33 protein-coding genes are annotated in these 44,380 nt (G+C 60.2%); 25 read left to right on the top strand and 8 right to left on the bottom strand.

The window, feature by feature from the left end:
• Nucleotides 1-89: 89 nt before the first annotated feature.
• Nucleotides 90-1,508, top strand: a complete 1,419-nt coding sequence (locus BUB53_RS20560) for an amidase (protein ID WP_073037707.1) — start codon at nucleotides 90-92, stop codon at nucleotides 1,506-1,508.
• Nucleotides 1,509-1,517: 9 nt separating this feature from the next.
• Here the strand turns inward: BUB53_RS20560 and BUB53_RS20555 are convergent, their stop codons facing one another.
• Complete coding sequence (locus tag BUB53_RS20555) at nucleotides 1,518-2,069, bottom strand: cupin domain-containing protein (protein ID WP_073037705.1); 552 nt, start codon at nucleotides 2,067-2,069, stop codon at nucleotides 1,518-1,520.
• Nucleotides 2,070-2,329: 260 nt separating this feature from the next.
• Here BUB53_RS20555 and BUB53_RS20550 point away from each other — a divergent pair, with 260 nt between their 5' ends.
• From BUB53_RS20550 to BUB53_RS20525, 6 genes are all read left to right on the top strand, one after another.
• Nucleotides 2,330-3,943, top strand: coding sequence for an ABC transporter substrate-binding protein (locus BUB53_RS20550; protein WP_200797831.1), 1,614 nt, complete (start codon nucleotides 2,330-2,332; stop codon nucleotides 3,941-3,943).
• 64 nt (nucleotides 3,944-4,007) lie between these two features.
• A complete protein-coding gene (locus BUB53_RS20545; RefSeq protein WP_073037701.1) occupies nucleotides 4,008-4,949 on the top strand; it encodes an ABC transporter permease in 942 nt (313 codons plus the stop codon).
• Between the two features lie 33 nt (nucleotides 4,950-4,982).
• On the top strand, nucleotides 4,983-5,867 hold the full coding sequence (locus BUB53_RS20540) for an ABC transporter permease (protein ID WP_073037699.1): 885 nt from the start codon (nucleotides 4,983-4,985) through the stop codon (nucleotides 5,865-5,867).
• Between the two features lie 4 nt (nucleotides 5,868-5,871).
• On the top strand, nucleotides 5,872-6,924 hold the full coding sequence (locus BUB53_RS20535; RefSeq protein ID WP_073037697.1) for an ABC transporter ATP-binding protein: 1,053 nt from the start codon (nucleotides 5,872-5,874) through the stop codon (nucleotides 6,922-6,924).
• The gene (locus tag BUB53_RS20530) at nucleotides 6,921-7,898 is read left to right on the top strand and encodes an ABC transporter ATP-binding protein (protein ID WP_073037694.1); all 978 of its coding nucleotides are present in this window, start codon (nucleotides 6,921-6,923) and stop codon (nucleotides 7,896-7,898) included. The genes BUB53_RS20535 and BUB53_RS20530 overlap by 4 nt, the downstream gene beginning before the upstream one ends.
• Nucleotides 7,899-7,919: 21 nt before the next feature.
• Nucleotides 7,920-9,050 carry a M20 family metallopeptidase gene (locus BUB53_RS20525; protein ID WP_073037692.1) on the top strand — a complete coding sequence of 377 codons (1,131 nt, stop codon included), beginning with the start codon at nucleotides 7,920-7,922 and terminating at the stop codon, nucleotides 9,048-9,050.
• Here the strand turns inward: BUB53_RS20525 and BUB53_RS20520 are convergent.
• The 3 genes from BUB53_RS20520 to BUB53_RS20515 all read right to left on the bottom strand — a co-directional run bounded on the left by BUB53_RS20520 (nucleotide 9,043) and on the right by BUB53_RS20515 (nucleotide 12,974).
• Nucleotides 9,043-9,327 (bottom strand): hypothetical protein, encoded by a 285-nt coding sequence (locus tag BUB53_RS20520; protein ID WP_073037690.1) that lies wholly within the window; start codon nucleotides 9,325-9,327, stop codon nucleotides 9,043-9,045. The two genes, BUB53_RS20525 and BUB53_RS20520, sit on opposite strands and share 8 nt — an antisense overlap.
• A 485-nt stretch (nucleotides 9,328-9,812) precedes the next feature.
• Nucleotides 9,813-10,022 carry a hypothetical protein gene (locus BUB53_RS22875; RefSeq protein ID WP_159437885.1) on the bottom strand — a complete coding sequence of 70 codons (210 nt, stop codon included), beginning with the start codon at nucleotides 10,020-10,022 and terminating at the stop codon, nucleotides 9,813-9,815.
• A 591-nt stretch (nucleotides 10,023-10,613) separates the two neighbouring features.
• A complete protein-coding gene (locus BUB53_RS20515) occupies nucleotides 10,614-12,974 on the bottom strand; it encodes a heavy metal translocating P-type ATPase (RefSeq protein WP_073037688.1) in 2,361 nt (786 codons plus the stop codon).
• 183 nt (nucleotides 12,975-13,157) lie between these two features.
• Between BUB53_RS20515 and BUB53_RS20510 the strand changes: the two genes are divergently transcribed.
• The 10 genes from BUB53_RS20510 (at nucleotide 13,158) to BUB53_RS20465 (ending at nucleotide 29,567) form a co-directional block, all read left to right on the top strand.
• A complete protein-coding gene (locus BUB53_RS20510) occupies nucleotides 13,158-13,517 on the top strand; it encodes a hypothetical protein (protein WP_073037686.1) in 360 nt (119 codons plus the stop codon).
• 93 nt (nucleotides 13,518-13,610) lie between these two features.
• The gene (locus BUB53_RS20505) at nucleotides 13,611-15,812 is read left to right on the top strand and encodes an efflux RND transporter periplasmic adaptor subunit (protein ID WP_073037684.1); all 2,202 of its coding nucleotides are present in this window, start codon (nucleotides 13,611-13,613) and stop codon (nucleotides 15,810-15,812) included.
• On the top strand, nucleotides 15,809-18,988 hold the full coding sequence (locus tag BUB53_RS20500; RefSeq protein ID WP_073037682.1) for an efflux RND transporter permease subunit: 3,180 nt from the start codon (nucleotides 15,809-15,811) through the stop codon (nucleotides 18,986-18,988). Before BUB53_RS20505 ends, BUB53_RS20500 begins: the two co-directional genes overlap by 4 nt.
• Before the next feature lie 32 nt (nucleotides 18,989-19,020).
• Nucleotides 19,021-19,353 (top strand): copper-binding protein, encoded by a 333-nt coding sequence (locus BUB53_RS20495; RefSeq protein WP_073037680.1) that lies wholly within the window; start codon nucleotides 19,021-19,023, stop codon nucleotides 19,351-19,353.
• A 1,135-nt stretch (nucleotides 19,354-20,488) separates the two neighbouring features.
• Nucleotides 20,489-22,069: a hypothetical protein gene (locus BUB53_RS20490; protein ID WP_073037677.1), complete on the top strand. Its 1,581-nt coding sequence runs from the start codon at nucleotides 20,489-20,491 to the stop codon at nucleotides 22,067-22,069.
• 314 nt (nucleotides 22,070-22,383) lie between these two features.
• On the top strand, nucleotides 22,384-23,679 hold the full coding sequence (locus BUB53_RS20485; RefSeq protein ID WP_073037675.1) for a TolC family protein: 1,296 nt from the start codon (nucleotides 22,384-22,386) through the stop codon (nucleotides 23,677-23,679).
• Nucleotides 23,680-23,706: 27 nt separating this feature from the next.
• Nucleotides 23,707-25,842 (top strand): type I secretion system permease/ATPase, encoded by a 2,136-nt coding sequence (locus BUB53_RS20480; RefSeq protein WP_073037673.1) that lies wholly within the window; start codon nucleotides 23,707-23,709, stop codon nucleotides 25,840-25,842.
• 98 nt (nucleotides 25,843-25,940) lie between these two features.
• Nucleotides 25,941-27,011, top strand: coding sequence for an HlyD family type I secretion periplasmic adaptor subunit (locus BUB53_RS20475; protein ID WP_229709612.1), 1,071 nt, complete (start codon nucleotides 25,941-25,943; stop codon nucleotides 27,009-27,011).
• Between the two features lie 82 nt (nucleotides 27,012-27,093).
• Nucleotides 27,094-28,422 carry a BamA/TamA family outer membrane protein gene (locus tag BUB53_RS20470; RefSeq protein ID WP_084729385.1) on the top strand — a complete coding sequence of 443 codons (1,329 nt, stop codon included), beginning with the start codon at nucleotides 27,094-27,096 and terminating at the stop codon, nucleotides 28,420-28,422.
• Nucleotides 28,423-29,138: 716 nt separating this feature from the next.
• Nucleotides 29,139-29,567 (top strand): hypothetical protein, encoded by a 429-nt coding sequence (locus BUB53_RS20465; protein ID WP_073037671.1) that lies wholly within the window; start codon nucleotides 29,139-29,141, stop codon nucleotides 29,565-29,567.
• A gap of 32 nt (nucleotides 29,568-29,599) precedes the next feature.
• Here the strand turns inward: BUB53_RS20465 and BUB53_RS20460 are convergent, their stop codons facing one another.
• A complete protein-coding gene (locus tag BUB53_RS20460; RefSeq protein WP_229709611.1) occupies nucleotides 29,600-30,256 on the bottom strand; it encodes a response regulator transcription factor in 657 nt (218 codons plus the stop codon).
• A 170-nt stretch (nucleotides 30,257-30,426) separates the two neighbouring features.
• On the bottom strand, nucleotides 30,427-32,289 hold the full coding sequence (locus tag BUB53_RS20455; RefSeq protein WP_159437884.1) for a hybrid sensor histidine kinase/response regulator: 1,863 nt from the start codon (nucleotides 32,287-32,289) through the stop codon (nucleotides 30,427-30,429).
• Nucleotides 32,290-32,659: 370 nt separating this feature from the next.
• Here BUB53_RS20455 and BUB53_RS20450 point away from each other — a divergent pair, with 370 nt between their 5' ends.
• Nucleotides 32,660-34,528 (top strand): BapA/Bap/LapF family prefix-like domain-containing protein, encoded by a 1,869-nt coding sequence (locus BUB53_RS20450; RefSeq protein WP_073037669.1) that lies wholly within the window; start codon nucleotides 32,660-32,662, stop codon nucleotides 34,526-34,528.
• A gap of 203 nt (nucleotides 34,529-34,731) precedes the next feature.
• On the top strand, nucleotides 34,732-36,522 hold the full coding sequence (locus tag BUB53_RS22870; protein WP_159437883.1) for a hypothetical protein: 1,791 nt from the start codon (nucleotides 34,732-34,734) through the stop codon (nucleotides 36,520-36,522).
• A gap of 426 nt (nucleotides 36,523-36,948) precedes the next feature.
• Here BUB53_RS22870 and BUB53_RS20440 read toward each other — a convergent pair whose 3' ends face one another.
• Nucleotides 36,949-37,656: an IS6 family transposase gene (locus tag BUB53_RS20440; RefSeq protein WP_073037667.1), complete on the bottom strand. Its 708-nt coding sequence runs from the start codon at nucleotides 37,654-37,656 to the stop codon at nucleotides 36,949-36,951.
• Nucleotides 37,657-37,675: 19 nt separating this feature from the next.
• Here BUB53_RS20440 and BUB53_RS20435 point away from each other — a divergent pair, with 19 nt between their 5' ends.
• Nucleotides 37,676-38,698, top strand: a complete 1,023-nt coding sequence (locus BUB53_RS20435; RefSeq protein WP_073037664.1) for a hypothetical protein — start codon at nucleotides 37,676-37,678, stop codon at nucleotides 38,696-38,698.
• A 931-nt stretch (nucleotides 38,699-39,629) separates the two neighbouring features.
• Here BUB53_RS20435 and BUB53_RS20430 read toward each other — a convergent pair.
• Nucleotides 39,630-41,078: a P-loop ATPase, Sll1717 family gene (locus BUB53_RS20430; protein WP_073037662.1), complete on the bottom strand. Its 1,449-nt coding sequence runs from the start codon at nucleotides 41,076-41,078 to the stop codon at nucleotides 39,630-39,632.
• Nucleotides 41,079-41,237: 159 nt separating this feature from the next.
• Between BUB53_RS20430 and BUB53_RS23390 the strand changes: the two genes are divergently transcribed.
• The 5 genes from BUB53_RS23390 to BUB53_RS20410 all read left to right on the top strand — a co-directional run bounded on the left by BUB53_RS23390 (nucleotide 41,238) and on the right by BUB53_RS20410 (nucleotide 44,110).
• Nucleotides 41,238-41,363 (top strand): hypothetical protein, encoded by a 126-nt coding sequence (locus BUB53_RS23390; protein WP_268238480.1) that lies wholly within the window; start codon nucleotides 41,238-41,240, stop codon nucleotides 41,361-41,363.
• A 3-nt stretch (nucleotides 41,364-41,366) separates the two neighbouring features.
• Nucleotides 41,367-41,552, top strand: coding sequence for a hypothetical protein (locus BUB53_RS20425; protein ID WP_073037661.1), 186 nt, complete (start codon nucleotides 41,367-41,369; stop codon nucleotides 41,550-41,552).
• A gap of 87 nt (nucleotides 41,553-41,639) precedes the next feature.
• Nucleotides 41,640-42,923 (top strand): DUF6538 domain-containing protein, encoded by a 1,284-nt coding sequence (locus BUB53_RS20420; protein WP_073037659.1) that lies wholly within the window; start codon nucleotides 41,640-41,642, stop codon nucleotides 42,921-42,923.
• Nucleotides 42,920-43,093: a hypothetical protein gene (locus BUB53_RS20415; RefSeq protein ID WP_229709609.1), complete on the top strand. Its 174-nt coding sequence runs from the start codon at nucleotides 42,920-42,922 to the stop codon at nucleotides 43,091-43,093. Before BUB53_RS20420 ends, BUB53_RS20415 begins: the two co-directional genes overlap by 4 nt.
• A 120-nt stretch (nucleotides 43,094-43,213) precedes the next feature.
• The gene (locus BUB53_RS20410) at nucleotides 43,214-44,110 is read left to right on the top strand and encodes a hypothetical protein (RefSeq protein WP_143163296.1); all 897 of its coding nucleotides are present in this window, start codon (nucleotides 43,214-43,216) and stop codon (nucleotides 44,108-44,110) included.
• Nucleotides 44,111-44,380: the final 270 nt, after the last annotated feature.

The following is a 44,380-nucleotide window of genomic DNA, read 5'->3' as shown; positions in this document are numbered from 1 at the left end:
CCGGATCGTTTCCGGGACGCCCCTCACCCCCCGGGATGTTTCGGCAAGAAGAAACCCCGCGACCCGCTGAAAAAACAGGGAGACATGATATGAGCGAGATACTGGAGCTTGGGGCGGTTGAGTTACGCGCCTGTCTTGGAGCCGGGCAGATGAGCGCCGAAGAGCTGATGCGCGCGACACTGGAACGGATCGAAAAAACCAACGGTGTTTTGAACGCTGTCGTGTCGATGAAAGATGGCGATGCACTGATGGCCGAGGCGCGCGCCGCTGACGTCACGCCCGGCGGTGGTGCTTTGGCGGGCTTGCCGGTTTGCGTGAAGGACATGGCCAATGCGAAGGGGTTCCCGACAAGTATGGGGTCCCCGGCTTTTGCGGACAAGATCGCAGAAAAGGACGATCTGTTCGTGTCGCGCATGCGCGATGCCGGGGCCATCGTGATCGGGAAATCGAACACGCCGGAGTTTGCCCTTGGCAGTCATACTTTCAACACGGTGCATGGCGCGACATGCAACCCTTACAATTCCGGCGTGTCCTGTGGCGGGTCATCGGGTGGCGCGGCGGTTGCCTTGGCGGCGCGTATGGTTTCGATCGCGGACGGATCGGACATGATGGGCAGCCTGCGCAACCCCGCAGGGTGGAACAACGTTTACGGCATGCGGCCCAGTTGGGGGCTTGTTCCGGCCGAGCCCGTTGCAGACACGTTCCTGCATCAGATATCGACGGAAGGCCCCATGGCACGCAGTCCGCAGGATCTTGCGCTGTTGCTGAAGGTCATGGCGGGCCCCGATCCGCGACAGCCGCACGGTATGCCCGTTCCCGAACTGGGCCTGGCCGGGATCGACCCGGCAGGGGTCAGGATCGGTTGGCTGGGGGATTGGGGAGGAGCCTATCCGATGGATGACGGCATTCTGGAGCTGTGTCAGGCCGCCTGCCAGTCTCTTGCCGATCTCGGGTGCCGGGTGGAGCCGGTTGCGGCGCCTTACAGCCGCGAGGCCTTGTGGGAGAGTTGGACGACCTTGCGGAGCTGGACCATGGCCTCAAAGCTCTCGGCGCTTCTGGAGAATCCGAAAACGCGGGATCAGATCAAAGCCGATGCCGTTTGGGAAATCGAGCGTGGCCTTGCGATGAAGGCCGTGGATGTTCACAAGGCGAGCGTGGCCCGCTCGGGATGGTTCCGGGCGGCCGCGGCGCTTTTTGACAGTTACGATGCCTTGGTTTTGCCCACGGCGCAGGTGTGGCCGTTTCCGATGGACTGGAGTTGGCCCGCAGAGGTGGCCGGGGTCGGGATGGATACGTATCACCGCTGGATGGAGGCGATGGTGCCCGCCAGTCTGGCAGGGCTGCCTGCTCTGGCAATGCCCGCCGGGTTCGGTGAGAACGGGTTACCGATGGGCATCCAGTTGATCGGCAGGAAAGGAAGTGACCGGCGGCTTCTGGAGATTGCCGCGCTCTATCACGAGGCAACGTTCTGGCCGCAGAAAAATCCACCGGAAATCGTTGTTGCCTGACTGTACCTTTCAGAAGGTCGGAGGCGTGTTTGCCCATAACACGCGCGTGCGTGTCGTTCCGGGGTTGCGATAGGCATGCCGGCGGCTGGAATTGAAGTGAAAGGAATCGTTTTCGTGAAGATGATAGACGATATCGTCGAGGATCAGTTCCAGTTCGCCCTCCAGAATATATCCCATTTCTTCGCCCACATGTTGAATATGATCTTCGCTGGACCCGTCCGGTTCGATGATATGAATGTTGCATTGCAGGATGTGATCCTTGGAATGCGGAATGATGCGTTCCAGGCAGATTCCGGTACCGCGCCGGACCGGATCGAGGTCAATGACCGGACGTTCCCCCATGCGCGAGACAACTTGTTCCTTGCCGTTGGTTTCATCGAATAGCAGGCCGATGGTGACATCCAGAGCCTGCGTGATTCGGTGCAGAACGGCGACGGATGGCTGGGTCTTGTCGTTTTCGATCTTCGACATGTGCCCTTCTGAGATTTTCGCCAGATCCGCCAGTTGTTTCAGGGTCATCTTTCGGATTCTGCGCAACGACTTAATTCGATCTCCGATCATGTACCCAACCTTTTTCCGACCTGTGATTTGTGATTATCCGTTCTTTTCCCGACTGTTTCCATTGTTAACTGTGCTTTAAAATTAAGCAAACCCGGCCACTTGCAGGTAAGTGCATGCAAGATACTTGCATGAACTGGCCACCTGAGCTTACGCTGATCCGTGTCAGCTGTTTCGCAGTGTGACCATGAAAACGAATAAAAGCCAGCGGTGGAGATTGCGCTTTTGCTGCTCCGCCGCGATGCAAACTCAGGGAGTCACAAATGCCTATGAACGCATTTGCAGGTGTATTGAAGAAATCTGCACGTCATGCCGTGCTGTCCGCGCCCATTGCCGTTGCGGGATTGATGGCGGTCTCTGCGCCGGCCACTGCAGAATCCGTGCTGAAGATTGTACCGCATGCAGACCTGCGCAATGTCGACCCGATCTGGACGACGGCCTATATCACGCGAAACCACGGATATCTGGTGTTCGACACGCTGTTCGCACTGGATGAAAATCTCGAAGTTCAGCCGCAGATGGCTGCGGGTCACGACGTCAGTGAGGACGGGCTGACCTATACGATCACGCTGCGCGATGGGCTGACCTTCCATGACGGATCGTCCGTGACCGCCGAAGATGTTGTTGCATCGCTCAAGCGTTGGGGCGCACGCGACGGCATGGGCCAGAAACTGATGCGCGTGACGGCCAGCCTTGAGGCTGCGGATGACAAGACTGTCGTTCTGACACTGGCGGAACCTTACGGCCTTGTTTTACAGTCGCTTGGCAAGATTTCGTCCAACGTGCCGTTCATCATGCCCAAGCGTCTGGCGGAAACCGACCCCAATGCGCAGGTCGAGGAAATCATCGGTTCGGGACCGTTCAAATTCGTTGCCGACGAATGGCAGCCGGGCAACCAGGTGGTTTATGAAAAATTCGACGAGTATGTGCCGCGTGAAGAGCCTGCAAGCTATGCCGCGGGTGGCAAGGTGGCCAATGTGGATCGTGTCGAGTGGCGCTATATCCCCGATGCGGCGACGGCAAGTCAGGCCTTGCTGGCAGGTGAGGTCGATTATTACGAGCAGCCCGCTGTCGATCTGTTGCCGATGATCCAGTCGGACTCGTCGATCAAGGTCGAAACAGTCGACCCGCTTGGCACGCAAGGCGTTATCCGCTTCAATTTCAAGTATCCGCCGTTCGACAATAAACAGGCTCGTCAGGCCGCGCTTTGGGCCGTGCAACAGGCCGACTACATGTACTCGATCATGGGCGACCCGGCCTATTTCGAGGAGTTCTGCGGTGCCTATTTCATGTGCGGTGGCCCGTATGAAACCGATATCGGAAGCGAAGCGCTGCGCGAAAAGGATATCGAAAAGGCCAAAGCCCTGTTGGCGGAGTCCGGCTATGACGGGCGTGAGGTGCTGATCCTCGATCCGACGGATATTCCGGTGGCGCATGGGCAGTCGCTGGTGACGGCACAGGCGCTGCGCGAGATTGGCATGAATGTGAAGCTGGTCGCGATGGACTGGGCCACGATGACGTCGCGCCGGGCCGTTCGTGAGGCGCCCGAGGAAGGTGGCTGGAACATCTTCCCGACATGGTGGCTGGCCGCCGACCAGCTGAACCCCGTGACCAATATCTCGGTCGCGGCCTCGGGTGACAATGCCTGGTTCGGTTGGCCTGAAAACCAGAAGATCGAAGATCTGCGCAATGCCTTCGCCAAGGAAACAGATGCTGCGAAGCAGATGGAGATTATCGAGGAGTTGCAGGCCGAACTTTATGATTTCGTGCCCTATATCCCGACCGGGCAGTACTATCAGCCGACGGCCTTCCGCGATAACGTGAGCGGAGTTCTGGAGGCTCCGGTTCCGTTCTTCTGGAACATCTCGGTCGAGTAATCGTCGTTTGATCAGGCAGCGCGCGCCGTGCGCGCTGCCGTCCAGTCAACAAGGTGAGCCGGGTATGTACGCATATATCATCCGTCGACTTGTCGCGACCATCCCGATCATGGCGATCGTGGCGGTGTTTGTCTTTATGCTGCTGCACCTCAGCCCAGGCGATCCGGCGGCAATCATCGCCGGGGATTTCGCCACGGAAGAGCAGATTCTGAAAATCCGCGAACAACTGGGCCTGAACGATCCGCTTTATATCCAGTTCGGGAGTTGGCTGATCAACCTGCTGCAAGGGGACATGGGCCAGTCCATCTATTCCGGACTGCCGGTGACCAAGCTGATCGGACAACGGCTGGAGCCAACGCTGATGCTGACGCTGTGCACCATGCTGATTGCCATCACCATGGCGATTCCGCTTGGCGTCATCGCGGCATGGAAAGTCGGAACGTGGATCGACCGTGCGGTCATGACGCTGGCGGTTTTCGGATTTTCCGTCCCGGTTTTCGTGATCGGGTATCTGTTGATCCTCGGAGGTTCACGCACGCTCGGCTGGTTCCCGGTGCAGGGATATACCAGCATCCTCGAAAGCGTTCCGGGGTTCCTGTCTCACATCACCTTGCCTGCGTTGACGCTCGGGGCGGTCTATATGGCGCTGATCGCGCGCATGACGCGCGCCACGATGCTGGAAGTTCTGAACGAGGACTATGTGCGCACCGCTTATGCCAAGGGGCTGGCGACGCGCAAGGTTCTGGTCAAACATGCGCTCAAGAACGCGATGGTGCCGATCAGCACGACGATCGGCCTGGGTGTTGCCCTGCTGATCGGTGGTGTAGTCGTGACCGAAAGCGTTTTCGCCATTCCCGGCCTTGGACGACTGACGGTCGATGCGGTTTTGCGCACCGATTATCCCGTGATTCAGGGCGTTATCCTCGTGTTTTCCTTTACCTATGTCCTGCTGAACCTGCTGATCGACCTGAGCTACGTGCTGTTCGATCCGCGCATCCGGTACTGAGCCGGTCAGCCAGAAGTCCAAGGATACAAACCCATGAGTTTGCATGTGCAAGACCTGTCATTCGGCGCGCGCCTGAAGCATCGCGCGCGGGTGGTCGCGGAATCCTTCAAACGCAATCCGACGATGCTGTTCGGTGTGGCTGTCCTGTTGTTGATGGCCGGGCTTGCGTTTCTGGCGCCGTGGCTGGGCTTGCCCGACCCGATGCAGCAATCCCCGCGTGACCGCCTGCAATCGCCGTCTCCCGAGGCGCTGTTCGGAACCGATATGTATGGGCGGGACCTGTTCAGCCGCGTGTTGCATGGCGGACAGGTTTCGCTGGTGGTCGGGCTGACCGTTGCTGCCATGGCCACGATTTTCGGTTTGGCCATAGGGTTGGTGTCCGGGTTCGTGCGCCGTGTCGATGCGGTGATCATGCGCCTCATGGATGCGCTGATGTCCATTCCCTCGATCCTGCTGGCCATCGCCCTCGTGGCGCTTTGGGGAAGCAGCGTGCCCAACGTAATCCTGGCCCTGACCATTCCCGAGATTCCGCGTGTGGTACGGCTGGTGCGTTCGGTCGTCCTGATGCTGCGCGATCAGCTTTATGTGCAGGCCGCGATTGCCTGTGGTACCTCGACGCCACGTATCCTGATCCGGCACATCCTGCCCAACACCATTCCGCCGCTGATCGTGCAGGCCACCTACATCTGTGCACAGGCTGTGATTTTCGAGGCTTATCTGAGCTTTGTCGGCGCGGGCACGCCACCTGAAATCCCGAGTTGGGGCAACATCATGGCTGAGGGACGCATGTTCTTTTTCCAGTCTGTCGGGATCATCCTGTATCCGGGGGCGTTTCTGGCGCTGACGGTTTTCGCGATCAACACGTTTGGGGATGGTTTGCGTGACTCGCTCGATCCCCGCATGCAAAGGAGGGTCTGAGAAGATGACCGAAGACACCGCCCTTCTGGATCGCGGCCCCTCCGCGGATGCCGGAGCGGACCCCGTGCTTCAGGTGGAAGACCTGCGCACATATTTCGACACGCGCGATGGCGTCGTGAAGGCCGTCGACGGGCTGAGTTTCTCGGTCCGGCCAGGTGAAATCCTGAGCGTGGTGGGGGAATCCGGGTGCGGCAAATCCATCACCTCGCTATCGGTCATGCAGCTTTTGCCGCGCCCGCCTGCGCGGTTTGCCTCGGGTCGGATCATGTTCAAGGGCAGCGATCTGTTGCAGGCCAGCGAAGAAGAGATGCGCCGTGTGCGCGGTAACGAAATCTCGATGATCTTTCAGGACCCGATGTCGTCGCTCAACCCGGTGCTGAGCATCGGGGATCAGTTGACCGAGGCGATCATGCTGCATCAGGGCTTGTCCCAGAAACAGGCGATGGACCATGCGGCCGAAATGCTGGACCTCGTGCATATCCCCGAACCGCGCCGCCGTCTCAAGGAATACCCCCATCAATTGTCGGGGGGCATGCGGCAGCGGGTGATGATTGCCATGGCGCTGTCCTGCAACCCTTCGGTGCTGATCGCGGACGAGCCGACCACGGCGCTGGACGTGACCATTCAGGCGCAGATTCTGGCTCTGATGGAGGAAATCCGCGACAAGCTGAAAACCGCGATCATCCTGATTACGCACGATCTGGGCGTAGTCGCGGAAATGGCCGACCGGGTTCTGGTGATGTATGCCGGGCGCAAGGTGGAAGAGGCGGACGTTGCTGAAATCTTCGAACGCCCGCAGCACCCGTATACGCGGGGGTTGATGCGCTCGGTCCCGCGGCTGACGACGGATTTTTCGGAAGCACGCCAGGAGCGGCTGTCGGAAATCCCCGGTATCGTTCCGGCCCTGACCAACCTTCCGAAGGGCTGCACCTTTGCCGAGCGTTGCGCCTTCGCGACGGACCGTTGCCGCGCGGAATACCCCGCCCTTGAGCCCAAGAAGCCCGACCATCTTGCCGCGTGCTGGGAAAGCGCAAACCTGCCGGACTGGACCCTATGACAGTGAAATCAGAGCCTCCTCTTCTTGAAGTCAAGAACCTGACCAAGCATTTCCCGATCCGGGGCGGGCTGCGCAACCGCGAGCAGGCGCGCGTTTATGCGGTGGATGGCGTTTCGTTCTCGGTGAATGCGGGGGAAACCCTTGGGATTGTCGGGGAGTCAGGTTGTGGCAAGTCCACAACGGGCAAGGCGATCCTGCGTCTGGAAGACCCGACCAGCGGGCAGATTTTACTGAAAGGCAAGGATATCACCCATATCTCGCGCCGGGAGATGCACCCGTATCGTCAGCAGATGCAGGTCATCTTTCAGGACCCCTATGCGTCACTCAATCAAAGACTGCGGGCAGGGGATATCGTTGGCGAACCCCTGGGCAACTATGGAAATCTGTCGCCAACCGAACGGCGCGAAAAGGTGGCTGACCTGTTTGCGCGGGTCGGGTTGCGCCAGGATGCGATGCATCGCTTCCCCTATGAATTTTCGGGCGGGCAACGCCAGAGGTTGGGGATCGCGCGGGCGCTTGCGCTCAATCCCGAGATCATCATCGCCGACGAACCCGTTTCGGCGCTGGACGTATCCGTGCAGGCGCAGGTGGTGAACCTGATGATGGACCTGCAAGAGGAACTGGGCCTGTCTTATCTGTTCATCGCCCACGATCTGGCCATCGTGCAGCATATCAGCCACCGGATCGGCGTGATGTATCTGGGCAAGCTGGTCGAGATCACGGACAAGCAAAGCCTGTTCCGCTCACCTCAGCACCCTTATACCGAGGCCTTGCTCGACTCCGTTCCCATTCCCGATCCGCGCAAGCGCAAGTCGCGCAAAGTGCTGAAGGGAGATGTGCCAAGCCCGATGAAGCCGCCCACGGGATGCAACTTCAATACCCGCTGCCCCTTTGCTGTGGATCGTTGCTTCAAGGAAGAGCCCGAGCTGCGCGAGGTCGCGCCGGGGCACATGGCCGCGTGCCATCTTCGCTGACCTATCTTGCCGGAGACAAGAATGACTGACCTGACCGGACTGGACCTGACCCGCAAACTGATCTCATTCAACACGATCAGCCCGCCGGGAAACGAGGCCGATTGCGCACGCTATATCGCGAGGCTGCTGGAAAATGCGGGTTTTGACATTACCTGGCATGACTGGCAGCCGCAGCGCCCCAACCTGATCGCAACGCTGCCCGCAACCGAAGAGGTGACACGCGGCGCCATCGTTTATTCGGGGCATCTCGATACCGTACCGCTTGGGCAGGTGGACTGGAGCGAAGACCCCTTCGCCGGCCAGATCAAGGATGGCCGCATGTACGGGCGCGGGACATCGGACATGAAAAGCGGTGTGGCCGCCTGCATCATGGCGGGGCTCGCTCTGGCGCAAGAGCCGGTGCGGCGTGCAGAGGTCAAACTGATCTTCAGCGCCGGCGAGGAAACCGGATGCGAGGGCGTGCTGGCCCTGGCCGAACGCCCGGACCTGTTGGGCACATGCGATGCACTGGTCGTTGCGGAACCCACGGACAACCGCCCGTTCATCGGGCACAAGGGTGCGCTGTGGTTGTCGCTTGTCCACAGGGGGGTGACAGCGCATGGCTCGATGCCGGAAAAGGGAAAGAACGCCATTTTTGCCGCCTGTGCGTCGATAGACGCCCTGCGCGGGTTCGATTTCGGCGTCGAGGTGCACGCCGTCATGGGCGGACCTTCGTTGAATGTTGGCAACATGAATGCGGGCCTCAACGTCAACTCGGTTCCCGATCTGGCGCGCGTGGGCGTCGATATCCGCTCGACCGTGGGGCAGAGCAATGCGCAGATCAAGGAACAGCTTGGTGCACTTCTTGGCGAGGATGTGGATATCGAGCCGATGACGGATATGGATCATGTCTATACCGACCCCGATCATCCGTGGATGAGCCAGGTATTTTCCGTGGTGGAAGAGGTGACAGGCCAGCGGCCCGAGGTCGGGACCGCAACATATTTCACCGACGCCTCGGTGCTGAAACCTGCGATGGGCGATCCGGCGACCCTGATCATGGGGCCGGGTGCGATGGCGATGGCACATCAGACGGACGAATATTTCGAAACCGCGCTGATGGCCCCATGTATCGAGGTCTTCACCCGTCTGGGCCGTTTGCATATCATGTGAGAATGTCAGACAAGACCCACTGCCTGAACTGTGGCAGCAAACTGAAACGCAACACACCGATCTGCCCGCAATGTGGCGTGGCACAGCCGGTCAGGCCCGTCGGCGGGCTGATCGGATTGGTTGTTTTGCTCGTGCTTTTAGGGGTGTCTGTGCTGGTGGCGATAATCTGAGGGCTGATTGGCCTGCCTGCCATGGCCGCCGGAACATCGAGAATATCAGCCGAATGCAGTGGGCGGCGGGTGAGCGCGATCTGACGTGCGGGATAACTGCTGTCCATGTAGCACTATCAAATCCGTCACGCGCCTGCGCCTTTGCCCTGTTTGACATCTGGTATCGAAATGGCTTGCGGTTGCGTGACTTATTCATCCGATACACGGCATGAAACAGCCCTCGCTACACCGAGCGAGCGTTAGCCGATATCCCGATCCACCGAGCATGCCAAGGCGAACAGGAGACCGCAGATGGCGACCAGACCGATCAGGATAACTGCGCTGGACATGATCTCTGCCCTCCGGTGACAGCTTTCGTTGAGAACTCACATGGGGTGGAATCGGTGCATATGGCAACCGTCGGGCCGGACAGCATGGCCGTAGTGTTGCGCAAATGCTGGTGCCATCGGCGGAGGGGCACCGATCGGGGCAAATTCCCTGCGGTTTTCCGCCGGAACTGTCATCGAATCAAGGATCGGGCTGTGCTGTCAGACGGATTCTAACCGGTCTCAGTCAGGGCAGGGGGCTGCCATTATACCGCGCAAAGGCACTGTCATTTGGCGAGGGCGGCGGCGCGGTTGAGTTTGAAAATCTGTCGGCTGGAGAGGCTGCATTCGTGATTGAAGCGGTTGAAAACCGAGGCGTGAACGGCGGCGAATTTCTGCAAATTTTTCAGGCGTTTAAAGCGGGGTATGGTGTGCTCTTGCCTACGGAATGGCAGGTGTAACTGCCCGGCGCGATTGTTCGGGCAGCGACGAGTCATTTGCTGCTCAGTATTGGCCAGCGCCAGGTTTGCGCCGATAGATGGAGCGTGATTTTGGGGCGATCGGGTGGGGTGGCGTTTCGTACGAAACGTACGAAGTGTACGCGGGTTTTGTACGAAATTCGGGGGTGTTCGGGAAACTTGCGCCCATCATGGACGCAAGCCGGGTATCTTCAGACACTGCCAATATCCAGTGTCTGACCATCGGCCGGAGTAATGAACTTCGGTCCAGTATTTGTGGAAGGGCCTACCACAGCTCAGCATCTGAGGAGGATATTGTAGAGGTCCTGATCGCGTGTATTGAACCGGAATTTGGTTTCCTTGAGGAAGGTTGGGAAGCCCTGAGCCCTCGCATCACGGCGACAGGGCAATGCACCTGGCGGTGCAGAACGGGCTGCGTGCGCATCACTGGATATTCGGCGACAGGTCAGCGCAGGACAGGGCTGCCCGTGCGGACGTAAACGCAATCGTCGCTTATGTGCGTGAGCTACAACAGGCAAACGGCATCGACTGTCGCCGTGCTCTTGAAAAAGCAGACCTGCCGGAAGTCTCCCCGGCAGGTCGCGTCCGCTTCGGTTTACATAAGGTGGGTCAGAGCTTTACCCCGCGCAACCGAAGCGCATTGCCGATCACCGAGACCGACGACAGCGACATTGCGGCCGCCGCGATCATCGGCGAGAGCAGGAGGCCGAAGACCGGGTAGAGGATGCCCGCCGCGACGGGCACGCCGGCGGCGTTGTAAACGAAGGCGAAGAACAGGTTCTGCTTGATGTTGCGCAGGGTGGCGCGGGCCAGCTTGCGCGCCCGGACGATGCCCGTCAGATCCCCCGACAGAAGCGTGATGCCGGCGCTTTCCACGGCCACGTCGGCGCCGGTGCCCATCGCGATTCCCACATCCGCCGCGGCGAGGGCCGGGGCGTCGTTCACGCCGTCACCGGCCATGGCCACAAGCGCGCCCGCAGCGTGAAGCTCGTCTACCAGCGCCTTCTTGTCCTCGGGCAGGACGCCGGCGCGGACGTCGTCGATACCCAGCCTGGCGGCCACGGCCTCGGCGGTGCGCTGGTTGTCGCCCGTCGCCATGATCACCCGCAGGCCCTGTGCGTGCAGGTCGCGGATCGCGGCTTCGGTGGTTTCCTTGATGGGGTCGGCCACGGCGACGATCCCGGCAAGTTCTCCGCCGATGGCGATGAACATCGCGGTCTTGCCTTCGGTGCGGAGCGTGTCTGCCGTTTCTTCTGCCGGGCCTGTGTCGATGCCAAGGCTTTCCATCATGGCCGGATTGCCAAGCGCCACGTCGCTTTCATCGACCCGGCCCTTGACGCCCTTGCCGGTGACGGCCTCGAAACCGGAGGCCCGCGCGGGTTTCAGCCCGCGGTCGCGGGCACCCGCCACGATCGCCTCGGCCAGGGGATGCTCGGAGCCCGTTTCCAGCGCGGCGGCGACGGCAAGCACGTCCTCCTCGTTTCGATCCGACAGCGTGACGACATCGGTCAGGCGCGGCCGCCCCTCGGTCAGGGTGCCGGTCTTGTCAACGATGAGCGTGTCGACCCTGGACATGCGTTCGAGTGCCTGCGCGTCCTTGATCAGAACACCGGCCTGTGCCCCGCGCCCGGCGGCGGTGGTGATCGAAATCGGGGTGGCGAGCCCCAGCGCGCAGGGGCAGGCGATGATCAGCACCGAAACCGCCGAGGCGATGGCGAAGGCCAATGCCGGGTCAGGCCCGACCGCCAGCCAAGTGCCGAAGGCGATCACGGCGATGGCCACGACCGTGGGCACGAAGATCTCAGATACCTTGTCGGCAAGGCCCTGGATCGGCGCCTTGGAGCGGCGCGCGCCCGCGACCATGCCGACGATCTGCGCCAGCACGGTATCGGCGCCCACCTGCGTTGCCCGGATCGCCAGCGTTCCGTTCTTGTTGATCGTGCCGCCGGTGACGTGGTCGCCTTCGGTCTTTTCGACCGGGACGGGTTCGCCGGTGATCATGCTTTCGTCGATCGAGGAATGGCCCTCGATCACCTCGGCATCGACCGGCACGCTGTCGCCGGGACGCACGCGGAGCATGTCGCCCTCGACCACGTTTTCCAGCGGGGCATCGTATTCCGAGCCGTCCGGCAGGATGCGGCGGGCAGTCTTGGGCGCGAGGTCCATCAGCGCGCGGATCGCGTCACCCGTGCGCTCGCGGGCGCGCAGTTCCAGCACCTGGCCCACGAAGATCAGCGTGACGATCACCACCGCCGCCTCGTAATAGGTGCCGACGCCGTCGCCCATGCGGTATTCCGGCGGAAAGATCTCGGGCAGGAAGGTGGCGAAGAGCGAGTAGATATAGGCCGCGCCGACGCCGAGCGAAATCAGCGTCCACATGTTGGGCGAGACGTTGCGGATCGAGTCGATCCCGCGCTTGAAGAAGGGGAGGGCGGCCCAGAAGACGATCGGCGTGGCCAGCGCAAACTCGATATAGACCGACAGCTGGTGACCCAGCCAGTCGCGCAGGTTCAGGCCGACCATCTCGCCCATCGTCAGGACCATGAGCGGCACCGCCGCTGCGGCGCTGACCCAGAGGCGGCGGGTGAAGTCTGTCAGCTCCTCGCTGGGTTCGTCGCTGGGCACCATCGGCTCCAGAGCCATGCCGCAAATCGGGCAGGCCCCCGGCTCGTCGCGGATGATCTCGGGGTGCATCGGACAGGTCCATTGTGTGCCGGCGGCGACGTTGGCCCTGGCGTGACTGGCATTGCCGGAGGCGTAGAAATAGGGATCGGCGCGGAAGTTTTCCCGGCAGCCGTCGGAGCAGAAGTAAAAACTCCGGTCGTCATAGGTTTCGGTCCGCGTCTGGTCGGTGATCTGGACGGTCATGCCGCAGACCGGGTCGGTTGCGGTATCGGCGCCGGGGGGACTCCCGTCACCGTGATTGTGGCCGTGATGATGGGGGTGATCGTGGTTTGCATGCCCGGTCATGGCTGTCTCCTTGTCCGTGCCAGCCTATGTAGGGATTCCAGTCACTGGAGAGTCAAGGCCGGTCGGAAAAAATCAGAAAGGGACGGTCGAAGACCCGCCGATCACGAAAAATTGGGGCGGCTTTCTGTATTGCGGCGACGGTTTGACTGGACAGCCGGGGAAAGCCCGGTATTTTTGCGCCTCATGAGACAGCTGCGGTCCGCTCTTGCCCGGTGCCTGATGGTCGTGCTCATGGCGACGTTCGTCATGGGGTCGTTCGGTATGGGTGCGGCCGGGGCCGCGACGACGGCCGAGCCCGCCCACATGATGGACCACGAAGCGCAGTCCGGCAGCGACTGTCCGGCGATGGACGAGACCGGCGCGCCGATGCAGAAGGGCCATGCGGCCTGCACGATGACGGTCTGCTGTTTCTCCGAAGCGCCCGATTTCGGTGCAATTCAGCGGGACGCCCAGCTTCTGCCGGCCAGTTACGCCGTGTCCGTGGAGGCCCGCCTGACCCAGGCTGAGCCCGAGCGCGCCAAGAAACCGCCAAAACACGCCTGATCCCTTGACCGGAACGGTCCGGGCGCTTTCGCGCGTCCGGGCCCCCTTGTTGCCGCGGTGCGTCCGCGGCCCCCCAAGAGACAGGTATGTGATATGCGTGGACGATATTTCGCGCTGGCGATCATGGCGCTTGCCGCAGGAAGCGCCGGTGGTGTGCTGTATGAACGCGAGCGGATGGCCCAGGATATGGACGCAGGCGAGACAGGGGACGAGATCCTCTACTGGGTCGCGCCGATGGACCCCAATTTCCGCAAGGATGGCCCGGGCAAGTCGCCGATGGGCATGGACCTTGTGCCGGTGTACGAGGGGCAGGAGCCGTCGGGCGACCCCGAGGAGGTGACGCTGTCGGCGGCCGAGGTGAACACCATCGGGGTGCGCACTGCCGTGGCTCGGGTCGAGGATATCGCGCACCGGGTCGAGACGGTGGGTTTCGTCGATTACGACGCGCACGCCACCAGCCATATCCACACCCGTGTCGAAGGCTGGATCGAGCGGCTGGAATTGCGCGCCGTGGGCGACGAGGTGTCCGAGGGCGACCTGCTCTTCGATCTCTATGCCCCTGAAATCACCATCGCCAGCTCCGAGCTTCTGCGCGCCACGCGGTCGGGCGATGCCGACGAGATCGCGATTGCCCGCACCAAGCTGATGAATTTTGGCGTCAGCGCACGCCAGATCGACGAGATGGCACAGGCGGAACGCCCGGCACAGCGCGTTCGGTTCTATGCGCCGCAGGATGGTGTGGTCTTCGCGCTCGACGCCGCTGACGGTATGTACCTGCGCCCCGACACGCGGGCGATGTCGCTGGCCGATACCTCTACGGTCTGGCTGCTGGTGGACGTGTTCGAGCGGGACATGGCGCAGCTTTCAGTCGACATGCGCGCCGAGGCGCGGTTCGATCACCTGCCGGGGCAGGTCTTTGCCGGTGTGATCGACTATATCTTCCCGGAACTCGACGCCGAAACGCGCACGCTGCGGGTGCGGCTGCGGTTCGACAATGAAGAGGGGCTTTTGCGGCCCAACATGTTCGCCAAGGTGGCGCTGGTGCCGGAGGAGGCGCGGCAGGCGCTGACCGTGCCGTCCGAGGCGGTGATCCGCACCGGCCGCGTCGAGCGGGTGATCCTGCGCCTGCCCGGCGGCAGCTTTCGCCCCCGGCTGGTGACGACCGGGCTGCGCGGCGGCTTTGCCGACGGCCGGCGTACCGAGATCGTGCAGGGGCTGGCCCCGGGGGACGAGGTCGTGGCCTCTGCCCAGTTCCTGATCGACAGCGAAAGCGCCTTGAACGCCGGGATGATGCGGTTCGCGCCCACCGAGGCGGAACCCGCCACCGGCAAGGGCTTGCTGCTGTCGCTGGACCGCGAGACGCGGCAAGCCCGGATCGCGCATGAGCCGGTCGAGGCGTTGGGCTGGCCTGCGATGGAGACCGAGTTCGCCCTGCGGTCGGATGTCTATCTGGGGAACCTGACGGACGGGCAGGAGGTGGAATTCGAGGCGGTGCGCGGGGCCGACGGGCTGATGGCGCTGACCCGCCTGGGCCGGGATGACGGCGTGGATGCCACCGGCGAGGGCGTCGTGCATGCCGTCACGCCCGAGGGCAAGTTGACCGTCAGCCATGATCCGATCCCGGCGCTCGGCTGGCCCGCGATGAAGATGGACCTCGACGTACAGGAGGGCGTCGATACCGCCGCGATCCCGCTGGGCGAGCCGGTTGCGTTCGACCTGTCCGTGGGCGAAGGCGGCATGGCCGTCATCGTGGCCGTGCGGGCAGAGGGGGCGGAGGCCGAATCTGCGCCTGCGTCCGAAATCGCCGCGGTCGAACCGCAAGATGAGGCCACGCCGCCGATCACCGTCGAGGGACGCATCAAGGCCGTCGATGCCGAAACCGGCATGGCCACCATTGCCCATGGCCCAATCGCCGAGATCGGGATGCCGGCGATGACGATGGACTTTGCGCTGACCGAGGGGCTCAATGCGGCGGAGTTGCCCCTGGAGCAGGATGTGACCCTGACCTTCCTGCGGCCCGATGGCCTGACGATGGTGTTGAACGCGGTCGAGACCAAGCCCGCACCGATGATTGTCACCGGCACGATCAACGGCGTCGACGCAGAGGCGGGCATGGCCAACATCACCCACGGCCCGATACCCGAGATCGGGATGCCCGGCATGACGATGGATTTCGCCCTCGCCGGGGGTGTCGATCCGGCCGATCTGCCGGTGGGGCAGGAGACCGGGCTGCTGTTGATCCAGGGGGCGGACATGTCGTTGTCGCTCGCCGGCACTGTGGAGCCGGGCCAATGATCCCCGCCATCATCCGCTGGTCGGTTGCCAACCGCTTCATCGTGATCGTTCTGGCGCTGTTCCTGGGCGCGGCCGGGGTCTGGGCGCTGCGCAGCACGCCAGTGGACGCGATCCCCGACTTGTCGGACGTGCAGGTCATCATCAAGACACCCTATGCTGGGCAGGCGCCGCAGGTGGTGGAGGACCAGGTGACCTACCCGATCACCACTGCCATGCTGTCCGTGCCCGGTGCGGTGGATGTGCGGGGCTTTTCGTTCTTCGGGGACAGCTATGTCTATGTCGTGTTCGAGGACGGCACCGACCTTTACTGGGCGCGGTCGCGGGTTCTGGAATATCTCGCACAGGTGCAGTCGCGCCTGCCCGCAGGCGTGAACCCCGAACTGGGGCCGGATGCCACCGGGGTGGGCTGGATCTATCAATATGTGCTGGTCGACCGCACGGGCGGGCATGACCTGTCGCAGCTGCGCACGTTGCAGGACTGGTTCCTGAAATTCGAGTTGCAGACCGTCGAGGGGGTGTCGGAGGTCGCTACCATCGGCGGCATGGTCAAGCAGTACCAGGTCGTCGTCGACCCCGACAAGCTGCGCGCCTTCAACATTCCGCTGTCCATGCTGCGCGCGGCCATCGGCAAGGCCAACCGTGAAAGTGGGGGCAGCGTGATCGAAATGGCCGAGGCCGAGTACATGGTCCGGGCCACTGGCTATGTCGACAGTATCGAGGACCTGTCCGAGATCCCGCTGAAGGTCAACCAACGGGGTACTGCGGTCACGCTGGGGGATGTCGCCGAGATTCGGCTGGGCCCGCAGATGCGGCGCGGCGTGGGCGAGTTCAACGGCGAAGGCGACGCGGTGGGCGCGGTGATCGTGATGCGCTGGGGCGAGAACGCACTGGCGACGATCAACGCGGTCGAGGAGAAGCTGGACAGCCTGCGCGAGTCGCTGCCCGAGGGGGTGGAGATCGTCACCACCTATGACCGCTCCGGCGTCATCGAACGGGCTATCGACAACCTGCAAAAGAAACTGACCGAGGAGTTCATCGTTGTCGTGCTGGTTTGTGGCGCGTTCCTGCTCCATCTGCGCTCGTCGCTGGTGATCGTGCTGTTCCTGCCATTGGGTGTGCTGGCGGCCTTTGCCGTGATGCGCTTGCAGGGGGTCAATGCCAACATCATGTCGCTGGGCGGGATCGCCATTGCCATTGGCGCGATGGTGGATGCCGCCGTGGTGATGATCGAAGCGATGCATCGCAAGATGGAGGGTCGGCGCCTGTCCTCCGAGGAGCGATGGCAGGCCGCGCGCGAGGCTGCCGCCGAGGTGGGACCGGCGCTGTTCTACTCGCTGGCGATCATCACGATCAGCTTCCTGCCTGTCTTCGTTCTGGAATCGCAGGAAGGGCGGCTGTTCAAGCCGCTGGCCTTTACCAAGACCTACGCCATGGCCGCCGCCGCGATCCTGTCGATCACGCTGGTGCCGGTGCTGATGGGCTATTTCATCCGGGGAAAGATCGTGGCCGAGCGGCGCAACCCGCTGAACGTGGCCTGCCAGTGGATCTATCGCCCGTTCCTGGATGCGGCGGTGGCCTGGCCCTGGGCCACGGTCCTGCTGGCCGTTGCGCTGGTGGCCTCGATGGCGCATCCGCTGCAACGGCTGGGCACCGAGTTCATGCCGGAGCTGAACGAGGGCGATTTCCTTTACATGCCGTCGCTCTATCCGGGCGTGTCCATCGGCAAGGCGCGGGAAGTGCTGCAACAGACCAACCGGATGATCGCGCAGGTGCCGGAGGTGGAAACCGTGCATGGCAAGCTGGGCCGCGCCGATACGGCGACGGACCCCGCGCCGCTGACGATGATCGAGACGACGATTCAGCTGAAACCGAAGGAGGACTGGCGGCCGGGTGTCGGCATGGACGACATCCGAAACGAGCTGGACGCCCGCGTGCAGGTGCCCGGCGTCACCAATGTCTGGATTCAGCCGATCAAGAACCGGATCGACATGCTGGCCACGGGGGTCAAGACGCCCGTCGGGGTCAAGGTTTCGGGCGCGGACCTGAACGTGATCGAGGAGATCGCTGTTGCGGTGGAACAGGCGGTGGCCGATATTCCCGGCACGGCCTCGGCCTATGCCGAACGGCCCGTGGGCGGGCGGTTCATCGAGATCGACATCGACCGCGCAGAGGCGGCGCGCTACGCGTTGTCGATCGAGGACGTGCAGGAGGTGGTGCAGACGGCCATCGGCGGGCAGACCATCGCCGAGTCGGTCGAGGGGCTGGAACGTTTCCCGATCAACCTGCGCTATCCGCGCGACTGGCGGGACAGCCCGGACAGGCTGGACGATCTGCCCATTGTGACGCCTTCGGGCGCGCATATTCCACTGGGGGCCGTGGCCGAGGTGAAGCTGGTCGACGGCCCCGGCATGATCCGGTCGGAAAACGCCCGGCGCACCGGGTTCGTCTTTGTCGACATTGCCGGGCGGGACCTTGGCAGCTATGTGGCCGAGGCGCAGCGGGTGGTGGCGGATGCTGTCGAACTGCCGCCGGGATATTCCCTCGCCTGGTCGGGCCAGTACGAATATATCGAGCGGGTGCAGGAGCGGCTGGGCCTCGTGGCGCCCGCAACGCTGATGATCATAACCCTGATGTTGTTCCTTGCCTTCAACCGGGTCACAGAGGTGGCGATCATTCTTCTGGCGCTGCCCGTGGCGCTGGCCGGGGGCGTGTGGCTGATCTTTACCCTGGGCTATGCCGTGTCGGTTGCCGTGCTGGTGGGGTTCATTGCCCTAGCGGGCGTGGCGGTGGAGACGGCCATCGTGATGCTGCTTTACCTCAACCTGGCCTGGGACCGGCGTGTTCTGGCCGCCAAGGAACAGGATCGGGAGGTCAATCGCGACGACATCGAGACAGCGGTGTTCGAAGGAGCGCTGCTGCGCCTGCGGCCCAAGCTGATGACCGTGGCCACGATCTTTGCCGGCCTCATCCCGATCATGTATGGCGATGCCACCGGATCGGAGGTGATGCAGCGCATTGCCGCGCCGATGATCGGCGGCATGGCCACGGCGACGATCCTGACGCTGTTCGTGATCCCGGCGATCTTTGTCATCTGGAAACGTTTCACCCTTGGGCGGGTCAACCGGCAGATGCTGCAACCCGTCCGTCCCTTCCATTCCCCCCAGCCCGGTGAATGACCGGGCACCATATGCGCAAAAGGAGAACCGATATGCGTACATTCCTGCTTTCCCTCGCCTTTGCCGCGACCGCCCCGGCGCTTGCCCTGGCCAGCGACGATTCGCACTCCGGCCATGACATGTCCTCGCACGATGGCATGGCGGGCGTTCATGCCGAAGCGACGGTCAACAGTATCGGCGACGGCACCGCCAACATCAGTCATGGTCCCATCGCCGAGATCGGCTGGCCCGCAATGACGATGGATCTGCCCGTGCTGGACGGTGCCGAGATCGACGGTGTGGAGGCCGGCGACGAGGTGATGATGATGCTGGAAAAGGGCGATGACGGCATGTACGTCATCCGTGCGCTTATGCCGAAAGAGTGAGGCGGCCCTGTCGCAAAGAGTAGGCCCTTTCCCGAAGAGGTTTGGCGCGCTTGATCATCCGCAATCGGGTGAATGCCGGAAAGCGGACATTGGGGCTGAGCGCCGAGAGCTTCGGGGCTCAGCCCGATCCGAGGGGATTACCTACGGCATCTGTTCGGCAGGTATCTGCGACGACCAGAAGCGCGGGATCGTGGACCAGATGGGGCTCCCGCCATACTGATGCGGGATATCGAGGTTTTCAAGGCGACGGCGGTTCCTCGCGGGCGGCGGCGGAAGACCTCGCGGCGCGTCAATTGCCCTGAGAACCGCCCCGGCCGGGGAGTGTTGGCCGGGGTCGATATCTATGCACGGCATGAGCCTCAGGACTCCGAAATGTTGCGCTCACCGGCGGGTGAACGTGGATATTTGCGCTTATGAAAGACACCCGGCGCGTTGCGCCCTGTGAACTCAGGACAGAAGCCCGCGAAGTCGGAGCGAATGCTGTAACCGGAGTAGGTTTGGAATAAATCCATCATCAAATACCATGGTGCTACTGGTCGCTTCAGGTGCCGCCGTAGAGATTCGAACATAATGCCGATGCGGCTTTGCGCACCAAGAATCCTCGGCCTACTGCATGAGGCAGGGTTGGTGTCGCAGGCTTCGGTCCGCGCCCCACGCCCCGCAGTGCCCCTGGGAAAGGTAATTTTGCGGGGGGCGTCGGCCTTAAAACGGCGGACCGCCCCGATGAACCCATCCGAAAGTATGTATTACCCCCGAGAGTCAGGAAGGTTGTGGATGGTGCAAATTACCTCTTGATTGACTGGGTATCTCCTGTGCCCGAAGTGCTCGAGGCCGTTCCAAGGGGGGTGCGGAAGGTGAGTTTGAGCGACGGATAGCGGGAAAACGGCGCCATTACGGCTTAGGTATGTTTTGCATATACTAAATAATGTTTTAACCTATTGGCATGAGTTATGTAAGAGCTTATAGTATTATCGAGTATCGGATGCGTCCGGGTCCGGGCACAATCCCCTCGCAAGCCAACCGGATGTGGTTGCGCGCATAGCGAGCGGCGAGTTGGAGAACAGTAGCCGTGGTGGCGAAGAAAGGTCGAAATGAGTCGGCAGGGCTCTCGGGGGAAGCGAATACCCCTCCCTTCTTGGGGGGTGTTTCCGAGGTGGACCGCCAGGGCCAGAGATCCGGGCTGAATGGTGTGACTGCCAGCGCCATTGGCATGGGGCTGGTTTTGCAGGGTCAGCCGATGGAGGCGCGTGCTTCGACCGGCGGCGATGGAGTGCCGGATGACGCAGGAGATGCGGAGCGCCGCGAGGTGCCCCCCGATGCCGTCGAAAGCGATCCTTACGAGCAGAAGGCACCTCAGGACGCGCTTGCAGATGAGATGTCCGGCGGAGATGCCGACGATCCGGTCGGCGATGCCGAATTGGCGGCGTCGGGTCCTGTTGTGGCCGCGGGGCGCACGTCAGGGATTGACGATGCCGGTGCGGCAGCATCTGCCACCGCTGCCATGCTGTCGGATAACGAGGCCGACGAGGTGGTTCTGTCGCGTGAGGGCGAAGCAGGGCAGCCAGCGGTTGAGCTTGATTTCGACTCGGATGAGGATGAGGGCCTGCCCGGGTCCGTTTTTGAGCCGGTTCTCGGTGATGACGGGATTGTCGACAACCTGCTCGATGTGCTTGTCGGCGAAGGCGGTGTGCTTGATGGCTTGCTGGGGGAGGACGGTCTCCTCGGTGACGTGCTGGACACGCTTGTCGGTGAGGATGGCATTCTCGATCTCAGCGTGCTGGAAGGCTTGCTTGGAGAGGATGGCTATTTAGGCGGCGCGATAAATGTAATCCTGGGCGATGAGGGGCTCGTGGCCGATATCGTCGGGGAGGACGGTGTCGTGGGCGATCTTCTGGAGGCGCTGGTAGAGGATGATGGCGTCCTGGACAGCCTGTTGAGCCCGGTGCTTGGCGGTGGTGTGGTCGACGATCTGCTTGGCGAGGATGGTATCGTGCCCGGCCTGATCGGGGACCTGTTCGGTGGTGACGGTCTGGTGGATGAGGTTGTCGGAAATATTCCGGTCGTGGGGGACCTGCTCGGATCCGGCGGTCTTCTCGGCGTAGTGTTCGGCGAGAACAGTGCGCTTGGCGGGGTGCTGGGTTTCGGCGGCGACGACGAGGACAGCGCCGCGTCGGATGAGGCGGTTGGGCCGTCCGAAGACGATGGTTTTCTCGACGACCTTCTTGGGCTGGGCGAAACGGCGGAGGGAGCTGCGGACGAGGCGGCCGGCATTGTCACCGATCTCTTCGAGGGGCTTTCCCTTGACGGGGTTGGCGACGTGATGACGGACCTTCTCGGTGACGAGGATATCTTTGGTGTGGATGTCCCTGAAACCGCGACGGATGGGTTCGACGATCTGTATGCCGGTCTTGTCGGTGAAACGAGCCTTGTGGGTACGCTTGCCGGAGAAGGCCTGATCGGCGAGACTGCCGATCTTCTGGCGGATGGTGAGGTTGATGCTCTTCTGAACGAGATTCTCGGGCCTTCCAGTTCGGATGTCACTGGCGGGGAAGGGGTGTTTGACGCGCTGTTCGGCGAGGCCGACGAGAGCGGAGAAACTCAGGTTGGCGGGCTGCTTGCGGAGACGGGTGGCTTGGTAGATGGCATCGTGAACGCATTGGATTCGGATGCATCGCTGCTTGATGGTCTGCTCTCTGCCCAAGATGATAGTGTCTGAGAAATGCAACACCAGGGTTGCAAGCTACTGGGCGGCAATAGCATAGTGCGATACAATCTATTTCTTGGGTATTATGTGTTGACTAGTTCTTTTGGGGGCGACAACTTCTGATTTCTATCCAATAAGTGTGTTTAAGTTGGGGGTGGTGAAAATATAGGGGTAGGCGCTATCCGTTCTGTGTGGGGTGGTGCCTTCAGTATCTTGGGATGATGAACGTAAATGCTATGTCATGCTGTGGGGTGGCCGTGGCTCGAGCCTTTCGCGGGGGGTGCGAGGTGAGGGTCGCTCCAGTGTTCCGCTTCGGTCTGCGTTCCATGTCATTCCTTTCTGCGGATAGCGTCGCTGTCCGGGTGCGGTACAGTTTGCGCACCGCCTGGGGCCTTGCTCTTTCGTCCCTGCTGTTCCTTGCGCTTGCAACGTCGGCTCGTGCGCAGATGTCGCTTCAGGAGGCGGTTTTGCTGGCCACGAAGAACGATCCCGGCATCGAAGCATTGCGCCAGGAAGTCGCCATAAAGACGGTGGATATCGACGCTGCGCGAGACGCCTATTTTCCCGCGATCAGCCTGTCGGGTGAAACCAGCACGACAGATAGCGACGGACCCGGTGTGGTGCTGAGCGTCACACAGTTGCTTTTCGACTGGGGCAAGACGCGGGCGGAGATCAAACAGGCCTCGCAAGTTCGGGTCCAGGCGATTTCCGATCTCAAGATGGCAATTGAAAGCCTGACCTTCGAAATCGCCGGTTTTTTTCTCGATGTTGAAGTGTTGGACCGCAAGATCGCTTATACCAGAGAATACATGATGTTTGCCCGCCGCCTTGCCGGTCAGGCGGAAGATCGTGCGTTGGGCGGGGTCGGCGACAACAGCGAGGTCGCGCGCGCCCGTCTGGAAATTGCGCGTGCCGATGAACAGATGTCGCAACTGTTGGCGAATCGCCAGATCGCGCTGGCTCAGCTCGAGTATCTTGTCGGTCTCTCCTTGGGCGATGTGCGCATGCCGCCCACCATCCGGTTCTCGCAGCATTACGCCGCCGTGGAGAAAATCCGGGCCGCGATCCGGATTTCGCCGGAATACACTTCGGCCCGTGCGTCTGTCGATGAAGCTGAGGCGGGGATCGACACTGCGAAGGCGCAACGTTTTCCGACGATCAACTTGCAGGCGCAGGGGCGCGCGGATCTCAACGGCGGCGATACACAGACTGCGCTGGGTATTTCAGCAGGGGTCGACCTGAATTCGCGCGGGTTCGGTCAACGGCAGATCCAGAGTGCGCGGCTTCGGCTCGAAGGGGCGAAGGCGTCGCTTCGCGGGGTGGAGCGCGAGCTTTTGAATACGACGGGCACCGCGTTGGAGCGGTTGCAGCTTTTGCGTCAGAGCGAGATGTCGAAGGCCAGTCAGCTTGTCGAGGCGGAGAAAGTGCTGAGTTCCTATGAAGAGCAGTTTATCGCGGGGCGACGGGAGCTTCTCGATCTTCTGACGACGGGGCGCGATCTCTACGATGCGCAGATCGACGAAATCGACACGTACGACGAACGAAAGAGGACCGAATATGAATCTGCCAGGAGGCTTGGTGTCCTGGGTACGATGCTGTCGGCGGGGGCAGTTGGGCAATGATGTCCGTATGGAACTAGGAACTCTCACATGAACGATTCGGCATCTCATGATCCGCTTGTCTTGGGCCTTCTGGAACTCTGCCGGTTGCAGGGCGTTTCGACCTCTGTCACCCAGTTGACCGAAGGTTTGCCACGGGAAGCGGGGAGCCGGCTGACCGCCGACCTTGCGCCGCTGGCGCTGAGGCGGGCAAATATGAGCTGCCGGACGACCCGCGAACCTCTGCGATCCCTGCCGGAACACAGCTTTCCTGTCCTTGTTTTCCTCAAGGACGGTCGCACGATCATTCTCGACGAGCTGACGGGGGAGCGCGCCAAGGTCGTTCTGCCCGAGTCCGGAGGCGGCAAGGCCGTCTGGACCCTTGATGAACTGGACCGCCTGCACGACGGCAGAGTCCTGATCTCGAAGCCGATCGACATCGTATCTGACCGGCTCGATGGCAAGAAGGCCGGACGCGGGCATTGGTTGCTGGGGCCGGTCTGGGAAAACTGGTGGATCTACCGCGACGTGATGATTGCCTCGTTGGCGGCGAACGTTCTTGCCGTGGCGACGGCTCTTTTCTCGATGCAGGTTTACGACCGGGTGGTGCCGAACAATGCGATGGATACGCTGTGGATCCTTGCCAGCGGAGTTGGGATCGCCATCGTGCTGGAGCTTGTGCTGCGCTTGATGCGGTCTTCGCTGGTGGATGTGTCGGGGCGAGACCTCGACTTGCAACTGTCGGCGCAGCTTTTCGACAAGGTGGCGAACATGCGGCTGGTCAATCAGCCCGCCTCGACCGGGGTCTTCGCCAACCAGGTGCGGGATTTTGGGACCGTGCGGGAATTCTTTACGTCGAACACGGTCACGGCGATCTGCGACCTGCCCTTTGTGGTGATTTTCCTTGGTGTGATCTGGTTCATAGGTGGGCCTGTTGCGCTGGTCGTGCTGGCGGGTGTGATCCTGACGATCCTGCCCGGGTTGCTAATGCAGAAGAAACTTTCCCGCGCATCAAGAGAAAACACCCGCGAGGCGGCGGCGCTAAACGGTTTGCTGCTCGAGACGATTTCCAACCTGGAAACGGTGAAGGCGGCGCGGGCCGAGGGGCGGCTGCAACGCTCGTATGCCCAACTGACGGCTACGATGGCCACGACGGCGATCAAGACCCGCAACATCACGGTCCTGATGACCCAGCTGGTCAGTACGGTACAACGCCTGGCCTATGCCGGTGTCGTGATCGTCGGTGTTTACCTGATCAGCGCGGGGCAAATGACCGTCGGTAGTCTGATTGCCTGCACGCTTTTGTCGACGCGCACGATGTCCCCGATGGGGCAGGTGGCGGGGCTTCTGGCTAAATGGCAGCAAGTCCGTGCTGCGATGGAGGGTCTGAACGAGATCATGAAGCTGCCGGTCGAGCGGCCGACGGACCGCCATTTCGTCCGCGCAACGGCGATGAAGGGGGATTATCATATTCAGGACGTGGTGTTTCGCCACGATCCGCAGGCGCCACCGGTCCTGGCCATTCCGGAACTGAAAATTGCCGCCGGGGAACGCATTTCGATGCTGGGCGGGAACGGAGCCGGGAAATCCACCATGCTGCGCCTGTTGGCCGGGCTGACCGATCCACAGGCAGGCAGTGTGTTGGTTGATGACCTTGCACTGAGTCAGATCGATCCGATCGACCGTCGCCGACAGATCGGCTACCTGCCGCAGAGTGTCGCCCTGTTCCAGGGAACACTGCGGGAGAACCTTCTGCTGGATCACGGGCTGCATTCCGACGACGAGCTTCTGGAGGCGCTGGACGCGGTGGGGCTTGGGACCTTCGTGCGCCAGCACGTGCGGGGGCTCGATCTTCAGATCCAGAGCAACGCGAATGTCTCGGGCGGTCAGCGCCAGTCCATTGGGCTTGCCCGAGTGCTGTTGCAGGACCCGCGGGTGGTATTGCTTGACGAGCCGACCTCGGCTTTCGATCACGTGACCGAGGCGAAGGTCATCCAGCACCTGAACACCTGGCTCATGGGGCGGACGACCGTCATCGCAACACACAAGCGTGAACTCCTTGGTTTGACGGAGCGGGCCATCGTTCTCAAGAACGGGCGGATCGCACGTGACGGTGACCTCATGCAGATACTGAATTCTGCCCGCGCGAACTCTGCGCAGAAAAAACCGGTGCAAGCAGTGACATGAGCCACGCGGAACTAGAGACCACCAGCCATATCGACGGGAGTTACCGCCGTCAGACTCTCAGGCGGGCACGGTGGGTGATAAGGACAGTTGTGCTGTCCATGATCATTGCCGTCACTTGGGCAGCGCTTGCGGAGATCAACGAGATTACCCGCGGAGACGGCCGCGTCGTGCCTTTGCGGCGCTTGCAGTCAATTCAGAGTCTCGAGGGCGGGATTCTTGCCGAATTGCATGTCAGCGAAGGCGATATAGTCAAGGAAGGCCAATTGATCGCGCGTCTCGATCCGACACGGTCGGAGACGGCCTTTAACGCGACGCAGGCAGAGATCACTGCACTTGCGGCTGAGGTGAAGCGGCTTGAGGCCGAGGTGTTGGAACACCCGGCACTAGATTTCGGGCCCGAGCCGAGCGAGACAGAAGCCACCGAGCTGCGCCTGTTCGAGGCGCGGCGCAGGAAGCTCGATGCTTCGCTGGCCGCGCTCGAGGAAGAGCGCGGAACCATCCAGAGCCAGATAGAGATCACCAGTCCGCTGGTCGCAGGCGGTTCCGTCAGCCGGATAGATCTGCTGCAATTGCGCCAGCAGAAAGCCGAACTCGATGGCAAGATCAACGAAGTCCGCAACGCCTATGTTCAGGAGGCGTACAAAGATCTTGCCACCCGTCGTGCGAAGCTCACGACGTTGCAGCAGGACCTGATTCAGAAAAAGGACGAGTACCAGAGAACGGAGATCCGATCGCCTGTGGCTGGACGTGTCAACAATATCAAAATCACCACTCTTGGCGGTGTTGTTCAGCCCGGTGAACCGATCATGGAGATCACGCCAACCGACGATCAACTCCTGATCGAAACGAAGGTGAAGCCGCAGGATGTGGCCTTTGTCGCGCCGGGAATGCCTGCGAGCGTGAAGATCACGGCTTATGATTTTGCGACCTACGGCGATCTTCATGGCGTCGTGGAGCAGATTTCGGAAGATACGGTCGAGGAGGAAACCGCCCAGGGAAAACAGGATTTCTACCGGGTGATGGTGCGGACCGAAACCAGTTACCTGGAGAGCTATGGCGAGGAATTCGCCATTCGACCGGGGATGGTTGCACAAGTGGACATCGAAAGCGGAAAGCGTTCTGTCCTGAGTTACCTGACGCGACCGCTCAGCCGGGCCAGACTGCGTTAAGAGCGGTTCCGGGGTCTCCGGGGGGGCCTTCTTGATAGCGGCGGAAGCTGCATCCGAGTGGGTATTTAGAAGAAAGACGATCATGCTGCCGCTTTATCCTGTTTCCTTCCAGACCGTACTGGAGACGACGTTTCGCTTTGCGGTTATGTCAGCCTTGGCGTTGTCAGCACCCGGTGCTTCGGCACAGCCAAGCCAGACCTTCGATACGGTCGAGGTACGGGGCGCGGAGTTCATTCCGGAGCAGGATATCAGGATGACCTGTGGTGCGGTGCCGGACGTGCCGTATTTCAATTTCGAACTGCGCGCGATTGAGGATTGTCTCATGTCGACGGGTGCCTTCGAGAGCGTCGAGCTCATACCCGAGGGCGACATGCTTGTCATTGAGGTTCAGGAACTGAATACCCGACCGGGGCGGATTGAGGTGTCGCTGAATTATGCATCGCAGGACGGTTTGATCGGGGGGCTGTTCTTTGAGCGTTACAACCTCCTGCCCGACACTTATGGGGCGGCGCGTCTTCAATACAATGCGGATGTCAAACGTGCCCTGGGGCGGCTCTACCGTGTGGATGTGATCGGCGATTCCATTGACCTTGGTCTTCGGGCGGGGTGGGAGGACGTCTCCTTGGACAACGATTCCTTTTCGCAGGAGACTTACCAGGCAGAGGCCTACTTGTCCTGGAGGTCGGGCGACAGGATGCGTCTGGAGGCGGGGCTTGGATACCGGGACTACCGGCTTTTCGATGTCGTGCCGACCGCAAGCGCGCTGTTGCAGGCGGAGCAAACCTCGGGCGTTCAGGCCCCTTACGTAAGGGTGGGGCTGGACCATAGTTCATTGGAAAACGGCGATACAGGGTGGGGTTCGTGGGAATACAGTGTCGGGTTGGAACATTATTTCTGGAACCTCGGTACCAACGATCGACTGTCGGATTTCAGACTCGAAACCAGGTCCTACATACCCCTTGCTTCGAACCTGCGTATGTTGATTGCGCTGGACGCGAGGACGGTCTCGAGCCTGGACAGGAATTCAACGCGGATCATGGATCGTTTCGCGCCGGGTGCCGATGAGTTTCGCGGGTTTGCGCCGCGCGGCATCGGCCCGCGAGACGGTGGTGTTGCGTTGGGAGGACAGAAGTACTTCGTCTCGACCATCGAAGTGCAAAGGAACCTGAAGGATCTGTTCGACGCGCCGCTGGTCGGCGGTATTTTCTGGCAGACCGGCGGGGCCTGGGAGCTTGATAACACGCTGGGGGGCGCGATCGACGACAGTTTCCATCGGCGCAGTTCGGTCGGGCTTTCGCTGTCGTTTGAGGTCGGTAAGTCACCTGTTTCTCTTTTCGTTGCCTTCCCTGTCGAGAAGGAGGCGGGAGACAAGGAGCAGGTGTTCGGTTTAAGCCTGAGCACGCAATTCTGAACGTTCTGGATTGATACGGTGTCGGTCAACAGGTGTCGGTCCGGCACCTGTTTTTCATGTGCAAGACGAATCGACGGGATGTTTGCATCTCTGCTTTCGGGGCGCCGGGGCACGGCTATGACTGAAAATCACCTCTGATCAAGCCGCGCAACCCCGGTGCATGCGGTGCGACCGCTTTTGGCACATGCGGCGCGAGACGTCTTTTTTAAAGAGATTTCGCAGAATTCGCGGACGGGATGTCGATGCCATAGCTGCGTGAACATACTAAAAGATATTATAATGACAAAATTATAGCCAAAAGAATGTATACATGCTAAAAGTATGTATTTAGGTATATCGGATAAGTTTGCCGATTTTTGCGGGGAGTTGCGCAATTTGTTTCGGTGCTGGGGATATCCGAAGGTCGAAGAGGGAAGTTGGTAGCAAAATGTCATGGTTTCACACAGAACGAAAACATCTTCGAAATACAAAGGTTTCCAGTCTTGAAGACCGCATCTTTCATCGCATGGATCGGGAGATGAAACAGACGAACAGTTATGCAGCAGACGTCATCAAGTTCCTGCGGGTGAACCGGGATGCTGCCATTTCTGGAAGCCTGCACATCCAGGCGTCGAATTCCAATGGTCTCGCGCAATTGGAATACCCGGTCGATGCCCCGTTCAGGCCAGGAATTTACAGAGAGTTCGTGGCAGGAAAGATCAGAAGAGGAATCTCACATGTTGTTGCAAGATTTCCAAGCGGAGTCCGCAGTTCCCGTTGCCAAGGCTTCTCCGAACGAGGAGCGTAGGGTGCTTGCCCTGCTCGATTGGGATCACCTGCCATACGAATTGAGCCATCCCAGCCAAGAGTTTCGCATGTGGCTTGTGCGCGGGGAAGATGCCGATCGGGTGCTGGGCCTTATGCGTCAATGTCAGGTGCCGCTCGATGTCCTGATCATTGACGAGGATTTCTTTGGTTTTCCCGAAGATGCCGCCGATATCTGCCTGTGGGCCCGTCGGATGTATCCTGATATTCTTATTGTCGGGGTCGAAAGCGAGATGTGTGAGGGCGACTCCGTTCTTCTGTCGCTGGGACTGTGCGACGATACATTGCCGGCCACGCCTGATGTGGGAGCGATTGTCGGTAAACTCGTCACGCTGAACTGATGCAGGCCAAGTGGGCGTGGGTTCGGTCGGCTTCAGATGTAATTCATGTCCCGTGCCACGATGACTGCTTGTGTCCGGTTGCTGGCGCCAAGTTTCGTGCAGATCGATTTAACATGCATCTTGACCGTGGCCTCGGCAAGCGAGAGTGCCTCGGCGATTTCGCGATTCTGGCGTCCTTCTGTCAGCAATCCCAAGACGTCCATTTCGCGATCCGAGAGAGGTGATTTCGTCGTGCCGCGCGACTTCAGTTTTTGTTGGTCGATAAGCTCCACCGGGACGTAACGCCCGCCGTTGGCCATGAAGCGGATCTCGTTGGCGAGGTCTTTGAGCGACGCTGTTTTGAGGATCACTCCGGAACTGCCCATCTGGAGGATTTCGGAGATCACTTGAGCCGAGGGGTCGCTGGTGAGAAGGCCGGTTGGCCGCCCTTCGTTCTTTTCCATGGCCTGGCCAAGCCCGGCGGTGCCGTTCATGCCCGGCATGTTGAGATCGACCAGAACGAGATCGAATGGCCCATTACTGTCCATGATCGACAACGCCGCGTCGAGATCCGGTGCGGTCGTGACCTCGAAATCCGGCTGATTGGAGAAAAAATGCTCGAACATTTCGAGCACCAGGGCATGGTCGTCGGCAATTAAAACACGAATGATCTCCGGCTGGAGTGAACCAGAAGGCTGGGCTGTCGTCACGCGCTTCTTCCTTTTTACTGTTGCAAACGTCCTATGTCGCAAGCATGCCATGCGGCTGAGCAGCAGCAAATACTATATGCCAGGACCGAACAACGCATTAAAAATGTATGCACTGTCCCTGGTGCAATTATATCCGGGCGCACTTTCGGGCTCTGCTTGGCACCAGGAATTTATGTCAGCGCTTCTATCGCCTTTCTTGTTTCTAAAAGAGCGTTTTCCAGATGACTTTGACATGCCTCAAGTGACCTGCCGTTGTTGAACGCATGCTCCATGTCTCTCAGGCAGGTCTCGACCGCCGAGAGGCCCGTCAGGGTGCATGCACCGGTTGCTGCATGAAGCATACGGCCCGTATCGACCCCGCTTCCTTCTTCACGGACCCGGGACAAAACACCGGCGGCCTCATCAAGCGCGCGTCGCATAAAAGAAACCGCGCCGTCCGCGCCGAGTTGCGACAGGAGATCGCTGACGATGTAGTCATTGAGCAGATCGTCTTTGTTCGAAACAGGCTTTTGTGGGGCAGGGGCGGGTTCTGCCGGGGCGCTTGGCGTATTGAGCGCGGCAAGAATTGCGCTGCGCAGGTGGGATGGGCGAATCGGCTTCTCAAGCACCTCGACAATTCCAGCCGCATGACAGGCCGAGACGACCTCGTCGGCCACATGTGCGGTCAGTGCGACGATCGGGCCGGTCCAGGGCGTCTGTTCAGACTGGCGCACGCGTTCCGCGAATTCGAGGCCGGACATGTAGGGCAACGTCATGTCGGTGAGGATCAGGTCCAGCCGGTCCCGGATCTCCGGGCGGATGAGCAGGGAGAGCGCCTCGATCCCGTTTCCCGCCGCCCAGACCTGTGCGCCCGCGTTCCTGAGGATGTGCGTGAGCCAGTCGCGGCTGGACGGGCTATCCTCGACCAGAATGATGGAACGCCCGCTCAGCGGGGCATCCTGGAGGGGAAGAGCCCGCTCGGGATCATAAAGTGGGCTGATTCTTTCACCTTTCTGCAAGTTCAAGGTGACCGTGATCACGGTGCCAATCACGTCGTTGCTGGCATCGCTCCTTGTCTTGTCGCTTTGTGCATACCGGTCGGAGAGGTCGAGTTTGCCGCCGAGCTGATGCAGTGCATGGGCCAAAACATTGAGCCCCGCAGAGGGGTGCCCGGATGTGGCGCGTTCCTTCAGTTTTCCGGATTGATCGAGAGCTTCGAACAGGCGGGCTTTCTGCTCGGGGGGCAGGCCGCCGCCCAGATCCTTTACCGTAAGCGTGATCTTGACGCTTTCGTCCTGCTCGTCTGGCGAGGACAGAGGGCGGCAGGTCAGGCCGATCTCCACCTCGGTGCCGCCGTACTTGGCAGAGTTATCTATTATGTTCTGGAACAGCGCCCGCACGAACCGCACCGGCCCGTGCACCCATGTATCCTCGTGAGGGTCGAGCCACAGTTTCAGGGCCACCTTCCGTTGGCGCGCAATGGGGCCAATCATCATCACCAGCGAGCGCAATTCTTCCGTGATGTTGAATGTCTCGTCGGGACGGATGCCGGCCAGACTCTTGTCGCCGCGAATAACGCCGAGCACATTGCTGATGTGATCAAGGGCTAATTCGGAGGATTGTCGAAGTTGTTGCCGGGCCTGTTCTTTTTCGGCGGCGGTGCTTTGTTCGCCCTCGTCGAGCACCTTTTCAGCAGTCGCAAGCAGGGACTGGATCGGCGTTCGCAGGTCATGCGCCACGCGCATCAACATGGCGGCACGGGACCGGTTGCGGAGCCAGGATGCCTCGTGGTCATTCTCGGCCAGTCGCAACAGGTAGCCATCACGGCCGTCGAGAGAGAGATGCACGACTTCTCCTTCCAGCTCCATTGAACCGAGTGAGAATGAGGCTGCCGTGCTCCCGGCCCGATGTGCCTGCTTGCAAAGCATGGGCCAGTCCAGTGCCTTACGAAGCCGGTCTTGATCGAGTTTGAGCCTTTGCGCGGGCGTGTTGGCCAGCAACACCTTTCCGCTTTCGCTGGCCAACAAGGACGGACGGCGGTCCGTCGCGATCATCCGTGCGATGGTTTGAATGATCGGTCGCGTGGCAACGCCCGAGTGTGTGGACGGTAGGGAAGGCTCAGTCGTCATCGAACGTGCATGCTTTCATCCTGGGTTTTTTAGCATGAGCCGGACGCCCTGCATCGCAATGGTATGGCACTCGGCATCGTAGATTCAATGTCTCCGAGTTCTCTCTCCTGAGAAGAGAGCCTGCCGTAGCTCGGGGATGTCCGCATGGTTTTGGCTGTAATTCAATAATAAAAAGAATGTGAAACAATCAAAAGTTTGATAATACTACATACCTTTGATATGAACCTTTCAGGTGAAACATTCCTAAGTTTGTGATTCTGGCCTCAGGGGGCCGTTTGAAAAAGGATGTAGAGAAATGGCAGTGAGTGGACTGGTGGCGGGGGATGCCGTGGACGTTCAGATTCCGGTAAGCAAAGATAACGTGCGTCGTTTCGTGAGATCCGGAGACGATCTGGCGGTTGAATTAACCAACGGTGATGAGATTCGTATCAGTGATTTTTATAACGAAGCAGCGAATGGTGAAGCGCACCGTCTTATCTATGCAGATGGTACTTACAGTGGAATTGAAGGCATTGTCGGTGAAGAGACTGCTGCCGGCCTTGGGCAAGGTTTCGCGATTGACAGTCTTGGCGCTGGTCTTGCGGCCGCAGCGGGGATCGGTGGGGTAGCGCTGGCATCCTATCTGGACGACGATGATGACAACATCCCTGTCAATCTTAATCCGGAACCCAATCCGGACCCGGATCCCGATCCCGATCCGGAACCCGAACCCGATCCGGAACCCGAACAAACAACTGGGATACTTGATTCGGTGATTGCCGATAACGGTATCCTTGGTGCTGTCACGGGTAATGAAGGTGGCCTGGCTGCCATAACCGGATCCGAAGGTTTACTTGGCATGGTTGCAGGTGACGACGGCCTGCTGAGTGCGGTTACCGGGGGCGATGGCCTCGTCGGGTCGCTTCTTGGTGCCGGTTTGATCGGAGACGGGTCCACGTCTGACGATCCGCTGGCCAGCGTAACCGACGGATTGCTCGGCGAGAACTCCCTTCTGGGCGGACTACTTGGAAGTACGGGCTTAACTTCAGGGTTGCTTGGTTCTGACGGTCTGGTCGGCAGTTTGTTGACTGAGAATGGTCTCGTCGGGAGCCTTCTGGTGGACGATGGTCTCGTCGGCGGGCTTTTGGCCGAGGATGGTTTGATCGGCGGTTTGCTGGGTGGTGACAGCCTCGTCGGCGGTCTTTTCGGAAACAATGGCCTGATTGGCAGCTTGCTGTCCGAGGATGGTCTTGTCGGAGGCGTTCTGGCTGACGACGGTCTGTTGGGGGCGGTGACCGGCGACGAAGGCCTGCTGGGCGGTGTCCTCGGTGACGAGGGGCTGCTGGGTGGCGTCCTTGGTGACGAAGGGCTGCTTGGAGGTCTGGTCGGCGGTGACGAAGGCCTGCTGGGCGGTGTCCTCGGTGACGAGGGGCTGCTGGGTGGCGTCCTTGGCGACGAAGGGCTGCTTGGAGGTCTGGTCGGCGGTGACGAAGGCCTGCTGGGCGGTGTCCTCGGTGACGAGGGACTGCTCGGCGGCGTCCTTGGCGATGAAGGGTTGCTTGGAGGTCTGGTCGGCGGTGACGAAGGACTGCTGGGCGGCGTCCTCGGTGATGAGGGGCTGCTCGGTGGCGCGCTTGGTGACGAAGGGCTGCTTGGTGGTCTGGTCGGTGGTGACGAAGGTCTGCTGGGTGGTGTCCTCGGTGATGAGGGGCTGCTCGGTGGCGCGCTTGGTGACGAAGGGCTGCTTGGAGGTCTGGTCGGTGGTAACGAAGGTCTGCTGGGTGGTGTCCTCGGTGATGAGGGGCTGCTCGGTGGCGCGCTTGGTGACGAAGGGCTGCTTGGTGGTCTGGTCGGCGGCGAGGATGGCTTGCTTGGAGGTCTGACTGGTGTCTTGCCAGGGAGCGAGCAGGAAGGGCTGCTCGATCCTGTACTTGCCGATGGCGGAATACTTGGTGACGTGACCGGCAATACTGGCCTGCTGGGCGATGTGACTGGCAATGACGGTGTGCTCGGCGACGTGATCGGTGACGAAGGGCTGGTCACGGAGGCGACAGATCTCGTTCTGCTTACGGACGGCGATTCATCGGCAACCGGCGGGCTTCTCGATGGGTTTGCAGATAGTCTTCTGGGAGGGGAAGGCGGCTTGCTTGGAGGTCTTCTCGGGGGTGAAGACGCCCTCATCTGATCCAGACAACCGCATCGGAACTTTAACGCCCTGCCTTTGGCGGGGCGTTTCTTGTTGCATGGTATGCCGGACATTTTTGCCTGGAACAGCGAAGAAAATACCCGGCGAAATTTACATTTCCACGGATACCCTATGCGCGCGGCTTGACTTTTAAGACTTAAAGACATCAAATACATACTTAAGTCTTTTGTACAGACTTAAGAATGTATTATGGGGGCTGTGCGAAGGGGGATGAAGAAAGGAGTGGAACAGTGGCGAATAGAATAGTTCAAGCATCTCAGAATGAGGTGCGAGTTTTCCTGAATGTCGATCAGACGGGGCAAGAGAAATACACTCGATCCGGTGATGACCTGGTAATCGACCTGGGCACGGGGGATACTGTGACGGTGCAGGGCTATTACGTTCCGACGGAGAACGGCTCGTTACACAGTATTGTTTACAGCAATGGCCCGGTCGTCGATGGCGATCCAACGGAAGGTGGCGGTCTTGGTGCCGGTTTCTCCGAAGAAGGTATCGCTGCTGCCGCACTCGGTGCGCTTGGCATTGCGGCAATTGCGACCAGTGGTGGCGGGAGTAGCGGACAGGTTTATTTCGACACAGATGCCGATGCTGACGCAGATGCGGATGCCGACGCTGATGCCGACGCGGACGGAGATGCTGACGCTGACGCGGATGCGGATGCGGATGCTGACGCAGATGCTGACGCCGATGCAGATGCAGATGCGGATGCAGATGCAGATGCGGATGCCGACGCGGATGCGGATGCTGACGCCGATGCAGATGCGGATGCTGACGCCGATGCAGATGCGGATGCTGACGCCGATGCAGATGCGGATGCTGACGCCGATGCAGATGCGGATGCTGACGCGGATGCAGATGCGGACGCGGATGCAGATGCGGACGCGGATGCCGATGCCGATGCTGACGCCGATGCGGATGCGGACGCAGATGCTGATGCTGATGCGGATGCGGATGCCGACGCGGATGCTGATGCTGACGCCGATGCGGACGCGGATGCTGACGCCGACGCGGATGCCGATGCGGATGCTGACGCCGATGCGGATCAGCAGGGGGTACTCGATCCGGTGATTGGTGCTGGAGGATTGCTGGCAGGTATTACCGGTGATGGTGCTCCGCTGGGCAACCTGACCGGGTCGGAGGGATTGCTGGGCGGTCTGCTCGGCGCCGACGGAGTGCTTGGTGATCTTGGCGATGATCTGTTCGGTCAGCCGATTCTCGGTGACGGGGTCCAGGGAGACGAAACCGGTCTGCTGGATGGCGTCGTGTCGGATACGGGCCTTCTGGGCGACCTGACGGGGAACGCAGGTGTGCTGGGCGAACTGACAGGCTCCGACGGGCTTCTGGGCGACCTGCTGCTCAACACTGGCGTGCTGGGCGATGTCACTGGGTCCGATGGCTTGATCGGTGACCTGATCGGGACCGGTGTTCTCGGCGAAAGCGATATGCCGGGTGACGATCCGGGTGGTGACGGTCCGCTGGATGGTCTTCTTGATGGGTTGACTGGCGACAATGGTCTGCTGGGCGGTCTAACTGGAGATGGCGGTCTGCTCGGTGGCCTGGTCGGCGAAGGCGACGGTGTGCTTGGAGGCCTAACGGATGGTTTGCTCGGCGGCGAAGAAAGCCCGCTCGACGGCTTGTTGGGCGGAGCGGAGAGCCCGCTTGATGGCTTGCTTGGAGGTTTGAGCGACGGGGCCGGTTTGCTGGACAGCGTTGTTTCTGACGGTGGCCTGCTCGGCGATGTGACGGGTAACAGTGGCCTTCTGGGCGACGTGACCGGCAATGACGGTCTGCTTGGTGAGGTGATCGGTGACGAAGGGCTGGTGGCGGATGCGACCGACCTGGTGCTGATCACCGATGGCGACCCCTCCGGAGGCGATGGTGGCCTGCTGGGCGGTCTGACTGACGGGCTGCTCGATGGCGGTCTGCTCGGTGGCGGTCTGCTGGATGGGCTGACCGACGACACGGCGATCTAAGTTTGCACGATATTTTCCCGGGCGGCTCTGCCCGCCCGGGCCTTGTCCGAAAGGAGGGGTGGACAAGTATAGACGAGAACCTGGAATCGCTGACCTCTTTTGCAGGGCAGCGTAGGAGGAGGCCCCCCTGTAAAGCCTTCTCTGAGTGCTGGGACGCCTCTAAAACGAGAATGCCTCAGCAGAGAGGCGGATTGTGCCTCCCCTACCACCACTCACTTAGCATGGTCCGCCTCTCTTTCTCCGCATATCCCGAATTGTGCTGTCAGACAGATTCTACCCGGTCTTAGTTATCCGCCAGCCCAAGTCGTGAAGAAGGTCCAAGCCGCTGGTTTTTCAAATTTCAGCATGTACGACCACACCCAGCTCTGGAAAATGTGCTGTCAGACAGATTCTAACCGGTCTCAGTTAGGGCAGGGTAGAATCCCATTATTCCGTGCAAAGACCGCGCCACTCAGTAAGAGCGGCGGCCCGGTTGAGTTTGAAAATCTGTCGGCTGGAGAGGCTGCATTCGTGATTGAAGCGGTTCGAAACCGAGGCGTGGATGGCGGTGAACTTCTGCAAACTTCGCATGCGCGGGAAGCGGGACATGGCGCGCTCTCGTCGTCGGAATGGCAGATGTGAATTCTCAGCACGATTGTTCAGCCAGCGACCAGTCACCTGCCGGTCGGCATTGCCGATTTCCTTCATGGCGGCGCCATAGGAGCGGAGTTTGTCGGTCACGACATGTTCGGGCCGGCCATAGCGTTTCATCAATTTCCTGAGGAATTTCAATGCCGCTTTACGATCGCGTCGCTTTGAAACAAAGGCGTCAAGAACTTCGCCTTCGTGATCGACAGCGCGCCACATGTAATGGGTCTCGCCGTTTATTTTAACGAAGACCCCGTCCAGATGCCATTGCCGGTTCGACCAGGCCCGCATTCGCTGAATACGGCAGCGCCGGATCTCCGAGGCAAATTCCGGGCCAAACCCGTTCAACCAAAACCGGATGGATTCATGGCTGACGTCTATACCGCGTTCGTGGAGCAGGTCCTCGACATTTCTCAGCGATAGCGGAAATCGCACGTACATCATCACTACCAGGCGGATGATCTCAGGGCTGGTTCTGAAGTATTTGAACGGTGTGTTACTGGCCATGCTCGCAGGGTAGAGCGGCGTGAAAGACGCTGCAAGACGGGTTCTTCTGACACTGCCTCGGGAATGCATCATCCTCCGGGACGACAGCGGACGTGATCTGGAATACGAGGACACCCCGGAGACCGAAGAGATGCGTCGGGTGCTTCGGAACTACAACGACCTGCTGCGGCGAACCTTCATCGACCTTCCGAATGTCGAAGAACCTTACATCGAACGTGACATCACCGTCGGGCGGCGAGCCGGAGAGACGACCAGAGTTCCGATCTTCCCGGAGAACAAGTTCGTCCGTCGGGTCTTTTCCCGAGCCGACTGGACCTCCAACGGTCGCTTCTACGGCGGTTGGTGGCAGCAAGTCAGCTCCGTTACGCGGAAGTCGATCTACATCAACGGCGTTCCCACGGTCGAAGTGGACTTCCGGGCGCTGCATGTGAACATCCTCAGCTTGGAACAGGGAACGCCTCTGGCAGGCGATCCCTATGACCTGACCGACGGGATACTGGAAGGCGTGGATCGTCGGGCTCAGCGGGGCTATCTGAAGACCCTTGTCCTGACTGCCATCAACGCGACCGGCGACAGAGCCACTTATCAGGCGTTTCGGGATAACTATCCTGCGGACGATCCGGCGCGCAGGTTTCGGAACGGCGACTTGGAACGACTGTTGGCGGCGTTCGTCGAACAAACACCCCAGTTGGAAGATTCCTTGTTTCGAGACCAAGGTATCCGCCTGATGAACGTGGATTCCCGGATCGCCGAAATCGTCTTGCGGTCGGCTGTCGGAAGGGAGATTCCCGTGCTTTGCGTCCACGACAGCTTCATCATCGACTATCGCCTAACCAAGACGCTGAAGTTCCTCATGGGGCTCGCTTCGAGGCGCGTAGTCGGCAGTGTCCTTCCGATGGCCAGTGACTGGATGGGGTGGGACGAATTACCGGAAGAAAGGCGTGATTCCTATGTCGAAGTTCGCCGCATCGAGCCGACCAGAGGGGCGCGGGAACGGCGAGCGTTGTTCGAGGAGGCGTTCGGGCCGATCGCCGAGGGCTAAGATCTAAGATAGCTGACGTATGGAAGGGCCCCACACCTCCGTCACCAGCCCGTTCACCTCGGGGTGATCGGACCAGCGGTGCACGTCGATCGGTCGGGAGTGTTGGGGGTTGATCGGGGTCATGGTCGACCCTTAGCACGAAGCTGTTCCCCTATCCCAGTTCGTCTTCGGGTTAGTCATCATACAGGGGGGGGGACGGGGGAAGTCCGGATCACCGCTTCTTACTCCTCTTCCCATTACTTATCCCTAATCCCCCGAGAGCTTTCCCATACTAACCCCAGTTCCCCGGAGACAGCTCCTATCCCAGACCACCGGCTCGCAGCAGGACAACACGCGCGACGACTGGGAGTACCGGGCCTGCGGGTCCGATCCGGACTACCTCTGACGACGACCGCGTGGGACAGGCCCCGCCGGGCCGATCGAACCCGTCACCCGAGACACCCGGAGCGGGGGCATTGTTCGGGGCACTTTCGAGCGAGGGGTATCCCGCTCGGTTCATCGGTTGATCATTCGGAAGGACCTGGCTGGGGTGGTAGGAGACCTTCGAAGCCGAAGATAACCATCCGAAACCGCCGACGACGCTCCCGACCGGGGCATTATCCGGGGGCGGTTTGGTCGGAAAAACAGAAAGGAAGGGTCCCGCAGGTGACCTGACCGGGGACGGCGAAGGCGGCTGTCTCACGCGTTCCCGAACGATCCCCGCAGCTTTAAAGCCGACACTCACCCGCGAAAGGACAGCTCCCGGGGTGGTTCGGTGTGTGGTTCGCGCGGGCGGCGTCGGGGTGTGTGCTTTAAGGGCCGGGTTGGGGGGTGGTTAAGAGTCCCAACTCTCCTGTCGGCCTCATCGCACAAGAACCCCGACGCTAAATAGCCAAACGCAAAAGTTTGTTCATATGGCCAGTTTTCGGCACGGCATCGTACCAAAGAGATACTACTTAGCTGCACGTTCTTCTTTTAGCTGAGCATGCTCCTTCAATCCAACATGCACCTTGAGCCGTGAAGCTGTCGCGTCCCACCCGGCGTTTTCGTCTGAATACCTAAAGGACCACGATGAGCCACCTCCACCTGATGGACGAAGGTATCCAACTACGGAAAAACGATACAGTTGTTCCAAAGTAGAATCTCCATCATATGGATTGCCCGGAGACCGAATTTTCGCATAGTTCCTGAGAAAATCATCTTTCTGAAAGGTGATCGTCTGCGTTTTTGAGCAAGCCTTGAGCCCATCAGTCCAATCCGGCCAATGTGGGTCAATCTCGTCAGATAGCTCATCCCTCAGATACTCCGAATATTCCTCTCTGCACGCATTGAAGTCGCCATTTTCAAATATCAGCGGATCATCAGGTCTATTTTTGGCAACTTTCAGGGCTTCATTGAGAAACTGAATTACGTCTCTGGGGCGTAGGAGCGTCCTAGAAAGCATGTGCTGGAGCTTAGCTTGCGAGCCTCGCATTTTGCCGCCATCCTCGATATCCGACCAAGTCACGCTATCGCCAAGCTTTGATTTCAGTCTCGACTCGATGAGAGCCTTTAAAGTTGGTTCGTCCCATACCAGTCGTACGGTCGACCCTCTCGAGATTTTATTTTTGTCTGAGAAAGCGACCTGCTCCCAAATATCCGTGCGCAAATAAACTATGGGGGAAATATTGGCTCGAAGGTTTGTCGAGCGCTTAATTTCACGAGCAGCCAATATCAGACCGACCAGCATTCGTTTCTTGGTGTCGTCAAGTTCATCAAGACCTTGATCAAGTTCATCAAAGTGCAGGTACAGGTTCTCAATACTAAGTTCAGCAATAGCTGTGCTTACATCAGTCAGCAAAGAGTTCGCGAGGCTATCTAGCTCAAGGCCAAGCACCTTTTCTCTTTCAGGGCTTCCGAAGGTAATCGAGCCAAGTGAAATCCCCGCCACTTGGGGGCCAACAGTAAGGCCAACAACCTTCAGTTGAGGTAGCGTTAGAATTGATTTTGTTTCCGGTTTGATAGTACCGAAATTCTCCATCAAGAATTTCCTAAGCCCATCAAGCGTATCAGTATAAGTACCTGCCCCGAGCTCTGTCACCATACTTGCGAGCCTAATCGTGATAAGTAGTCGCCAAGAAGCCACGTAGGCTTCAGCTTGAGATGCGCCTTTGTCCACCAAGGCTGCGTGCGTGCTCCAAGGGTAGTTTCGCAACGAAAGCGGCTGGCCATGCATTTCAGGTTTGGTTTCGGTGAAATGTCTCACCAAGGCAGTCTTGCCGCTACCTTTGCGCCCTAGTACTAACAATGCCTTTCCGTTTTCGATGTCGGTGACCGCATCAGTCGTCAAAAAGTATTCGAGAACAGGTTCATCTTCGGCCGCTATTTGTCCAAAAGAGTCGATGTTTCGCAGCGTGACCATTTATAATCTCCAGAAATTTCGAAGATCACGACACGCCAAATGCCAAATGTCAAATTTTTGGATGCTCCTCCTGTAATAACTCAGCTTGGGTTACTTCTTCCCCCCCAGAAACCGAGGAAACCTCCGCATCTATAACGATAGCAACCAAGGAGGATTCCCATGCTCATCAACATATTGCGGTGGCTGTTCGCGCCCGCCAAGAAGACCCGTCGATCGTCCGCCAGTGAGGACCAGTTGCTGATCTGGGCCCTGCTGGTGTTCGTCATTCTGGTCATGATCGGCTAACCCATGCCCGATCTGGAACCCGACACGGTGATCGTCATCCGAGCCTTCGATGACGTTCCCGAACACCTGTTCGAAGTCCATTCGGTCGAGGACGACCGCGTGACCGGCGTGGCTCTCAGCGGCCCCTTCGCCGGAACCTACGGCGAGCCGCCTCTGGACCTCGTCAAGGCGGTGGTCGGCAAGGATTAGGAACATCCCAGCCGTCACCTGAACACCCTTCTTTCCAACCGAATATCGAAATGACCCCGGGGCACTTCCGCCGGGGAAGGAGTAGTCATGTCCGACATCAAGTACGCCTATCTCAAGGGCCAAACGTGGCTCTATCGCCGCAACTATCCCAAGGACGTCGCCCCCGTTATCGGTGCGCGCGCCCTGAAGCAGTCGCTGAAGACCGGCGACGTCAAGCTGGCCCGCGCACGCGCCGCGCAGGTGAACGCCAAGTACGAGGAACTGGTCCGCAAGATCCGAACCGGGGCCGAAGACGTCCTGAGTGACGTGGAGACACGCGTCGGCGGCTCATCATGGGCTCAGACATCCAAATCCGCCTTGGCCACTCTCCGGAACGCTCTGGAAGCCGAGGGGCCGATCTCGTTCCTGGGAAAGACTAATGTTCCGACGGTCGGGGAGTTGGCCCGAACCTATCTGGACCTGCGGGGGCGAGAGCTTCGCTGGGGCGGCTTCAAGAGCGTTCGGTACTCGGTAGGTCTGTTCGTCTCCAAGCACTCGGACCGGAAGATCACGTCCCTGACCCGCGATAACGGACGGGAGTTCCTGAGCCTGACCGCCAGACTGTCGCCGCTGATCGGGAAAGTCCCGGACACCCGGCGCATGGGCCTCGACCAACTCGTGATCTGGTCGGATCGGGGAAACCGCCGGATATCCGCCCGCACCCGCAAGCGCATCTGGTCGCAGGTGAACCACTTTCTGGACTGGGCGGTCTACGAGGGGCATCTTCGTCAGAACCCGTTCCGGACGGTCCGCTTCGAGGGGAAGATCAGGCCCGCGCCCTACGCCGTTCCGACCGACGACGAGGTTCGCAAGCTGTTGGCGTCCCGGGACCCCGTGATCCACGACCCGCTCAAGGTCTGTCTTCTGACCGGCATGCGGTCCGGGGAGGCCGTCGGGCTGTTGCGCGAGGACCTGATCCGGAAAGGGAATCTGGGGTGGTTCGTGTGGGTGCGCCCGAACTCGCTGCGGGAACTCAAGACCGACGCCGCCGAACGTCTGGTTCCGCTGCACTCGGAACTGGAGGCGCTCTTGGGTGATCTTCCCTCCGAAGGGCCGCTGTTTCCGGGCCTGACCGTCAACGTGGTGACCAAGCGGTTCGCCGACCTGCGGAAGAAGCTGGGGCTGGATCGTCCCGGTCTGGTGTTCCACTCGACCCGGAAGTGGTTCATCACCCAGTGCGAACGGACCGGCGTCCCGGAGCACTTCACCGCGTCCCTCGTCGGGCACAAGTCCGCCCGGTCGGAGAACGGGATCACCTACGGCATCTATTCGGCGGGTATCTCCGACGAGCAGAAGCGCGGGATCGTCGATCAGATATGGCTCCCGTCATGATGATCCCGGACATCGAGGCGTTCGAGGAACGGGCCGCCATCGCCGAATACGACGGCGGTCTGTCTCGATCGGCGGCGGAAGACCTCGCGGCACGTCAGCAGGGGTTCCGGAACCGGGAGCAGTACTGGCAGTGGTTGGCGGATTACGTCGTGACGCGTAAGCTGCCCTGAGAACGACCCCGGCTGGGGAGAACTGGCCGGGGTCGATACTCTGGGGCGCCATGAGCCTTGGGAATCCGAAATGTGGCGGTTAACGTGCACCCTAGAAGGTGATTGCACGGAGGAAGTTCATTGAAACTTATCAGATGGGGTTGGCGTCTGGCCTTAGTGGCGTTCTTCGTCCTGTCCATATCTCTGAACGTTCTGATGTTCATTGGAGGTATGGCGTACAGCGCTGCTTCGTCAGCATTCCATGCTATGACTGGCATTCGAACGGTAGCCATGCAGCATGCAGACGAAGTAGCAGAGTTGGGCAGCGAGCTTTCCCAAGAACGTGCGGCAAAACGCCAAGCCAGAAGTGAGCTTACGGATGTCACCGGGGATTTGGCCGCAGAACGAGCGACGACCAGAAAACTTCGTGCTGATATGGGAGATATGGTGGAGAGTCTTGAGGTTGAACGCACAACTACTCGGAAGCTGCGATCGGAACTACGTGAGGCAGCGCCAGCTTTCGTTATCTACCGGGGACAAAAGGTTGCAATTAAGGAGGCAGTGGATACGACTGCCGAGCGTATTTCGAGAAGAGCCGCCGCGACATCAACACGTGAAATTGGTTCGATGGCGGGCGAAGCCATCCCCTACCTCGGAATAGCAGTCGTTGTCGGAGCAACCGCACTGGAGCTCAAAGACCTATGCGACACCTTGAAGGACATGGACGAGTTGCGCCGGGCTTTCGATCCGGATGCGACTTACAGCGATGAGCGGCAGACAGTATGCGCTCAACGTGTGCCAACGAGAGAAGAACTATGGGAGATAGCCAAGGCATCTCCAGGGAATGCTTGGAACAGTGCGCGAAACGCTATTCCGACACTTGAAGAGGTTAAGAGTTACGAGCTACCTGACGTCGACTGGTCAGGCTACTATTCGCGAATAAGCGACGGTGCAGGCGGTCTGTGGGGGCGAACCATAGAGGGTGCCTCGGGGCTGGTAGACGACACCAAGGGATTGATTTGGTCAGACACCGAATAGTGACCACCCCCCAACCCGGCCCTTAAAGCACACACCCCGACGCCGCCCGCGCGAACCACACACCGAACCACCCCGGGAGCTGTCCTTTCGCGGGTGAGTGTCGGCTTTAAAGCTGCGGGGATCGTTCGGGAAGTAAACGGTGTCCGCGCCCCACGTTTTTTGCTGTTTGGTTTTGTGCGAGGTCATCCCTGTTGTTGAACAGGAAGGATTTTCTCCATGGAGACTACGGCGGAGTTTCTCAGGTCGCTTGGTGTGGTGATCTACGCGGAT

It is taken from the genome of Roseovarius pacificus (genome assembly GCF_900142665.1).
Classification (GTDB): domain Bacteria; phylum Pseudomonadota; class Alphaproteobacteria; order Rhodobacterales; family Rhodobacteraceae; genus Roseovarius; species Roseovarius pacificus.
Note: the sequence above shows the minus strand (reverse complement) of the source record. Positions and strands in the feature narration are given on the sequence as shown.

What these genes read in the sequence shown, in the direction of transcription:
- BUB53_RS20475 (WP_229709612.1), top strand. Translation starts at nt 25,941, where the DNA reads ATGATCATTGCCGTCACTTGGGCAGCGCTTGCGGAGATCAACGAGATT.
- BUB53_RS20535 (WP_073037697.1), top strand. Translation starts at nt 5,872, where the DNA reads ATGACCGAAGACACCGCCCTTCTGGATCGCGGCCCCTCCGCGGATGCC.
- BUB53_RS20530 (WP_073037694.1), top strand. Translation starts at nt 6,921, where the DNA reads ATGACAGTGAAATCAGAGCCTCCTCTTCTTGAAGTCAAGAACCTGACC.
- BUB53_RS20510 (WP_073037686.1), top strand. Translation starts at nt 13,158, where the DNA reads ATGAGACAGCTGCGGTCCGCTCTTGCCCGGTGCCTGATGGTCGTGCTC.
- BUB53_RS20540 (WP_073037699.1), top strand. Translation starts at nt 4,983, where the DNA reads ATGAGTTTGCATGTGCAAGACCTGTCATTCGGCGCGCGCCTGAAGCAT.
- BUB53_RS20420 (WP_073037659.1), top strand. Translation starts at nt 41,640, where the DNA reads ATGTCCGACATCAAGTACGCCTATCTCAAGGGCCAAACGTGGCTCTAT.
- BUB53_RS20480 (WP_073037673.1), top strand. Translation starts at nt 23,707, where the DNA reads ATGAACGATTCGGCATCTCATGATCCGCTTGTCTTGGGCCTTCTGGAA.
- BUB53_RS20495 (WP_073037680.1), top strand. Translation starts at nt 19,021, where the DNA reads ATGCGTACATTCCTGCTTTCCCTCGCCTTTGCCGCGACCGCCCCGGCG.
- BUB53_RS20415 (WP_229709609.1), top strand. Translation starts at nt 42,920, where the DNA reads ATGATGATCCCGGACATCGAGGCGTTCGAGGAACGGGCCGCCATCGCC.
- BUB53_RS22870 (WP_159437883.1), top strand. Translation starts at nt 34,732, where the DNA reads ATGTATTATGGGGGCTGTGCGAAGGGGGATGAAGAAAGGAGTGGAACA.
- BUB53_RS20525 (WP_073037692.1), top strand. Translation starts at nt 7,920, where the DNA reads ATGACTGACCTGACCGGACTGGACCTGACCCGCAAACTGATCTCATTC.
- BUB53_RS20455 (WP_159437884.1), bottom strand. Translation starts at nt 32,289, where the DNA reads ATGATCGCGACGGACCGCCGTCCGTCCTTGTTGGCCAGCGAAAGCGGA.
- BUB53_RS20550 (WP_200797831.1), top strand. Translation starts at nt 2,330, where the DNA reads ATGCCTATGAACGCATTTGCAGGTGTATTGAAGAAATCTGCACGTCAT.
- BUB53_RS20470 (WP_084729385.1), top strand. Translation starts at nt 27,094, where the DNA reads ATGCTGCCGCTTTATCCTGTTTCCTTCCAGACCGTACTGGAGACGACG.
- BUB53_RS20520 (WP_073037690.1), bottom strand. Translation starts at nt 9,327, where the DNA reads ATGGACAGCAGTTATCCCGCACGTCAGATCGCGCTCACCCGCCGCCCA.
- BUB53_RS20500 (WP_073037682.1), top strand. Translation starts at nt 15,809, where the DNA reads ATGATCCCCGCCATCATCCGCTGGTCGGTTGCCAACCGCTTCATCGTG.
- BUB53_RS20560 (WP_073037707.1), top strand. Translation starts at nt 90, where the DNA reads ATGAGCGAGATACTGGAGCTTGGGGCGGTTGAGTTACGCGCCTGTCTT.
- BUB53_RS22875 (WP_159437885.1), bottom strand. Translation starts at nt 10,022, where the DNA reads ATGACTCGTCGCTGCCCGAACAATCGCGCCGGGCAGTTACACCTGCCA.
- BUB53_RS20465 (WP_073037671.1), top strand. Translation starts at nt 29,139, where the DNA reads ATGTTGTTGCAAGATTTCCAAGCGGAGTCCGCAGTTCCCGTTGCCAAG.
- BUB53_RS20515 (WP_073037688.1), bottom strand. Translation starts at nt 12,974, where the DNA reads ATGACCGGGCATGCAAACCACGATCACCCCCATCATCACGGCCACAAT.
- BUB53_RS20545 (WP_073037701.1), top strand. Translation starts at nt 4,008, where the DNA reads ATGTACGCATATATCATCCGTCGACTTGTCGCGACCATCCCGATCATG.
- BUB53_RS20425 (WP_073037661.1), top strand. Translation starts at nt 41,367, where the DNA reads ATGCCCGATCTGGAACCCGACACGGTGATCGTCATCCGAGCCTTCGAT.
- BUB53_RS20440 (WP_073037667.1), bottom strand. Translation starts at nt 37,656, where the DNA reads ATGGCCAGTAACACACCGTTCAAATACTTCAGAACCAGCCCTGAGATC.
- BUB53_RS20430 (WP_073037662.1), bottom strand. Translation starts at nt 41,078, where the DNA reads ATGGTCACGCTGCGAAACATCGACTCTTTTGGACAAATAGCGGCCGAA.
- BUB53_RS20450 (WP_073037669.1), top strand. Translation starts at nt 32,660, where the DNA reads ATGGCAGTGAGTGGACTGGTGGCGGGGGATGCCGTGGACGTTCAGATT.
- BUB53_RS20485 (WP_073037675.1), top strand. Translation starts at nt 22,384, where the DNA reads ATGTCATTCCTTTCTGCGGATAGCGTCGCTGTCCGGGTGCGGTACAGT.
- BUB53_RS20505 (WP_073037684.1), top strand. Translation starts at nt 13,611, where the DNA reads ATGCGTGGACGATATTTCGCGCTGGCGATCATGGCGCTTGCCGCAGGA.
- BUB53_RS23390 (WP_268238480.1), top strand. Translation starts at nt 41,238, where the DNA reads ATGCTCATCAACATATTGCGGTGGCTGTTCGCGCCCGCCAAGAAGACC.
- BUB53_RS20555 (WP_073037705.1), bottom strand. Translation starts at nt 2,069, where the DNA reads ATGATCGGAGATCGAATTAAGTCGTTGCGCAGAATCCGAAAGATGACC.